This window comes from Sediminibacillus halophilus (assembly GCF_900103695.1).
Lineage (GTDB): Bacteria > Bacillota > Bacilli > Bacillales > Amphibacillaceae > Sediminibacillus > Sediminibacillus halophilus.
Genome location: NZ_FNHF01000002.1, coordinates 57,672 through 115,058 on the forward strand (window position 1 = coordinate 57,672; position 57,387 = coordinate 115,058).

Consider the following 57,387-nt stretch of genomic DNA (forward strand, 5'->3'; position numbering starts at 1 on the left):
CCCAAACGTCGCATAAAATGCTCCCAAAAATAAAAGGATCATCATGCTTCTTCTTAGAAATTTTAATTTTCTCATGGATAACACCTCTCTGGATGTCATCCTTTCCATAAATGAGAAAAAATATACAATTCAGCATGAATCAACCGAAAATCAAAACATCTGGTAGCCGTTTTTTCTAAGCATCTTAATCACAACGCCAGATACAACCGTGCCGATAAAGCCGCTTACTAAAATGACAATGTCAACGACTGTAAGTCCAACCAACCGGTTTCCCAGAGATTGAAAAGCACTTCCGGTATTTGTGAAATACGTTTTGAAGGGAATGTCATCCACAATCAACAAAACAATGATTGGATATATAAATGCCATCAGCCACGACTGGCGAAGCAGCATATTTAATATAAATGCAATCCCGAAAAATAATACAAAAAACAATAAAATAGATACGACTAACTGTATCAACCGCTTTTCCCCCTTGAGCGGACAATCGCCCATTAATTGATCCACAACTCATTTTATAGCGAAAGAAACAATTGCGCAACCGCCCTCCTAAAGGCTTGCCCACACTTTTTCATCAGAAGCTTATCACGATGTCATACCAGTGAATAAGTCTGGAGAAGAGACATTCCCTGGGAAAGATCATGCGAATTATTATCGTAAAATAAGGGCCGTCCCAGCAGTTTTACCACTTTGGGACAGCCCTTTTGATCCTACACATCAACCAAAAAAGTTGAATTTTCCTTTTTTCAACAGCAGGCCGATGCCTCCAAGCTTTAACAAATAACGATTATCAATGACCTTTTTCATGACGGACGCTGACCAGCCAAATAACTTCTTATCTCCGAAAACGACACCGATAGCATCGTCATGTCCAAGCGAAGCAACTGTTCCGCGATCGTTATATGTGAAAGTTTCCAATTGAGAACCGCCTCCCGCAAGAATTGCCAGGTTATGGGCGGCAACTTCAGCTTCTTGGATAGCAATCTGAGCTGTTGGCGGGTATGGACGGCCCGTTTCCTCATTCATGATCAATGCACAGTCACCGACTACAAACACTTCAGGATGAGAAGGAGCGCGCAGATCGGCTTGAACCTCAACCTTACCACGGTTCACTTCCAGACCAGACTCTTCTACCAACGAATTAGCTCTTACACCAGCAGCCCATACAGTGGTATTTGTCGGAATTTCTTCCCGCTTTTCATCCTTTTCAATAATGATGCTGTTTGGCGTACATTCTTTCAACATGGCACCGACTTTAAATTCTACTCCTTTTGCCTCCAATGCATTCATGGCGTATTCCACCAAAGCTGGATCGAAGCCTGGAAGAACAGTAGGTGCAGCTTCTACGTTGATGATACGCACCTGGCTGCGATCGATATCATACTCTTTGCAAAGTTCCGGAATACGGTTGGCAAGTTCTCCCACAAATTCGATTCCTGTAAACCCGCCTCCACCGACAACAATGTTCAAGCGCTCCTGTTTCCTCTCGGCTTCATTATTGTATTTAGCGAAATTGTATTCAATGTGCTCCCTGATCAGACGGGCCGAGTTGATGTTGTTGATGGTAAACGCATTCTCAAGCAAACCTGGGATTCCGAAAGTCGCAGCCTCAAAGCCCAGCGCCACTACCAGATAATCGTAGTCAAGCTGACCGTTTTCTAAAATTACTTGTTTTTCGTCTGGATTAAAGCTGACTACCGTATCTTGTACAAAGTTAATCTTACTAAAATCAACTACATCTTTGATCGGCAACCGGGTACGGTCCTGATGAAGTGTTCCGGCAGCATTTTCGTGCAGCCATGTAGTTTGATAATGATAATCATGTTTGTTGACAAGAGTGATATGTGCATCGTTGACTCCAAGTTTTTTTTGCAGTTTCACTGTAGTCATGATTCCGCCGTATCCGGCCCCTAAGATGACAATGTTTGGCTTGTTCATTCTGATCACTTCCATTTATATTTTTTTGCTTACTTTTATTTTCCGAAAGTTTACGATAATTATTACGTGATGTATTTCACGTACTTATTCATAAAAAAACATTCAGAAAAATGGCTGTAAACTCCGTAATCCCGGACAGGAAACCAGGCAAAAAACTGGATGGCCGGGGGTGTATGTAATTGTCACAATATCGTAATATATTTAGCACAATGATAATCTTAGCCCTTTTTCCCACAACTTTCAAGTCTAATTTATTTTTTTGGAAAATTGAAATTATAGGTAGGGAATCATTCATTATTAGCTAAACATTATTTTATGTTAGAATAGTGGTTGTGTATTCAAGGTAATAGGAGGAATCAATCATGACCAACGAGGTATATGATGTGACAATAATCGGCGCTGGTCCTGTCGGATTGTTCACTGCCTTTTATGGCGGTATGCGTCAAGCCAGCGTAAAAATATTAGAAAGTTTACCGCATATCGGCGGACAATTGTCTGCCCTCTATCCAGAGAAATATATATATGATGTGGCAGGATTTCCAAAAGTCCGTGCACAGGAGCTAGTTGATAATCTTAAAGAACAGGCGGACATGTTCGATCCAGCCATCGTCCTGGGGCAGTCCGTTGAAGCAATTGAACGGTTGGAAGATGGATCTTTTAAAATGACTACAAATACCAATGATGTACACTATACTAGAACCATCATCATCACGGCCGGAAATGGTGCATTCCAGCCGCGTCGTTTAACCATTGAAGGGATCGAGGCATTTGAAGGGATCAACCTAAATTACTACGTAGAAGATATGAATAAGTATGCCGGGGAGCGTGTTCTATTGTGCGGCGGTGGTGACTCTGCTGTTGACTGGGCTTTGATGCTGGAGCCAATTGCCAAGGAAGTGACGTTGGTACACCGACGAGATAATTTCCGCGCCCATGAACATAGTGTAGAAAAATTATTGAATTCCAGTGTGAATATCATGACACCTTTCGTTCCGGAAGAAATGATTGGCGAAGATAAAATTGAGCAAGTGAAGCTGAAAGAAGTAAAAGGTGACAGGGAAGAATTGATCGATGTTGATTCTGTTCTTGTCAACTATGGTTTCATTTCCTCCCTTGGTCCAATCAAGAAATGGGATTTAGAAATTGAAAAAAACAGTATAGTGGTTAATTCGAAAATGGAAACAAATATACCTGGTATTTATGCAGCCGGCGACATTTGCACCTACCCCGGCAAGGTCAATTTGATTGCTTCCGGATTCGGGGAAGGACCGACAGCTGTCAATAACGCAAAAAACTATATCGATCCTAACGCACGTGTACAACCAAAACATTCCACAAGCATGTTTTGATTGCTATCATTATCTTCTAACTTGCAGAAAAGCTAATATTTTTCTGCAAGTTTTTTTGTTAAATTGTTTTCTGCTAGTGCGCAACAAATGACTCGCCCCTGACCTCCTACATTCATTGAGTTGAAGGAAGCCGTTGCGGAAATACCTTACGCTTTCAGCGCTTCCTCGAGCTAACGCTCTGCGGGATCTTACCCTGGCCTTTCCTCCCGCTGAAGACTCCAGGTATTTGCTCCGGTGGGAACAGCATTTCATTTCTAAACGAGTGTAGTAGAGATTTTTCTCTTGCATCACTTAGTAAGCAAGAAAGTCCAGAGAAGCAGAAAAGACGGAACCCCAACTGTTTAGAACGCGTCTCCTGATTTTTAATATGTCTAGTTGGGTTTCAAGGAAAAAGTTTCTGCCCTAGCGATATTCAGCATGCTGCTTAGCTCAGGCAGCATACGCAGACTTCAGTGGGAAAAGCGCGAGATGAGGATCCACTTGGGAAAGCGTTTTTTACCTAGATAGCTGAAACCGTGCCCACGGCAAGCGAAGTATGCTACCGAAGTGTTGCTTGACACCTTTTTGGATAGGCAATGGAGCTTCACATTACAGTTACTGCGCAGTTTCCGTCAAAAGAGTAAAAAGAGCCTTTTAAATTTTGACTTTTAAAGGAGACTTCATTATCCTTTACCAGCTTTTTGTTTAGAGAAAGGATGGCATTGGTATACAAATTATAAGCAAATCTTCCACTGGCTGCTGATAGGATTAGCTGCTTGCGGGGATAATACGAATGGAATATGCCAATGGAGGTGCCTGTACATGGAAAATGAATTTGAAGATAGACTAATTCCGGCCACTTCGGTCGCCAGCGGGGTTGGGAAAGAGCTCATAACCGACCTGTATTGCTTCCCGATACAAGTCGTCAACATGTATTTTCACGGACATCCGGGCGATAAATGGACAATCATCGATGCAGGGATGCCGCGTTCAGCCGATAAAATCATAGAAGCGGCAGAAAACAGGTATGGAAAGGATGCTAAACCGGAAGCCATCATTCTGACACATGGACATTTTGATCATGTCGGAGCGATTGTCGAGCTGCTCGAAAAATGGCCGGTACCTGTTTACGCCCATAAGGATGAGCTTCCGTACTTGACCGGCAAGGAATCTTATCCAGAACCGGATTCTTCCGTCGATGGTGGATTGGTTGCCAAGATGTCGCCGATGTTTCCAAACCATAGTATTAACATTTCCGAGTATGTCAAAGCGCTTCCCGACGACCACTCTGTTCCTGGTATGCAGGGTTGGGAATGGATTCATACCCCCGGACATACCAAAGGTCATGTTTCCCTGTTCCGCGAAGAAGACCGTTCGTTGATTGCCGGGGATGCCTTTGTCACAGTCAAACAAGAGTCGTTATATAATGTCATGACGCAAAAACAAGAAATTAGCGGCCCGCCAAGATATTTAACAACGGATTGGAAAGCTGCTAAAGAATCCGTCCTCAAGCTTAACGAACTAGGTCCTCTCCTAGCTGCAACAGGCCATGGGATTCCGATGACAGGGGATTTCCTTGCCCAGGAACTGCAAAAGCTTGTCGACAATTTTGACACCATCGCAGTCCCGGAACAAGGTCGTTACACGTAGGATTATTTAACGATAAACAAAACCCTCGACACGATGTCGAGGGTTTGTTTTTTTGTGATTTTTGATTAGCAATTCGGATCCGGGGTTCCTGCGTTGGCCGCTGTTTTGAAAGAAGAACCACAGCCACATGACACGATGGCATTAGGATTGTCAATCGTGAATCCGCCACCCATCATGTTTTGTTTAAAATCAATTGTCGTCCCTTCGATAATCGGGACGTCCTGTTGACTGATAACCAAAGGAATGCCATTGCTTTCCTCGACTTTATCAAGCTCCGAATTAATTTCTTCATCAAACCCCATGGAGTAAGACAATCCGCTGCAGCCGCCGCCTTTCACGCCAAAACGAAGGCGGACGTCAGAAGACTCCTCTTCTTTCATCATTTCTTTGATCTGCAGCCTTGCATTGTCCGTGATATTGATGGTCATACAAAACCCTCCTATATTTCCGTCTTCCCTCTTGCTTCTATACTAAAGACTTATCGTCAATTCGTCTCCTTTAGTATACTAAGGAATTGGAGATACATCAACATTAACGCTTCCAATAAAAGGTTCCAGTTGTCGTCGTTTCTGCTTTTCCACGCATCCAGACACGATCATCTGCCGCCCACTTAATAAACAAGTCTCCCCCGCTTAAGTGGACACAAATTTCTGTATCCTTCTGAGCGTATCCATTGAGAATACTAGCGACGACAGCTGCACAGGCACCTGTTCCACAAGCCTGAGTGACACCTGATCCTCTCTCCCAAACACGAAAATGCATTTCAGTTTCGGAAATCATTTCTATGAATTCCACGTTGACCCCTTCGGGAAACCGGTGGTCGTTTGTGATCACGGGACCCAGATCATACAGCGGAGATTCATCGATGTCTTCCACAAAGAACACAGCGTGAGGATTCCCCATGGATACAGCAGTTAATTCCAAAGGATGATGACCTACTTCGAATGCTTCTGAAATCACAGTTTCGTCATCTCCCAGCATAGGAATTCCCTGTCTGTTTAGAGTCGGCTGGCCCATGTCAACCGTCACTTCTTCGACGATATCTTCTTCAAGAAAGACCTCAGCTGTAACATTACCGGCCCGCGTCTCAATCACAAACTGGGATTTATTAACCAGGTTATTCTCAAAGGCATATTTTGCTACACAGCGAAGGCCGTTTCCACAGTTTTTACCTTCCGATCCATCTTTGTTGAATATACGCATACCTACCTCAGCAACCTCCGAGGGGTGAATCAAAATCAATCCATCAGAGCCTATTCCTGTATTTATATCGGACACTTTTTTTGCCAGGTCCACTAATTCTGATTCTTCTATAGAAAATGAAAATAAGTCTAAAAATATATAACTATTGCCCAACCCATGCATTTTTGTATAAGGAATTTCCACCTTGATCACCTAGCCTCATGAAGTAACTGTTTATGCCATCGCCAGTCAGCAAGCACGATGGTTTTATTTTATAGCATGGGGTTTTCCTCAAGATACTGATAAACATTGTCCACTAATTCTTCAGGACTAACAGCCGTTACAGGCTCCCCATTGACAATTGCTACTAAAAACTGTGAACATAGCCCACAGAAACTTGTACACCCATACTCTATAACATCTAAATCCGGGTCTTTATCAAGTTCTTCCTTTGCTTTCTGTGAACCACTCACTATATTATTGATACAAAATTCGATAGTCGGATTAAACAAATCATCTCTACCTTCTTTCCTAACCAACCCATGGTCCATGATGTAGATTCCTGTTTCATGCCGCTAAAAAAGATCCCAAACGTCTAACCTTATTAAATATTAATCTTATCACAGGGCAGTCTATTCAAACAATCGTCCTCCGCTAACTCCGCTTTTTTCTACCATCACTGGATTCCGTTTAACTCCAGAGCCTGAAATACTCTTTTCAAACGTGGGTTTCCTTCATCCACCACTTCCCCGTTCACCAACACAACAGGGTAAAAAAATTCCTCGTCCCGTACCCGTTTGGCAAACGCTACCTGCTCTTCTTTGCCTGGAGGCTGGAAAATATCTATATATTCGTATTCAATGGAAGCATTCTGGTATTTCCGTGCTATAGCTGCTTGCAACCATTCGTAAGTTTCTCTTGAACCTGGCGCATTAACACAGCTGGCGCAAATCTGATTCGCTCCATACACAGTTAACTTAACGGATTGATCACTCAATTGCTGCCCCTCCTTTTGTCTCTATGCCATTTTATAAATTCCTTTTCCAAGAAATTTTCCCCAAAATAATCAGCGTAACCTTATTATGTGCCTTCCTTCTTTTTGCAGAGGCTCACCAGCAGTTTGCATAATTCATAATTATATTTGACTCTGCCTCTTATAAGAAAACGACTACCAAGTTCAAAAAGTCTCTTCCAAATAAATGGCACTATCCTTTCTTTAACATTATACATAATTTCAATTGTTTATTTTACAAATTCGATTATAAATAATAAAATAAGAATAAGCACCTAATTGAGAATCAAAATCATTAATGATAGATTTTTTACGAAAAACCCTCTATAATAAAGAATGTAATCAGGAAAGGAGAAGATGGATGATGCAAGAACAAGTACAGGAAGTTTTGAACAAACTGCGTCCATTTTTATTGCGTGATGGCGGGGATGTTGAATTGGTAGATGTAGATGAAGGCATTGTACGTCTTCGCCTCATGGGAGCATGCGGAAATTGTCCAAGTTCGACAATTACGCTTAAAGCAGGAATCGAACGGGCTCTCATGGCCGAAGTACCCGGTGTAACAGAGATCGAACAAGTATTTTAAAACCTTCTACAATATGAGAATGCAACATAAATACTTCTTAGATAAAAACGAAGGCAGCTGACCTGTGAAGCATCAGTACCTTCGTTTTTTTACTGGTTTAATTTATCCTTTGACCGTGATCCCCTTAACACTAGCCTTATGATCCGGACCCCGACTGTGTTAAAAAAATGCAGCTATGCATGGCAACGTCGAGCCCACCGTTGCGGGAGGCACCGTTTATCCGTCGCTGTTCAAGGCGTTTTTGCTTTTCTTACCTCCATGCCGTTGGTGTCTACTTGGAGTTTTATCCATTGGCAGGTTGGGAAGTTATTTTGCCATTCGGCTATTTTGGATTCTGGGCAATTTTTTTCTGCCAGCGCTATAACAGTCGGGCCGGCTCCGCTAATAAACAAGCCATACACTTTTTCTTCCAAGAATGTTTGTAGTTGTTCAAAATGCGGAACAAGTTTTTTTCGGTAAGGCTGATGGAATAAATCCTTTTTCATCAAGTTGCCGAGCAATGACCAATTTTGCTGGCAAATGGCTGCCACACTGACATTTGCTATACTGCTGGCATGGACACTTGTCTGAAATGAGAGCTCTTGGGGCAATACTTCCCGTGCTGCTTTTGTTTTTAGTTCATATTCAGGAATGATAGCAATTAGTGAAACATTTTCAAATGGGAGTTGGACATAGTTTACTTCTTGCTGATAGTGCCCAATCACACAACCTCCCAGAAGAGAAGGGGCTACGTTATCCGGATGGCCTTCAATGGTTGTTGCAATCGCCAGTTTATCTTCTATACCCAACTGCAAATCAAGCAGCTGGTTTGCCAGTTCTATCCCCGCCAACGTAGCAGTGGCACTGCTGCCAAGTCCTCTGGCAAGCGGAATACCACTTTTGACCTTCACTTGGCATGGAGGTATTTGTCCAATTCCATATTTCTTGGCTACCTTTTCGGCAATTTGGTAGATAAAATTGTCCTTCCCTGAAGGAAGACCTTGTAACGTCTCCGTTATAGAGATAAATTCCCAAACATCCGACTTTTTTGCCTCCATCTCCAAATACAAATTCAATGCCAAACCGATTGAATCAAATCCTGCCCCTAAATTAGAGGTGCTGCATGGAATTTTGACAGCGAAGTTCATACGAGGACCCGGCCTCTGATTTCCTCGGCAATTTTCTCTTGATCATTTGGAAGCACTTTTGGTTTGATGGTGCTATAATCAATCGCGGTATTTGGATCTTTCAAGCCATTTCCGGTCAGAACCGTAACAATGGTCGACCCCTTTTCCAACTGGTTTTGCCTGTCGGCTTTGAACAAGCCGGCCACCGAGGCACAGGATGCGGGCTCAGCAAAAATTCCTTCATTGGCCGCAAGCCATTGATAAGCGGCAATCATTTCTTCGTCCGTTACTTCATCAATTGTGCCATTGGACTCATTACGTGCCTGAACAGCTCCCTTCCAACTGGCAGGATTACCGATTCTGATTGCGGTTCCTACAGTTTCCGGTTTTTCGAATACACGGTCATGGACGATTGCTGCTGCTCCACTTGCCTCATATCCCATCATTTTCGGAAGACCGGATTGGTGTCTTTCATTATATTCTTTGAATCCTTTCCAGTAAGCCGTGATGTTTCCTGCATTTCCTACTGGTATAAATAAGTAACCTGGAGCTTCGCCAAGACCTTCACACACTTCAAAGGCAGCAGTTTTCTGTCCTTCTATGCGATAAGGGTTCACCGAATTAACCAGTGTCACATTTTGTTCTTTGCTTATTTGCCTGACCGCTTTCAGTGCATCATCAAAATTCCCTTCTATCGAAAACACTTCCGCTCCATACATGACGGCCTGTGCAAGCTTGCCCTGTGCGATTTTCCCCTCTGGAATTACAACGATACATTTTAAGCCGGCTCTCGCAGCAAATGCTGCAGCCGAAGCACTGGTATTTCCGGTCGATGCGCAAATGACGGCATTCGCCCCTTCTTCCATCGCTTTTGCTATGGCCAGCACCATTCCCCGATCCTTAAAGGAACCAGTTGGATTCGCTCCTTCCACTTTGGCAAACACTGGAGCAGAAAGCCTTTCCGATAACTTTTCAAGCTTGATCAGCGGCGTATTCCCCTCCTGCAGGCTCACTCTGGGTGTATTTACGTTTATCGGCAAATAATCCTGATATTGTTTTAACAATCCCTGCCAAGCCATGTTCATTCCTCCCCATCTACTCGATAATAACTAATAATCCGTTTGACAACTTCCAGACTATTCAAGCTGTCTACACTGTTCGTCAACTGCTGCTTGCTTGTATGATGGGTGACCATCACAATTTCTGCCGTGCTATCCGCACTTCCGGGAAGCTGTAGTATTTTGGCAAAACTAATATTCTGATCGGTAAATACATTGGTCAATGCCTGGAAAGTCCCTGCCTGATCATCTGCCTCCAGCCTCACAAAATAGCGGGAATGTTTTTCGGAATCGTTCTTCAACTTCGTTTTGAATTGAGGGGTAATGTAGGAATTGCCACTAATCCCAAGCCGAATATTTTTTACAGCCTCCATTAAATCGGAAACCACGGATGTAGCAGTCGGCATACTGCCCGCCCCCGGACCATAAAACATGGTTTCCCCGACTGCTTCCCCATGCACATACACGGCGTTGTATTCATTTTTCACGAGTGCCAACGGGTGGTCCTGCGGTAACAATGTTGGTTCGACACTTACTTCTACTTTGCCTTCCTCCATAGAAGCAATTCCGATTAGCTTCACAACATAGCCCAGCCGCTTCGCAAACACGATATCTTCTTGGGAAATCGACGTAATTCCAGCTACAGCAACATCCTCTAAATGAATGTCCATCTTGAAGGCTAAATTCGCCAATAGTGCCATTTTACGTGCGGCATCAAGTCCTCCTACATCGGCTGCAGGATCTGATTCTGCATATCCAAGCTCCTGCGCTTCCTGGAGGACATCGGTAAATGTCCGCTGTTCGTCGGTCATCTTGGTTAAAATATAGTTGGTAGTGCCATTGACGATTCCCATCATTTTTTGAATTCGATCAGAAGCGAGTCCATCTGTCAACGAACGAAGAATCGGAATGCCTCCTGCTACGCTTGCCTCATAGAAAATATCACAATCATTTGTTTTTGCTATTTTGTGGAGTTTTTGGCCATAAACAGCCATTAAGTCTTTATTGGCTGTAATAATATGCTTTTTATGTTGCAATGCCTTTTCAAGCAGTTCGTAAGTAGAATCAATTCCACCCATGACCTCAATGATAATATCGATTTCCTGGTCACGAACCAAATCATCCGGTTCTGTCGTCAAAACACCCGCATTCACTTCGATATCTCTTGCCTTTTCAAGTGTATGTACGAGAATTTTCTTAACTTCCAGTTCACAACCGAGCTTATACTTTATTTCTTCCTGATGGTTCTGCAGAATTTTGATAACCCCTGTGCCGACTGTGCCGAGGCCGCAAAGACCAATACTGATTTTTCCCTTCATTTGTCCGCCTCCTCGTGTATGTTATAAATATACATTTGTTTATCTATAGAGGACATTATACCTGTCTGTCCCCCGTTTAGCAAGGAGGTTTTTGAATGTTGCGAAAATAATCACTTTTCCTGAAGTGACCTAAAAACCAAGGTTTATCGGTCAGATCACGAATGTTTTCGCTTTCTTTCCACTTAGCACCAATGCGATATTTTCCAAACAAAGCTCGATCATTCTCTTTCTGGTTTCGATTGTTGCGGAACCAATGTGCGGAAGACAAGTTACCTGTTGCAGTGTTAACAAGGGATGGCTGGAATCAATCGGTTCATCCTCAAAAACATCCAGGCCAGCCCCAGCTATTTCTTCACGTATCAATGCCTGATACAATGCTTGTTCATCTACATTTTTTCCGCGTGAGGCATTGATAAAGAACGCGCTCTTTTTCATTCTGGAAAATGCCTTCTCGCCAAACATGTGCTTGGTCTCTTCTGTTAAAGGTGCCAAACACACCACATAATCTGCCTGTTCTAAGAGAAATTCAAACTCAGCATATTGAACCCCGAGTGATTCTTCTGCCTGTAAATGTCGGGTACGATTATGGTAGAGAACATCCATAGAAAACCCTCTGGCTCTGCGGGCCACCGCTTCTCCGATCCTTCCCATGCCGACTATTCCCAAGGTTTTATGGTGTACATCTGTTCCTGCCATTAAGAAAGGTGCCCAATTATTCCATTGCCCCTTCTTAATGAAAGAATCTGCTTCCACAATTCTTCTTGCCGTTGCCATCAGCAATGCGAAGGTTAAGTCCGCAGTCGTTTCCGTCAATACATCCGGGGTATTACTAACTGTGATTCCTCTATCTCTGGCAGCAGAAAGATCGATATTATCGTAACCGACAGCGAGATTTGCGATGATTTTCAAGTTTTCCGCCTGCCCAAGCAGTGAACGGTCGACTTGATCAGAAAGCATGGTGAGAATAGCATCAGCACGTCTTGCTTCCTTCTCCAATGTCTCTCGATTGATCGGTTTCTCCTCATACGGCCACATTTGGATATCAAAGTGACGACGGAATGGCCTGATTATTTCTTCCGGTAGTTTCCGGGTCACAAAAAGATACGGTTTTACCATATTGCTTACATCCTTTCTTACCAATCTAATACTGGGATATGCAATGCTTTGTGATCGAGGCCCAAGTCGGCAAAAAAAGTTCTCATTTTCTGCTCGTATTCCGGTTGATTTTCCAACAGCTCTACATATCCCTTGTTCGTAATTTCGGGGTCTGAACTCGAAATTCCTGTTTCTATATAATCGAATAAATGAATTGGCAACAACAAGCGAGCGTAAATCAATCGCCAGCTGAAAATGGACAGCGGCTTGATCGATTGGTACTCGAACAGAAACTTTTCTATCTCAGAAAATGCTGAATCGGGTTGTAAAAACACCCCCCTGATGTACTCGGCAATATCTCTTGCAGCATGGTCATAAACGATTTCGTCCTGCCAGATCGTTTGTTGTTGAACTTGATTTGAATAACGCTGGAAAGTGAAACTTCCCCCATCCCCCTCATCAAAACGCTGCTCTGATTCTGCCTCTTGCAAATACTGAAGAGCATTTTCCGTACATCCGCTCACATAAGGGTATGTATCGATGAACAATCGTTGAAAGCGGGAAACAGGCCGTTCGTTATACTGTTGTTGATAAATCGAATCGAATAATGCCAGCTTGCTGATCCATAATTCCTTCCATTGCCCATAGGCAGCAGCTTCAAACGGCTGGTAAGGATAATTTCTACCTATTTGATGAAACGATGCCAAATTTGCACCGTGCTCTGTATATTTCCGTTCCTCTGCGGGCATTGCATATAATACAACATAAGATTGACCGCCAAATTCGGTGAATAGTTCACCCTGTTTATTCACAATGGGGATGGCTAGATGAGTAAACCCATTTTGAAAAAAATACTCACCAACTGACTTTTGCTCGAAATATCGCTTATCACTTAATGATTTTGGTATAATAAAGAAACACCCCTCTTCCAGACGGTATCCTTTCATACCATTAATTGTCACCTCGCTGCCATGAAAGCCGTCGATATATTCGGATAGAAGTTCCAGCATGGGTCACTCTCTCCTTTTTGCTTTTAGTTCAGCTTATGAAGATTCGAAGTAAATTCGAACCTGTTTTTTGATTTATCAATGCTGGCTTAGGGTATAGTAAGGAGTAGAAATAAATTAAGGTTAGGTGTCTTGTTATGGAGAATAATACGAAAAAATCCCAATTAGAACAAAAGGCAAGGTCGTGGCTCGTCGAACGTGGGGTAACCATGGATGACATTGCCGATCTTGTTTATTACTTACAAAATAAATACCATGAAAATCTTACACTAGAGGAATGTAAACACCATGTAGACCGCGTGCTTAGCAAACGGGAAATCCAAAATGCCATCCTGACAGGCATACAGCTGGATGTGCTTGCCGAGCAGAAGAAATTGGAGGAACCGCTTCAGCATACAATCGAAATTGACGAAAGCTTGTATGGCGTGGATGAAATCATCGCTTTTTCCATTGTCAATGTGTATGGCTCCATCGGTTTTACTAACTATGGTTATATCGACAAACAAAAGCCGGGTATTCTGAAAAAATTGAATGATAAATCCACTGGAGAATGTCATACATTCCTGGATGATATCGTAGGCGCTATTGCTGCGGCTGCTTCTAGCAGGCTGGCACATAGCGCGAATGATGAAAAAGATATCGATTAGACCCATTGTGTCAAAAGCCAGACCTAACTCACCGGTCTGGCTCTTCTTTTGGTATAAAGTTACTAGCGATGATTACAATGAGACCAACAATGATAACGGCCCAACTTATCGTATTGGGTATATATTCAACGGTATTGATAACGCCGCCCCCAAGCCCAATAGCAAAAACCCATATACCTACAGAACGTAGCGTTTTTTTATTCAATTTTCCACCCCCTTCAAACCGATGGTTATTCAAGCATCATACGAACGTAGCGCAATCGGAAAGCGTCGATGTACTAGCCATCATCATCCAAGAGCGACAGCAAACCTTCTACGACAGCTTTCTGTCACGGCGACATTGCCATCTCGTCCGTGCTGAGATTAAAGGCAGGCTGTGAATGAAGGTCGGCGCACCTTCAAAAGTAATTTCTCAAGAGGGGTGTCATCTTACGACATCGGAGGGGTTTCCTGGCAATTCTTCGGCAAAATGGTCCTGGACAGCATGTTGTGACTGAACGCCGAATGCGGAATCGAGAATAGGTTCTTGGCCAGCCGAGCAAATAGGGCCATTTCTTAACAACGAAGACATAGCTCGTTGACTCAAGCTGGAGAAACACGTCCAGAGACCACGACGGCTAAGTCTGCATCTTGCGTAAAGCTACATAATAATCTATTTTGGTAAGAACTATTTTTAGCGAAGAAAACCCGAAGTCTCCAGCGGGAGGAAAAAACTCGATGAGATCCCGAAGCACATTGCTCTAGGAGACTCACCATCCGCCCGCGGAAAGTGCAGAGTACTTCCGCAGCGCCGAACTCCAACTCGACGAATGTAGAAGATTAGGAAGACACATTCAAACTATGTAGCATTTTATATCTTTTGTACCAAATCTCATAAGCAACTTGTAAGCAAAGCCAACAGAATGGCCGGTGATGGAGTCGCTTGGTCTATTCTTGATTTTTTCACAGCTTGTCCAGCCAATCTTTTAATGTGTGCACCGTATAAGTCGGTTGTTCCGTATGTTCCTTCAACTGTTCCTCGGTCGTCAACCCAGTGAAAACCATCAACGTATCAAGACCTGCATTCATCCCTGCCAAAATATCTGTGTCATAATTATCTCCTACCATTAACGTCTCATCACGAGAAACGCCCAGCTCTTTTAATGCCTGGTCCATGATTCCGCTCTCGGGTTTTCCGATGACAAGTGGCAGCTTACCAGTACTAGTAGAGACAACGGAGGTGATTGCTCCGTTTCCTGGTAAAAGACCGCGTTCTGTCGGAATAGCTATGTCTCCGTTGGTAGAAATGAACTGCGCACCATTGCGAACATTCAAGCACGCTTTTGCCAGTTTTTCATAATTGATATCTCTGTCGATGCCGATAACCACATAATCTGCACTTTCATCTGAAAGAGTGAGTCCTTCCTGTTCTAGCGCGGCCATTAATCCTTCTTCTCCAATCGCAAAAACGGCAGCATCAGGGTTCGCCTGCCGGATATAGGCAGCAGTTGCCATGCTTGATGTAAAAACTTCCCTCTCTTCGGATGCTATTCCCATGCCATTCAATTTGTCTGCTATCTGCTGCTGGGTCAAGGAAGAATTGTTCGTCAAAAATAAATGTGGAAGGTTTTTTTTCTTTAACTTTTCAATAAAAGCCGGAGCATCTTCAATGCACTGCATCCCTTTGTACATGGTGCCATCTAAATCAACCAAATAAGCCTGATAGTTTTTCATGGTAGAGCTTCACCCGTCCTTCCTTTTGTTCACTTTCATCCTACTGGTATAATGGAAAAATCCCGCCAATTGGCAAGGATTTTGATAGAGCCATAAATTAATTACCGGAAAATGTATTAGCCACTCCCGTTTCATTATCAAGAAAATCATTGATCCTGGAACTGAACATCTCAATCGAAGCATAATTCGTTTTCATCACCCGCAAAATTTCTTCGTGATCGATGTTTAAGTAATCCTTTACCAGCATTTTTCTCAATTCGATCACTTGCTTATAGCCGTCCGCTTCCTCTGCTGGCAGTACTGTTTCATCCACGAGGATGTCGATAATGTCGGAAAAACTGCCTGGGTCACGCATAATAAAGCCATCGATGACCATGTTTCCAACATCCAGCATCGACTCAATTACCATGTGTGTCATTCTTTCGAGACTGAGCTTTTCCAAAAAAGAATCGTAGGAATGTTGATCAAATTCATTCATCAAGCCATCCATATATAATAAATGACGTTCAATAATACTTCTGTCTACAAAATACAATACCATGTCCCTCCCGACTATTAATATGTCCTTATCATACCATAACTATATCTATACAGGCAGTGGTTTAAAAGCAAAAGGAACTTTGCTATGATGTACACAGACATAACGCTTTCTTAATTAGGAGGGAATAACCTTGGCAGAAGAACGAATGATTATTAAAGATGAAATCCAGGAAGTAAAAACTCGTTTTATCAGCTTTAAATCAAATCACCAGCGGTTCGATCTAGCACTTGTTCATTCTGATCAATATCAGGGAAAAACAATGGTAATCGACCTAAGTGGAAACCGCTTTACTATAATGGATAAAGAAGATGCAGCCAACGAAGGACACCTTGAGCATGAGTTTCACCTTACAGAAGTGCGAGCGGAGGAACTGAGACAGTTTCTAACCGAAGTGCTTGATTGAGGCAAGCAGGAAGTTTCTGGAGTTATACTTTTCGTATATTCACATCTCCCTTCAGCCAAACTATCTATAAGGGAGGAATAATAGATGAAAAAAAAGCAGCGAAAAAAACAGAAGTATTCTGATGTTTCTACCGTCGAGGACAGAAGAAATTTCTTGGCAGCAGAAGAAGTTCCCGAAGGTGCTTATGGCTCACCTATCAACAAATTCGAACCGGTGGAAAACAAAAACACCCCTTGGCAAGAAGAACAGCGGTTTCATAGTGCGTTTAACTTCCCCGATAAAGATTTTCATGATGATTTGCCAAGACAAGTGGAACCGAAACATCCGCTTCATGATCATAAAGGTGACATAGAGCCGCAGGAAGAACAGGAATAGTTCTTTCTGCGGCTCTATTCTTTCGTTACTGATCAATCCGCTTCATGACAAAATAGGCACATCCAAAATTGCAATACTCATATAAATAATCATCAAGCGTACTTATTTTCGAATCAAAACCCGCTTTGGGATTCTGATTATCATAAAATCCTTTCAACCGGAGCTGTTCATAGCCCCAATCGCCGACTATAAAATCATATTTGCTTAAAATGTCACTGAAACGCTGTTTTACTGCTTCTTCCTGGAAGCCATCCTTCACATTCTCTACTACTTCGTAATTTTTGCCCTCGATTTCGATCATGACATCCACTCCTTATGCCTGGTTCTAGTGTACCACATTTTTTCTTGCAGAAATACGTCTCCGTATTTTCCCAGCATGAAACAGAAAGAAAATCACCAAACTAAACCAAGGGGAAAAAACAATCCAAAGTCAGGAGGGTACTCATGTTGAATAAACGAAAAGGCTTCCCATTGCTGTTGGTAATTCTCCTCATGGCTTCCGGTTGTGCTACTGGAAATAGGGGGGCCGATCCAGAAGTAGACCGTTCCTTGGGTGGTACGGAAACCAACAGTGATCAGGGAGCTGGCAATGTAGATAAAAATGACGTCACCTCGAAGCTAGGCTATGTGCGATATAAAAAAGATGAACTGAACAATGATGAAGAAAGTAGACAAATGGTCAGCATTGATCGAAATAAAATGGCCGATACCATTACCAGGATGATCCTTCGCTATGACGGTTTTGAAGAAGCGGCAACGCTTGTAACCGATGATGAAGTGTTGATCGCTTATCACAGACCAGAAAACATGGAACGGGAAAAAGCAGCGTCCATAGCCAAAAAAACAGCCATGTCGTTAATGCCCAGATACTATGATATCGTTGTCTCTGACAAGGATGTATCCTTTCAAGAGATCCAAAGCCTGAAAAATTCGTCGACGCTCGATGACGACTACGAAAATACACTCCGCAGTATCATGGAAAGCATGAAGGAAGCACCACAAGGTGAAGGCTGGCCTGAAGCCGATGTAAAAGACCGCGATGACGATGCCATGACAGAATAAAACTGCAGCAGCAAAGATGGGATGTTCCAATATCGACTTTGGAGCATCCTTTGCTTTCAGTTCTTCCTGAGAATGTATAAGTTTCCAATTATCTTTCCAGACTAGTCGCGCACACTAATACCAGAAAACTTAAAACCAGGGGGTGAATAACCTTGAAATCAAAAATAATTTGCTTCACTGGACTGTCTCTATTCTTTTTGTTCTTTTCTGCCTCTGCAACAGCTGAAGAAAACGCGCCAGACGAAAAACAGGCAAAAACGGCGCTTTACAAAAAGACACAAGCCATTACAAATATCCCTTGGTATTATTTTGCTGCAATTGATCAATACGAGCATAATATTCAAAAAGAAGAAGACAACTCAGAACAACTCATTTCGATTGATATACCCGACGAACTCTGGTTCGGAGTCAGCAATCCGGGCTTGACTTCAGAGGAGCTGATTACTGTTTCCGACGGTTGGGGTCGCGATGGAGACGGGGATGGATTGGCCGATAAAAACAATGATGAAGATGTTTTATATTCAATGGCCCATTGGATTAATCAATATGGAAACAATAAAGAGGATATTAAGATTGCCCTGTGGAATTATTACCAACGGGAATTGACCGTCCAGACGATCATGAGCATTGCGAAAATATACGAAAAATTCGGCACCATCGCCTTAGACAAAACCGATTTCCCCCTCCCCTTACATGCAAACTATAGCTATCGAAATACATGGGGAGATGCGCGCGGTTTCGGCGGCAGGAGAATCCATGAAGGAACCGACATTTTTGCAGGATACGGAGTGCCGGTAAAAGCAACCACTTATGGGGTCGTAGAAATGAAAGGTTGGAATAAGTATGGCGGCTGGCGGATCGGCATCAGGGACATCCATAACCACTACCACTATTTCGCCCACCTGAACGGATATGAAAAAGGAATAAATGTCGGAGATGTCGTAGAACCTGGAACGGTCATAGGCTCAGTGGGGGCAACTGGGTATGGCCCTCCCGGAACGTCTGGAAAGTTCCCTCCACACCTTCACTATGGCATGTACAAAGATAACGGTTATAGCGAATGGTCTTTCGACCCGTACCCTCATCTGAAAAGGTGGGAACGAAACGCCCGTAATTAGGAAGGATTTTTAGTGACTTGTGCAATTGCTTCAAGGCGAACGAACAATTAAAAATCGCGTTGACTGGTATTGGATTAAAAGCCCTAAATGAAAGTACAGGGAGGCCTATCATTCCAAATAGATCAAAACCCCCTTACCGTGTTGGTAAGGGGGTTTTGATAAAGTTTATTTTGCTTTCGCGACTTTCCTTGCATAAATTATACTGGATATCAATCCGCCCCAGATAACGACAGCGCCAATAATTGCCATAGTAATAGCTCCTCCTGACATTATTGAGCCACCTCCTTGTCTTCCGATTCGTTTGCCCGGGTTTCTGCTGCTTGATCGGGCCATTTCTTCAAGCTTAGCAAAGCACCGGCAAACATGGCACCAATAGCTACTACCCATCCATAATTAAACAAGAAATCAATCGGATACCCTTCATAGGCTTCCGTCACTTCTGTTTTCAAGTTCTGCAGCATCATCCAGCCTAAAACGGCAGGTGTAATGATGCCCAGACACACTCTCCACCAAGCCCCTAGTGGAATATCGGAAACCGAGTTGGCGTGGTTTTGAAAACTTTTCAATGATTTCGCGAACCAGGCAATCGCCACTACTTCGAACAAACCAGCAAGGGCTACTCCATAGTTATTGATGAAGTGGTCGACTGTATCAAGCAAATTCAATCCGTTCTGCGTGGCAAAGGCAAGCGAAAGAATCGCTGCCAGTCCTCCTCCGAATAACACGGCTTTACCGCGTGATACGTTGAATTTCTCCTGGATACCAGCAATATACGTTTCTGAAATCGAAATCAACGAGGACAGACCCGCCAGAACAAGAGATGCGAAGAATAAGAAACCGAAAAATCCGGCGCCCGGCATCTGGCTGATGATTTCCGGAAATACCATAAAAGCAAGACCAACGCCTCCGGTTGCTACATCCGAAACATCCTGTCCGGATTGAACAGCCATAAAGCCTAATGCGGCAAATACTCCGATACCAGCCAATAATTCAAAAGAAGAATTGGCAAAACCAGTAATAAATGCATTGTTAGTGATGTCTGACTTTTTCGGTAAATAAGAAGCATATGTGATCATGATTGCAAATGCGATAGACAAACTAAAGAAAATTTGGCCATAGGCTGCAACCCATACCTTACCGTCTGCTATTGCCGACCAGTTCGGTTTGAAGAAAGCATCCAGCCCTTGCATCGCGCCATCTAATGTGACAGCTCTAATAACAATAATCAAAAAAATGACGGCCAATGTCGGAATGAAAATTTTATTGGCTACCTCTATTCCCTTTTTGACACCTCGCCCTAGGAAAAAGAAGGCGACGACCCACACAGCGATCAACGGCAATAATACGCTCGGTACCATCGCTCCAAAACTACCTGGATCACCTAATTGCAGATAATCTCCCACAAAAAATCCTGTAGCATCTCCACCCCATTGTTGTCCAAGAGAAAAATAAGCATACATAATTGCCCAAGCAATAATAACCGGATAATAAGTAGAAATGACAAATGATACAACTACCTGCCACCAGCCGATCCATTCCATCCCTTTACTGATTTTCCTATAGGAGCGTGGTGCAGAACCCCTGAACTTATGACCAATGGTGTACTCTAAAATCAATAATGGTATACCGGCAGTCAACAATGCAAACAAATATGGAAGGAAGAAAGCGCCCCCTCCGTTTTCATAAGCTGTATAAGGAAATCGCCAAATATTTCCCAATCCAATTGCCGATCCCATCGCTGCAAGCAGGAAACCTAACCGTGTTCCCCATTGTGACCGATTTTCCATGTTTGAACCTCCCCTGTTTTTTTAAAACATTCTCTATCTATAAAAAATGAATGTTTTAAATTTTTATTTTTTTCAGATATTTATGTTTGTATTATATATTAGACAAAACCAGAATGTCAAAGGAAGATTTAGGAGAAAGGTTCTAGATCTTTTTTACTTGAAAAGTATTCCAGCTGCACAAAAATTTTAGAGTTGCCGTTCTAAATGTCCTGCTTCGTATGAATGTCTTTGTCATCCAAACCTTTAGCAGAGGCTAGCAACAGTCGGTAAAAGAAAAGTCTCTACGTCTTTCGACTTGCCAGGTAATGCACGGATTAAACACAAAAAACCGAACGAGTCCGCATGCTTACGGAGGCGAATCTTCGTTCGGTTTTCGTTTTGGTCACTATGCTTTTTTCAATATCCTTTAGTATTTACCTGTTTGAACTGCTTGTTCGATTGTTTTGGTTGTGAATAAAGATTGCTGCAACTAAAACAAGTACAAGGGTAAGCAATAACGCGATCCATATCTGACCAGTGACACCAAGAACCAGATAGCCGATTACCGAAGCTATGGCCGCAATAACTGCATAGGGCAACTGGGTCAGGACGTGATCAATATGGTTGGAGCCAGCACCAGTTGAAGAAAGAATCGATGTGTCGGAAATCGGTGAACAGTGGTCACCGAACACAGACCCGGCCAAAACTGCGGCCATTGCCGGAAGAACGAGTTCGACATCGGTCAATGCTGCAATTTCTGCAGCTATCGGGAGCATGATGCCAAACGTTCCCCACGATGTCCCAGTAGCCAAAGCCATGAAACCAGCAACAATAAAAATCAAAAACGGCAGGAAAGCTGGATTCAAGGATGCTTGCTGAACGAGGTTCGCCAAGTATTCACCAGTCGCCAGACTATCAATAATCGAGCCGATCATCCAAGCCAAAACTAAAATATAGATGGCTGGAAGCATCGCTTTGATACCCTCCCAGCAAACAATCCCCATACTGGTCTTCGGAGAGTGCTGCATGCTGTATAGTATTGCTGCACCTACAGCTGCTATCACACCTCCCCAAAACAGAGAAAGGTTAACATCTGTATTAGCGAAAACGTCCAACACATCAGCTTGTCCCTCCGTGTTATTTACTCCGGTTCCGACCATGAATACAACCGTACCGACAACGAGTAAAAGAATCGGTACGATAAGATGGTGAATTTTTCCTCTTTCATTATCTACAAAACTTTTCTCCAAGTCGCCGGCTATCTCTCCTCGATCCGGATCCGTCAGTTGTCCGGTTTCCATCGCCCGGTTTTCATGGGTCTTCATCAATCCGATATCTACCTTAAACAATGCCGTCAAGAACACAAGCAAAAGGGCTGCAAAGGCGTACATATTCAATGGGATCATTGCGACAAATGCTTGCAGAGGGCCATACTGAGTAATTTCATTGGCTGCCAATATACTGCCTAATGTACCGATAATATAAGCTCCCCAACTTGAAATCGGCGAAATTACCGTTATCGGAGCAGAAGTAGAGTCGATAAAATAAGCAAGCTTTGCACGGGAAATCCGATGACGATCTGTCAATGGACGGGCGATTTGACCAACGGCCAGACTGTTGAAGTAATCATCGATGAAAATGATTACCCCAAGTACAGCAGGCATCAACTGAGCACCTTTTCTTGTTTTTATTTTCCGGATTGCCCATTCACCGAAGGCTCTGCTTCCACCTGAAGCGGTCAAAAAGGCTGTGACTATTCCTAACAATAGCAAGAATATTAATAAATATAAATTCCCGGTATTTATTGCCCCATCCGCATAAAAAATGGTTCGGAAAACAAGCCATATCTCTCCAGCGGCTTGCGGCAAAGAAAAATCATGAAGCATGAAAGCTCCGATTAACACACCTGCCCCTAATGAAAGCAGTACTTTTCTTGTAGCTAATACAAGCACCAGCATCAGCAGGGCAGGAATTAATGAATAAATTGTTCCTTCCATGTTGTACCTCCATTGCTTTTTGGTGATGGAAATGAATGGATCGACATGCTGAAGAAAAAATGAGGAAAACCTGTCTGGTCATATGCACGGTAAGCAAAGGCTTCTGGAAATTGGGGTGCCTAAAAGGAATTTACCTGATCCCGATCCCCTTCCCTTCACCTTTCGATTATGATTACTTTGCAAACAAGGAAATGTGTCTTTAAACAGAAAAAAGCAGTGATAGAAAATAACCTATCACTGCTTTGTAAGCAACTCTGTTATCCTCCATTTCGATCAGTAGCCCTTCATGCTATTCTTTCCAGACATGACAGTATTATCCCTATTCGACATAATACCAGTAATAAGGGGCTGACACTCCCTTAATACTTCGGCAAACAGGCCTTTCACCAATCTTCCCAGTTATCATCCTCCAAAAGGATACTGATCCTGTCTGCACCTCTACCTCACCGATCTGATAAGGTCTCGCTATTCAATTCCTCGTATATTGTACCAGCGGCAGACTTCTATTGCAAGGGTTCCATCGGAATCGAGAGTTGCGGCGATTCACCGCCACCGTTTCCATTGTAATAATATGGTACATCAAAGCTGACTACCCGATCATCGATCTTTATCTTTGAAGTAATTTGTGTTGTTTTGGTTTGAAATGGAACAACCACTCGCAGACTTACTTCCATTTCTACGTACAAAGCGAAGTACACATTGTTGATACCTAGTTCTTCCCGCTCCATGACTGGTTCTGATTGGACATCACCAATCACTTCTATATTGACAGGAATATCAGGTCCCAGGTTTGCCAATAAAGGGATTCCTAATGCCTGGCCGACTGGGATTTGTATCAAGGTCGGTTCCTCTTTGACCGACTCGATTGAAGGCTTTTCGTCCGGTTCCAGTTCCACATCAAGCGTACTTCCCGGATCGGGAACCTGTCCTTTTTCCAAAAGTTTTAAAAAATTTTGCACACGATTGGTCGTATTCCGTACCACTCGATTGGTAACAACGGAATTCCAGCCTACCGATACTGCATTTCCTTCATTATCGACCTTTTCCTGAATCAATTCGTCGTATTCCAAATCATCGGCGATTTTTTTACTGACTGCTTCGTTAATCGCCATTCTTGCATATTGCCGGGCCCTTGTTTCCGCTATATCCATCAGTGTAGGCTCAAGTCCGCGGTTGATGATCAAAATACTGACAAAGGAGGATATCGTAAAAAAAACGATTGTTACCACCAATACATGACGAAACGGAGGCGGTGTCATATGGTTCTTGAAGTTCCTATTTTTTTTCAATAAAAATACCCCCTCAAAAAAACATATGCTTTTAAGCAGGAGGTTAGAATTTTTCCCGTATTAACTTTTTGCCAAGTCTGTCGCAAAACAGGAGGTGACCATCAAATTCAGATGTTCGGCAAGATCTATTTCGTAAGGAACCGATACAGCGTTACCATCTTCCTCTAGGATACGAATCACCGGGCGTTCACATAGCTGCTGATTTTGTTTTGCCACGATACCGGCTCTTCCATCGCTGAGTTCGACCATCAATCCAGTTGGATAAACTGCGATGGTTCGACGGAAGGCCTCTACCAGCTCACGATCGAACAAATCTCCAACACCAGCATATAACACTTCCAGTCCTTCATGCGGAAGCAATGCATCACGGTATACTCTATTGCTGGTAACAGCATCGAATACGTCCGCTATACCGATTAATTTAGCGTGTGGATGGATGTCTTTCTCCGTAAGACCGCGGGGGTACCCAGATCCATTCAATCGTTCGTGATGTTGAAAAGCGCAGTGTGCTGCAAGCAAAGGGATGTTGTGATTATTTCGTAAGAATTCGAACCCTATATCCGTGTGCCCCTTAATGATTTCAAATTCCATGTCAGAAAGGCTACCTTGCTTTTGCAGAATTTCCTGTGGGATAAACATCTTGCCCACATCATGCAGCATTGCCCCCAGTCCGATTTCTTCCATTTTCGAACGCGGCAGGCCGAGCTCCGTTGCCAAAGCCAACGAATATATTGTCACATTGAGTGAATGGGAAAACACATAATTATCGGTCAAGAAAACATCTGACAAAATGGAAACCACTTGGTCCGCCTGTTGGAGCTCATCCATAAGATTTCCAACCATATCAGCCATTTGTTTACTCGTTTTCTCGAATACAAACGAACTGTTTCCGATGTCCTGACTTTGAAACTCTGAGAAAGAATGCTTAATCGTTTGATAAGCTTCCATCCGCAATTTTTCCGGAATCGGAGTCGTAATGTTGATATCGTCCGTTAAGGAATCTTTAATATTTACATAGGTTATGTTATATTTTTGCAGTCTTTTCAACATGCGTTGTGTCAGACTTACATCTTCTTGAATCAATATCTGTCCGTTTTCGTTATATATTGCTTTGGCAAGCTTCGTTCCGGGTTCAATTGATTTGGTTGCTGCAATTCTCATATCTATCTCCTAACCGCACCATTTTGAATGAAACAGCTGACTCCTTGTATAGACAACAAGAAAATCCTCTATTTAGAGTATAGAGGATTTATAGGAGAAATCAAACTAAATTTGTAGGAAATTGTCTAATTTTTTCAGTCGGCCGGTTCGGCAATTTTCAGTAAAGCTTCCTTCCCGGTCATCCCTACCTGCCAGCCTTTTTCCCTGGATGCATTCGTCACCTTCTCCAATGGAGCGTCAAGCAATTGTTCAATGGTCTTGACTCCCACTGCCCGGGCAGCTACCACTTTTCGGTCTGCCAACTTTTCACTTAGCAAATCGACGTCCAGAGCGCCGCACATAATATATCCGGTATCATTCGAAACAATCAATAGATTCGTTTTCGGCAATTCCACACGAATCGCCGTAAAAGGAACTTCTTCAATAAAAACAGGCTTAATAGAAATCATAAAATGCCACACTCCCTTCACCATACTATATGGATTTCGGGAGGATACGTGTCACTTGGAAGCCACTTTTTTCCTTAATGTATCGGCCAGTAAGTCACGTAAAAATTCCGGCATGAAAAACTGCTTGTTCTCCGCTCTTGCAATTTCAGGTAGCAATCGTCCAAATGTAAACGTATCAGCGGTTGCCACTTTATAATGTTTATCCATATCCAGAGGACTGCCGTTCACCTCTACATAATCGACATGTTCTTGACCATCTGCTAGCTTACTGGTCGTCACAGAGGCACCTGCAAAGACCATTCGCCCGATTATTTCGCCACGAAAACCGAAACCTTTCAATTTCAATTCCGTAAATTGCTTGGTAAAAGAAGCACGGATGACCTCGAGCAATTCATCTCCCTGCAGTGTGACGAGACACGGATTGATTGGATGCGGGCAAATCCGGTGAATATCGCCGTATGTCACATCCCCTTTTTCAAATCTATCCAATAGCAGTCCGGCATTCAGCATAGCACAGTCTGCTCCTGTCCATTCCTTCAATGTTTCAACAAGCTGTTTCATAATAAATGTTTCTTTGAACCAGCCGAATTCCAATGGTTTTTCCAGCGTCGTCACTGTTTCCCCTAGTAAATCATTCGCCCGATTCTGATAAGCAATCAGTTTTTGCTCCGTCTTCTCGTCTTTTGGGAGTTTTTCGGTACTGCTTGCATAGGCTTCTTTTCGAATCAGTTTCCGCTGTTCCTGGTCCCATGTCAAAATCACTTCCCCTACAAACTTTCCATGTTTCCCTGCTGCAGTAAGAAGTGTTTTGTCTATATACTCGCCATCACGAAAAAGATGATGAGTATGTCCTCCGATAATGACATCAATCTGCGGGTAACGCCTAGCTATTTCCTCGTCATCAGTAATACCAAGATGGGAAAGGAACACAATAATGTCTGCCTGTTCAGCCAATTCCGGAAGATATTTCTCCATAATCGAGAAAGGGTTGGCGACACTCCAGCCGAGCAAATTATAGAAATCATTAAAGGGAGCCGTCAGTCCGATGAAACCGATCCGGACACCGTTTTCCGTGGTAGCATAGGAAACAGGCTTCAACCAATCTGGCTGTACTCCGTCTAAGCTGTTCAGATTCGCACACAATAATTCAAAGTCTGCTTGATCATATAGATGAAATAAATCATCATGATCAAGCGTGATACCCTCGTTATTTCCCAAAGTGGCAAAATGATAACCTGCATCGTTTAATAGCTGCACATTGGCTTTTCCCTTCATTGCTTCTGCAATGGGATGGGAGCGATCGACATGATCGCCAATATCAATCAGCCAGTATGACTGGCCATTACGTTCTCTCACTTCTTTTTCTTCATTGAAATGGCCAATGATTTGTGGCAAGTTCTCAAAGTGACTGTGTAAGTCGTTTGTATAATAAAGGAAAATTTTCTCTTCCATCTTAAAATCTCCTATCCAATACCTTGTAAAATTAATCGAAAACCGATTACCACCAGCAATATTCTCAGTATCCATTCCACCGTTTTTCCTTTAAGCAATTGATTGACCTTCGCACCGATTGTACCACCAATCCAGGCTCCTGGTATAAACAACCACACATACTGCCAAGGCACATGTCCGAGGACAATGTGAGTCGACGAACTAATTAAGCTTAAGAATAATATCATGAACATCGAAGTCGCAGTTGCTATATGCGGCGGGAAACCGAATAAAAGAATCATTGCCGGCACGATCAAAGAGCCGCCTCCAATGCCAAACATCCCTGATAAAACACCGACAGCGAAAGCTATAGACACCGCAGCAGCCAGGGAATACGTATAAGAAAACCTTTCCCCATCGATAATAACCGTTCTGTCGACGCCTTTGCTGTGTACCGGCTGACTTTTCAAGATAGGTTCTTTCTTTTTAATAAAAAACATAGCCGATAACAGTAGCATCAGTAGTCCTAAGTATAACGAAAAGGCATCTTCCGAGATAAACTGACTAAGCCATGAGCCAAGTATACCGCCAGGAATTGCTCCGGATAAGAAAATCCTTCCACTGCGATAATCGACTCTCCCCTTCTTCATATATGCTATGCTGGATGACAATCCGGTAAAAACCATTACAAGCAACGAAATACCGACAATATTTTGCGGCGCCGCCCAGCTGAAACTATCTAAAAGGTGACTGAGCAGCAAAAGGCTTGGAACAAGAATGATTCCTCCTCCCAAACCAGCAATACTCCCGACAAACGCTGTTAAAAAACCGATTAAAACACTTAAAACGTAAACCACAGTCTGATTCCCTTCTATCTGTTAAAGTTATGTATGATAATACGGCTAAAAATTGGCTCACTGCAGGAGCTTATCCTAATTCAGCAAGCTATACCCTTATGTTTACCCAATGTGGGCCGCCTATAAAAGAGGAAATAGTCATAGAAAGACATTAGAAGAAAATAGAACAGCGTTAGTACCATAACAAGTCATTTTCAATTGGGCTTTTCTATGAAAAAAGGACCCTTTCCAAGGGCCCTTTTATTATTACATTAAATTATTCAATTATCCAATAGAACCTTCCATTTCGAACTTGATAAATGACTGTTTTCAAACTCTATCTATTCATGTATAAAACAGCTAAATATCAACTTTTCAATAAAACAACCTTTCATATCTTTTTTTATTATTTCAAACTACGTCGGCACAAAATCGGCACGCTATTTTTAACTTCAGTTCAATTATTCAATCTTTATCCAATTGAACCGCTTGAATAAATACACTGTTATCTTGTATTCCGTCAAATAGTCCATATGCCGTCAGCTTATTCCCTTTTTCAACTTTATCTCCTGAGCTATTCATTATTGTGTATGACCCTTCTTCATTTTCTAATATGAAGAGAAAAGAATCTTTATCTTCAATAATTTCAGTTACTTCTCCACTAACTGAAACTTTGGCGTCCTTTTCTATTTTAGTAAAATCATCTTTTGTGTATTGACCCGCTTCACTCCCAGTAGGTATCATTGTGTACCCTAACATGAATATTAATATTGAAGCTACTAAAGAAACTAGTGGGATTGTTTTCTTCTTTTTATTAATGAAAAAAATAACGGTAAAAGCTAAAGAAACTAAAAATCCTGCCAAACCTAGTAATAAAATTTGAATATACATATAATCCTCCTCAATTGTTCCTTCTACAAATTTTACCATATCATTAACTTACTTTATATGTGTTTTTAAGTCATCTTTCGGCAAGTTATGTTTCTTAACTATTTTCATATGGTTTTAATTGGAAAGTTAAGATATGCTTATTACATTGACAAAAACGTTTATATTATAAAGGAGGAAAAACATTGAGACCTACACTATTATCAATATCAGTTCTATTTATATTAATACTTATTGCTTGTTCACAAAGCAACACTAAAGAGAACTCTCAGGAAGTCACTTTTTCAAATGATCAGAACTCACCGATGTTTGACGCGGATAGTCAATATAAAGAAGAGAATGTTAAGGTCTTAACAGAAGACATGCTAGAAGAATGGCATATAGAAGCTTTAAACTTATTAAGAGATTACCAGTACACAGATGCATTAATACTGTTGAACAAACACGACGATGAAATTTCTAATGACATTGAACTGATAACTAGATCAAAACAGGAAGTGGAAAGTGAGAATCCTGTTGTTGAGGTAATAAAAAGTCACTTAAGTAAGATAAAATATAGTTATGATATTACTACAGTTAACTACTTTTTAAACAACATAAATAATAAATTGAACAAAATAACTTCTAGCAATGCAGGGGTAATAGTTGGTATGACTAAAGAACAAGTATTGAAGTCAAATTGGGGCGAACCAAGCAATAAAAATGTAACTAAATCCACTTTAGGCACCAGCGAGCAATGGGTTTACGGTAATGGCAATTATCTATATTTTACTGACGATATTCTTACAGCTATATCTACCAGTGATTAATTGCCCTACATACAGTAGAGGAGGAAGACAGCCAATGAAAATCACATTGGAAAGTGACGTGATATTGATACCTTACCAGGAAGGAAGAATTAGAATAGATATAATCGGGGGTCCAGGGGATTATTTTATAACTGCAGAATTGAATGATCAGACTGTAATCCAAGAGGGAAAGTATAAACTTCCTTGTATTAATAAAGCAATAAGATGTCTTCTAAAATAGAAATCTTAATGAATGATAAGATAAAAAGAAAACTGTTTATTAAACTATTGTAATTACAATTTAAAATCATATAATGATTAAAAAGAAGTATGTATATAAAGTGATAGAAAGTGATGTGTTTTGTTGGAACGTTTTTACTTTAACTTAGCTTTAATTTTATTAGTTATTTTTTACACAGTCTTTGTTTTATTTTCGGTATTCTTTAACGATGAATATATCTCTAATAATTTAAAAAGGACCAAAAATGGTTTTAGACGATTTATCAATCGAATTAAAAGCTTGTGGCCTATGAATCTTTTCTTTATTATCATTTTTACTGTTATTGTAATTTTGAATTTGCTAATTAAGAATTTCCAGTTGGAAAGTTACTTAACTTCTTTGTTCAGTTTAATTATTACTGTTTACTTATTAGATTTCTTGTACTCAGAACAAGGGCGGAGAGAAACTGCTAACAAAAGATATACAGTTGACTGGGAATTTCATTCCATTTATTCTGAACTAGAGTTTGGCTTACATAGACTCTTAATTCCTGAGGAGGATGTATATTATGGTTTAGATCCTGACGGGGATTATAATTATAGATCTATGAATTTACACACGTTAGACAGTGAGAGTATCGCAAAAATAATTAAAAGAGAAGGATTTTGGAATAAAAAAACTGATCATTTTCAAAGTAAAGGTTATAAAATCGAAATTACTAATAGGGATTTTCTAACTTTTTTATTATCAGAGAGCAGAATAAAAGTTAATAATCACTTAATAAGATATAGTAACCTTATATTATACGAAGATTTCAAACTAATACATAAACTAGATAATACATTAAACGACTTCTACCTAAAGAAAGGGAGCAATTTTCCTAACCTTAACCAAGATATGGTCGCATACTCGTTAGAAGGCCTTATATCATGCATTTTTGACTGTCATAGAGTTAAAGACAAATGGAAATAAAGCCCCCACTATGGAGGGCTTTTTGTTTTATTTTATTTTAGCACCAGTACCAGGACCAACGTAAATATTAACCTTACCAAAGTCTGATGTTTTAATAGTTACGACGTTAGCTTGCGGTTTACCCAACACTTCGTATTGAAGGCCACCGAATTTTTTAGGATTAAGGAAGCCTTTCTCATTTCCCTTTACCGGTGCTTTGTTGGTCGGGTAGACTCTCCAGGACGAAGCGCTCGCCGGAAGATATAGAGTTTCCTTATTTGATTCTTTCGCTTTTGTAATTGACGATCCTGTTATTTTCGCGCCGGTACTTACAGCGCCATAAACTTTCCCTTTTCCGAAATCAGACGACTTAATGACATAGACGTCCGGCTCTTTCTCGCCAAGTATTTCATAGGTTAGCCCGCCGAATTTAGAAGGCTTTAGAAAACCTTTTTCGATTCCTTTTGTAGGCGGAGCATCAACAGGATATATACGCCAGCTTTCTGCAGTTTCCGGTAAATGGATGTACTGTTTGCCTTCCACCTCTTTGACAGTTTTGGCTTTCGTTTTCTTTTGTTTGGCAGGCTTATGCTTAACACCTGACACTTGCGCTTTAAAATCGTCGAAACGACCTAGTAGCAAGTGAGGACAGTTTTTCCCTGACCAATGTTTGTGTGGTACCACGTTATCGATCGAGATATTATGCTCGTCCATCAACTGGCGTACAAGCCATGCGGCATTGGCCACTGCCTTTTCAAAGTCTCCATCTTCATTTTCACAGATTTCCACACCAATAGATTTACAGTTTCCATTACCTTGACCATCACCCGCATGCCAGCCGTTTTCATCCGTTGGCAAGTGCTGATAAATCTCTTTGTCATCAACTGTGAAATGCCAGGATACTTGTCGACCGCCGGCACCATTCAAAAGGTACCGAGCATGCATTTCCGCATCGGCACCTTTTGACCTGTTGGCCGTATTATGGATTGTAACAAAATCAGGATCCATAGAATATCCCGGACGTAGCTCTTTATTGCTGGCCGGGATGAATGATTTGTGGATTGTAACCATGCTAACACGCTCCTTTTATTTTGTTGTTCCCTCTCGTTTATTTACAGCAAGCTCAAACAAACCTGTACCAGCCAATCCAGCAAAACCACCGGCCCACAGTCGCAGTACAAGCTCTAGGTCCGTAAACGGATAAGCAGCTGCACCAATAGCAATGCCGACCAAAAAGCTTACAGACGGTACAATGTTTTTAGGGATAGTCACTGTACGCTTAACTAGCTCGACAAGTGCGGTTACAATCGGTAAAATGACAGTTGCAAAAATCAATACGTCTTCCATGCTTTTCACCTCCTTATTAGCCAATTAAAAAACCGACTACCTGGGGGGCAATCGGTCTTTGATATCCTTTAATTCTTTTATAACAACATCGTACTTGTCGCTAAACTTGTCCAATAAACTGTGTAATTGCATTTCGCGCTCCTGGTTCGCCCGCATCACATGTATTAGTAGCCAAACGAATAATAACGCGAAGGGTCCCTGTGTTAAAAAGTACTGTAATACCGTATCCACGGTAATCTCCTCCATTTCTATTGACCCTCCCCTGATAATTTTCTCTCTTTGAAAACATAAAAAATACGCCAGAGTTATCCAGCGTATTAAAATTAATATGAATTTCTTATTTGATAGGTAAGCAATATCACTCCTATACAAGATACTGCAAGTGTCTTTATTGCAATGGAATGGATTGAAAGTAAAACCTCTCCAATTTTTCCATAAGGACCACTCATGTCAATTACTGAATACCCACCATCTGGATGAGGAGCCTTTAAATCAACAGTGAAATATTCAAATGCAATTACAAATAGGGCGGCTATGGTTACGATGATAAGCAAATATCGGGCTTTTACGAGCCATTTCAACACACTATCCCTCCTAACTTTATTATCTATATTATTTTAGCCACCCCTATTTGGCAATGGGTACAACAAAACAAGCATAAAAAATACGCCCTCTAAGGCGTATTTTTCTACCCTAATAATATTTTACACATTCCGCTTAAACTGTTATCAATCCCCAGAACACTCTTTTTACCACTAAATTGAGAATCAGTCTTACCATCACTGCTGTTGAAAGAAATATATTCAATCTTTTTCTTTTCGTCCCGTAGAATCTTAAATTGCTTTTTTAGCAATGTATCTTTAGTGGCAATAACTATGGTTTTGCTGTTGCCTTCATATCCCCCATATGTTGTAAAAGGATCGCAGTTGTTTATTTGGATAATATCGAATTTGTACACTCTATCCCTCCTCCGCATTAATTCGACAGAAAGGGATGACTATCCTTTATAGTATAAAAAATACGCCTATTCGGCGTTTTCATCCTATCTATTAATCTTTTCAAAATAACTTTTATCTTTAACTTTTCCCAGCATGTTCTTACCATTGTACCGCCTTTATATCCTCGATCGTATTGGCCTGTTCCACCAACGGTTGCAATTCATCCCTGAATCTAGATATCTGATGACATTTGTGGTTAAATCCAGCCTTGGCCACTGTCATAAACGTATTCTTATCCAGTGTCACCCTGTGCACTTCTCCGTCTTTGTGGGCGGTCCATCTCACTTCCTCTGTGACGTCGTTGTTCATAAGCGCCATGGTATTAGTGAAATTGTCCTGCGCTTCCTTGTCGAAGGAGAAGCTATAAGTGCCGATATCCAAATCGACATTGAAGTACCCCAGGATTGCCTTATTGCACATTGCGGACAACTCATGTATCTTTCTGTTCTTCACCTCTAGCAGTTGGTGTTCATCATCCCTTATCAACTCACCATCCACGTATCTAAATATACGTGAGTTCCTCAATACCTCATGATTTTCCGCTACTTCAATCTCTATCTCATGAGGGGTGTAGGATGGTCTATCACCATACCCCGTTACCCTGTCGCCATCGACGAATAAATATATCTTCACCTTATGTCTCCTCCTAGCATTCGAAAATGTACCTTAGAACCACATCGTTTAATGGAGAAACATTATTGTTATCATTACCTCGTATATGGTCATTGTACACATAAATATACTTAGCGCCATGATCTGTATTATCACTGTTAGGAGTTACGAAGTAGCATCCTCCACCCTCCAACGATGTCATTCCGAAACGCTTGGGTACTATACTAAATACCCAATTGAAATTGTTGGAACCAGAGCCAACGTCATAATCAGACCATACCAGAATCCATCCAGTCTTGCATTCCGATAATTTCTTGGATGGATACGCCTCTTGATCGCCTTTTGGATAGATAGATCCGGACCACAAATGCTCCATTACGGTAAGGTTTATCCCCTTCCATTGTATATCTCCGCCGTTAGACCCCCACGGCACCTTGAGTATGACATTGTCCTCGTAGTCCTGTATGTTCCAGTATGCCCCTGCAGAGGCGGATGGCGGCGCATGCAGGTTTCCATATTTATCAAATGTAGCCCCTGATAAGTGTCCAAATCGTACACCCTCACGCAAAGTCAGATCCTCTGTACCACTCAAAAAGCTATATAGACCTTCTTCTGGTGCATATACCGACGGGTATGCACCCATCACTAACTGGGCGCCATCAACGGCATGCCAATGATCTTCTGCTCCCCAGAACACAACACGGATAGCCACATAGTCTACCAGATCATCTTTTCTGGAAGCTGGTATAGAGAATGTGGTGGATCTGCGCACAGAACTATAATCATCTGGAACCCTCGGGAAAGTAGTCTGTTTTAGAGTCTCGATTATCGTACCATCAATCTGATCATAAAGCTGGACTGAAATACGTGGTTGCGCCCCTGCCCCAACATTCCTTTGCCTTCTGAAAAAAGCGCTGACAGAATATGTCGTATCGACTTTGAAATTACCTGCCGGAATAAACTGGGAGACATAGTTGCTTTTATTTACACAAATGCTTTGCTTCCCAAAGTCCACAGTATGGCTGTTATTATCTAGCCTTAAGCCAACTCTAGGTCTGCCAATACTCTTCCACAATGAGGATCTGACATTGTTATCGTCACTGGAGTTATAGTCCAACCACATATAGTCGTAATCAACATTGCCATTCCCTCGTATTAACTCGAATGAGTGGTCCAGTATATAATTCTGCAGGCTGGCGATATTATATTCCATACCCGATGCGCTATCCTTGAGAACGAAATTACCATCCACAACGGATACATTTCCAAATGTTCCACTAGGACCTTGTAATTGCCCACCGAAACGCACATTGCCATCGTCATCCACGACGAATTGACCATTCCCCACGTTCAAACCATTTAGGGACTTGATATAATCGGCTACCAGCCAATTCACGCCAAACGAAGTATTGGTGTCCACTATGTTTGGTCCCTGTGGACCCTGCGGACCTTGATTGCCTTCTGGACCCTGTGGTCCTGTATCGCCTTCTATTTTCGCCCAAGTGTAGTCGGAAGGGTCTGTGGACTCCGTTGCTGTCGTCTTGTTATGCGCCAAACCGATATATCGTTTTCCGTCTGGATAGTTCGACATCCCATTTCCGTTTACATCATCAGCGTAACGTATCCAAGTAAAACGTGGCTGTCCATCTTCTCCAGGAGGGCCTTGTATTCCTTGGGGGCCTGTCTCGCCTTTTTCACCCTTATCACCTTTATATTTCGACCACGAATAGTCAGCAGGATCATCGCTCTCCGTTTGCTCTACATTGTTGTACGACAGTCCAATGTATTCCTTTCCATCTGGAATGTTCGACATTCCATTGCCCTGCTCATCGTCAGCATATCGAATCCATGTATAACGAGGTTGGCCGTCTGCTCCAGGAGGACCCTCAACCCCTTGCGGGCCTTCCGGTCCTTGTGGTCCTTCTACTTTCGCCCATTGGTAATCAGCAGGATTTGAGGACTCAACGGCACTTTCATTATTATAAGAAATCCCCATGTAGGATTTCCCCGTTGGATTATCGCTCATTCCGTTTCCTAGCTCGTCATCAGCGTACTTTATCCATGTCCAGTACGTTTGTCCATCTTGACCAGGAGGACCTTGCACACCCTGCGGACCGCCAGGACCTATTTGCCATGAATTCGTTGCTTCGTCCCAACGTTTCCATAAGTCCTGGTCCGGATTTGAAGTATCAATCCATATTAACTGTTTATTCTCAGGTTCAGTCGGACCTCGATAAAACTTCTGCTCTGCATACTCTTCCGTATGCTCTTTGGACTTTTTTAAATTCTCTTCGGCTTGTTTAATACGTTCCTGTTCTTCTTTTGTCAGTCCCTCATTCGTATATTTTATAGATTTTTCTAATTGAACCTTTGAGTACTGTACGGGAAACTCTTGTTGTTCTACACCTGTGAGTTCATCGAACCTCTTTTTAATTTTTGTAATGAGAGTCGGTTTAGCCTCCCCGAATGTTCCTTCGAGTGTAAAACCATTCACTTCATGAATTTCCTTTAATTCAACGATTGGTGCAGCAAGCATAATACCCCATTTTTTATTTAGAATTGTTACCCGACAACCAATATCAAAGTCAACTTCATATTCGAAAGGAGTTTTAGCGATTGGTTTACCATTAGGGATCCGATTAACCTCTTCTGTTATTGGTGTGAAAATTTGTGCTTCAAAGGACAGAAGTCTTCCTTTTTCTAATAACTTTTGCTCTCCTCGTTCTTTAAGTTGTTGTTCAACTTCCTGATCGGTTAGCTCTTCATCTTCACTTCCGACATCGCGAGCATCAATAAAAGTTTCAATTCTTTCCAGCCCCTCCGCTTCTTCACCTACTTTGACAATTACCCTGTCTTCCCCTTCTCCCGGACCGCCTACATAGCCTACATTTTTGTAATCCTTATCACTATCGGTAAATGACTGATCTTTAATTGTCCCGAAATCCGGTGAAAACACAACAGGTGTAAACCCTGACTTGTTTCCCTTCGTCAAATCTTTCAGTTCCATAACATCAAAAATGAATTTTTTGTTAGCAGTATCGGCATATACTGTCCACCCTAGCCCTGATTGCTTACCAATTGTTTCAAACTCATCAGACACTACTTTAAATCGAGATTCCCAATTAATGTGGTCACCACGGTGCTTATTGGGGGCTACTTCTATCATAGGCATTTTTCTTTTAGGGTCTTCTGGATTAACAAAATGCTTTTGCACATAGTGCTTCATTACCGTTTCTGCGTCACCACTTTTTCGATCATAACCTCCGGCATCATCACTGCTCGGAACTGTTTGCCTTCGACTAATTAACCCATCCAACGTATAACCGGTAATTTTCCAATTCTCCGATGCTTTCCCTTTCTCATCTAGCGCAATCTCTCTAGTCAGAATGATTCCAGCTTTGTTTGCTTTTTTATCCAAAACTATTATATTGCCTTTTTTCAAAAGTTCAGCACCGTCCATATAACGGTTAATATGCAGCTCAAATTCACCTTTTCCATAAAAACTTCGGGTGAACTGTAAACTTTCATACCTCTCAATTTCTTTTTCTAAATCAAGATGGGGAGTGTATATTCTAATAGGTCGTTTCATTAAAATCCCTCCTTATGAAAGTTTTGCAATCCTAAGACGAATTAAATTTGGTGTAACAGGTTCGCCGCCTGTATGAAATACAATCGCTTTGAATTGGACTTCATCTCCAGCCTGCAAACGATCTATACCACTGGCTATAACAAAGTTATCATTGGAAGAATTAAGCACTTTTGCAACCATCGGGAAGGCTTCTTCTCCGTTCACATAAACGTAAATCTGTACATCAATCCCCACAGGGAAGGATGTTTTCCACCATCCAATTTCAGCCCAGAAGCTATATACCCCTCTTGCTCTTGCAATGAATGTAGAATCAGAATTGATTTCGCCCTGTGTGTCTTCGATTATCCTCCCGAAAGGAACCTCTCGTACTTGGCTTTGTTCAAATGTTACGCCTTCCTCGTTTATTGTCTTGATGAATGATTGGTTCAAAAACGTTGCGGTTCCATATTCATCGATGGAAAGCGCCCTATAAATGTTATGCAATGGAATATATCCACAAACCGCATCGATTGTTCGTTCATCGGTTATCTGATCATTTTCAATATAAGATTTTCCCGCTTCGATTAACACTTGGGCTACACTCAATTCATAAATATAGCTGCTCCTAGTAAGAGACGGTGGAGTTGGGTTCGTACCCGGAATCCCCTTTTTAACATATGAATAGGTCTTTCTTTGAGTGGGAGTATTATCGAATGCAATAACTATGCGATCTATACGGTCGGTGTCAGGCTCCGCAATATCATGAATTAAGTCTTTCGCTGCTGTGTTTTCGTACATATAACCATTCGCAAATGCATATCCAGCTGCTAATGACACAGTCATATTTTGCTTTGATGATACAGCTAAGTCATCTAACGTATTTGTATTGGACACGCCATTACCGATGATTTGGGCATGAAATCGAGCGAAATCTCCCGCTTTATACTCATAAGCAGGTCCGCCTTCGGGCGTATTAAAAAAGTAGCTTCGTTCTACCATTAGTCTTTATTCCCTCCTATATTCCTACATATCTATTCTTCCAAGCGATGGATGCAATTGCGTTATCGGTTGATGAATCAGCCACATAACTTATTTTGTTCTGGCCAGGGATCAACTTAAATAGTTCCGAATAATCGTCTAAATAACCCCACGCCTTTTGAATAACGCTTCCATTGAGATAGATTTCTACTCTTTTGTTTTGTTGATTGGTATCTATATGCAAAACCTCGTCAGCAGAAAGTGTCCTCCAAATCCTTATATAATCTCCAGTTGTACGATTTTTTACCATCGGGTTACTTACGGGTCCCTGGATATTAATTTGAACAGGTGTTTCTACGTCTCCCTCGTTATAAATACTTGTAGAATCACCTTCAATCCCGAACTCTACTGGAAAATTGAAAGGAAATGTGAACTTCCCTTCATAAGCCTTTAAAGCTCGCGATACTTCTTGCGGGTCTTTCCAGTAGGGATCCGGACACTTCCAGCTAACCAGGAATTCTTGAAAAGGGTTTTGTCTCTTTTCGGGAAAAGTAGGTACGCTTTCTAAAACTCCTTCGATTTCTTTTACATCTCCGTCTAACTCGAGTACGATTTTGCCCAAACCAAGTTTTGGATTACAAACACGTATAATCTCTTTGCGAAGTTGTTTTATTTCCGAGAGTTTTGTTTTTGTGATTTTTCCATGTAAATCGATATATCGTGCTTGTAACAAAGAATCAATATAGGTATCTCCATCTTGATATGGAGATTTTTGTCCTTGCACTTCAGCATCTACTTCGCCAATGCCAGTTAAAGATTCAATTACTAGAGGTGATAGATAAAATACGATTTCTTCACCCCTTGCATTTTCATAAGTTATCCTACGCACTATCTATCACCTCTAATTTAATTCTAGTCCAAGTTGCTGCAGGGCACGTTTATTTTTACGTGCGGTTTCTGATGGGTTAGGAACAGTATCATAATAGTTAACTGTTTGATTAATTTCATTCCTTCCTCCACCGTTTGTTAATACCTCCAATAATTGTTCCAGTATTTGTACAACACGAGAATTCGTTTCTTGATAATCAGGTAGTTGTCCTGGACGTTTATTCCCTGCAATTTCTTTCCCTGCCAGAGCCAGCAATTTCATGGAATCGGTTCTTCTCGCCGGGTTTGTAGAGATAGCATATTCTGGCCAACCGTCTTCGGCAAAACCATATAGACCAGGCGTGCTAATACGAGCTCCTGTTTTATAACCCACATACGGCAATCCTTTTGCCAACGCTTTAATACCTGGTACATTAAATGCGCTGCCATATCTGCTCTTGATATAGTTAATGGCTGCCGCAGCGTTGTGGATCGGATTCATGATGTCATTCCACCCGGGTGCTTTAAAAGCATTAAAAGTGGGACCTATCGTCTGCATAAGTCCCATTGAAGGTGTGCCGCGTTTCGCATTAATATCCCAACGGTTTATGGTTGATGGGCCTGTTCGACCGCCGGATTCTTTCATAGCGATTGTAGTCAGTGGGCCTAACCATGAAGATGGAACACCGGTCCTGGACATAGCCGCTGCAATCCACGACTTAACATTGCCTGGAGCGTTGGTATCAAATGAACCAAAGTCAGAAATCTTGTTCTTAATATAGTCACGGAGCTCGTCCTTAACTTTGTTGAACAAGCCTTTTCCAAGTCCATCAAATAATCCTGGAAGATCAGGAGTTACCACTCCAAATTTCTCCATGGCCTTATCAAATAGTTTGCTAGGATTTGAGATATAGTCCCATACATTTAACGCAGTGTCTTTTACTTTACCGGCAGCTTCTTTTAGAGAGCCAATACCAAAAGCATATTTAGGGATTAGATCGAGCAACGGACGCGTTTCTTTTGCAGATAGAACCGAAGTTCCTTTCTCCATGTTTACCAGCGTAGGCTTATCTGGACTCAAACCTAATTTGCCGTCAGGAGACTGGATAAGTTCTGGACCAGCATTTATGCCTTTACCATCCCCCACAATAGCCAAACCGCCGGGATGTCCTTCTGTACCTTCGGCATAATGTGGTACGTCCCATTTTGGAATAGATTTGTCTACCCCAATCTTGCCAAGAACCCAGTTCACACCACCAATAGTTCCATTGATACCTTTGCCTAGCTTGCTAGCCATGGCATTGATCACATCGGTAATACCATCTTTGACATCGCCTGCCATATAACCAATACCTGCACCTAGCATTTTCGGAAGGCCTTTGGCTTTATCAACCATATCCTCAAAACGATCACTCATGATGTCCTTGGTTGCTTTTAGAGCTGCGCCGGTTCCTACTTTAAGTTCTTCGAATTTTATTAACCCATTTGAAACCAGATCAGCAATAGAGTCAGTAGCACTGCTCTTGAAATCCAAAAACTTTCCGGTGCTATTTACTACAAAATCTCCAATATTACTCTGACTATCCTTAGTAAATTTGGATAAATCGGCATACATCGTGAGGTATTTAGCTCCAAGGTCAATTTGAAGTTTGTCCCATTTAGAATATATCTCGCCTGTTTCCCAACTTACATTGTCAACATGCTCTTGAGCTTGTGCTTGAGCTTCTTCCACTACTCTTGAATGCATTTCTTCAGCATGAGAAATAGTGTCGTTTTTTTGTCTTTCCGCCTCAGCAATAAGGGTATCAGCTTGTTCTTTAGTTAATTCACCTGAATCATCCCGTTGACGGGTGAATTCTGCAACTGCTCGGTTATATTGTTCTTCCGCCTCCGCAATAACCTTATCTTTTTGCTCAATGGAATTTTTCACTACTTCAGCAGCTTGACGAGCAGATATTTCAGAGGATTGACGCTGCATGTTTTCTAATATAACTTTTTGTTCTTGTTGATTTTCTGTTAGTACCTCTATACCCATATCCAACCACTCTTGTTGAATCCTGGCCACTTCGGCATTTTCTTTTTCAGTGGTTGTTCTGTTTTCTTCTAAGGCATTCGAATAAATCTCATTGATTCGGTTCATGCCTTCTTTTGTAATGTTCTTTCTCTCTTCATAACCCTCTGTAACATTTTTAATAATCTCCGATTGTTCTTCTTCAGAAATGTTCTTAGCATCGGAGAACAAATCTTTCATAACGCTCAAGGTATCGTTTTTATCTTCTTCTAATCCATCGATGATCATATTTCCCATTTGATCAAAGTTAGATACAAGTGAATCTCTCATGTCTGATGTTACTTCTTTACCGCTCCAGGCCAATTCATCAAGTTGGACGGTCGCCTCTTCATTCAAATCCATAAAGCTCCCGACAGCTTTTTCCGTTGAATCTGACACCTGGTCGCCAAACAATTCAACCTCTGGTATAGCATCTTGTTTTAGATGATTATAAAGGGCAATACCTCCAGCTGTTAAACCAGCTAATGCACCGATCGCTATACCGACAGGACCAGTTGCAAATCCTGCCAAAGCAGCTCCAAGACCGCCAGCACCTGCAATTGCTCCTGATGCAGCTCCTGCAATGGTGACAATGCCACCTATAGTGGAGACCAGGCTTCCGCCCACCATTAAAACAGGACCCATCGCTGCGGCCAATCCGCCCATTATAAGGATTTGTTTTTGGGTAGATTCGTCCAACTCGCCAAACCATTGAACAAGATCAGTAACCTTCTCTACTCCATCCGTGAACATCGGCAACACTTTATCTGAAAATTGAATGGACAGTTCTTCGAAAGCTGACTTTAACCGCTGAATATTCCCTTGGGCATTATCTTGCATGGTTTCAGCCATATCATTGAGTGCGCCATCTGCGTCAGACACATCCCCTTTAAGCTCGCCATATTCATCATCAAGACCAGATAGCAACCCTTGAAAAGTCTTCAAATGTTCTTTGCCGGCAATCATCGAAATGTATTGAGCGCGTTGTTCATCGGTCATATCCTTGGTACGATCTTTAACCAGTCGTAACGTTTCTTCTAAGCCAATAAACTGACCATCAGCATCAAAAGCGCTAATTTCTAAGTCTTCCATCGCCTTCCCTGCTTGTCCAGCTCCTGAAGATAGATTGACCATGATTGCGTTCATTGCCCGGCCGGCTTCAGAACCTTTAAAACCTCTGTTAGCAAGTGTTCCTAGCAAAGCCGTACTTTCTTCCAAAGGAACGTTAAATTCTTTAAAGTTTCCGCCTGCCGTAATATAGGCTTCCATCAGAGCGTCAATATCGGTATTACTGTTCCTAGCAGCTTGTGCAACGTTATCCAGATATTTGGGAAGGTCCTCGACTTCTACCCCGAGAGCAGACATACTATCCGTTGCCAAGTCGGAAGCGCGAGCCAGGTCGATGTTTCCTGCTTCAGAAAGCCGTAGTACAGGCTCCAGGCCATCCATCATTTGTGTAGTGTCCCAGCCTGCTAATGCCATATAGCCCAGGGCGTCAGCTGCTTCAGAGGCGCTTTTACTTGTCGATGCACCTAATTCCCTAGCCTTGCCTTCTAACTGCTCCAAATCATTCCCTGTGGCTCCGCTGATGGCTTGCACATTAGACATGCTTTTTTCAAAGTCCATACCGGTTTTCAGCATCAGGCCGCCCAGACCAGCAATAGGAGCAGTCACGCTCATGGTTAAATTTTTACCAATACCTGTCATGGATTTACCGACAGACATAAATTTGTCTCCGGCTTTTTGCATGGAAGTGCTCATTTTTCCCCAACGAGATTCAGAGATTTCCTGTTCTCTTTTGAGCTCTTTCAGTTCTTCCGTTGTACGATCAACATAACGTTCCAAATTTTGAAGAGAGGCAGATTGGTTATTATATGCCTTTGCAGCTTTTTCAGCTTCGATTGAACCTTCCCCATGCTCATTGACCATCTTTTCGTAATTCCGCTTTGCCTTCTCGGTGATGGAACGCTGTACTTCTAATTTTTTATTTAAGCCTTCCAGCCGTGTTTCGTATTTACGAATCGAACGGTCTCCGCGGTCAAACGCTGACAAATTGGCTTTCATTTCACTGTTTACCAGTCGCATTTTGGAACGGAGGTCTGTTAGGCCGCTCTCCACTTTCATTGTCTCCAGGTCGAGCCCTATCGACATGCCTTCAATTCTTTCCAAGTATTCTCCCTCCCTTCTTCAAAAAATTAAAAATCCCTCAACCACCAAATGCGGCGATCAGGGATTTCTCTTGTTTCGGTTTGTTCTTTTCTTCTAATAGCTGAATAACAAAATAGTAAGGCATATCCAGTATCTCGTTGATATCCTTACCATTCTTCAATAGCTCATTGAAAAGCCGATCCATGTATTCTTTTTGCTTTTCAGCGGTAAAATCTTCATCCGTCAGCGTTTCTTCGCCAGGTACTTTTTTGTCGCATCATTCTGCACCCCTCTTGCTACAAAGATAATCTGATCAATTAATACCTGGTTCAAGTCAGGAGCATGAATGCCATTGAACAATTCTTCTTTTGTGAATTGCCCGCCATACACACGGTTGGCAACAAAGTCCATGATTTCATCGTATAATTCCTTTTCACCTTTAGCGTCCCGCTTTTCATCACTTTCGATTTTGGCGTTGATGTCGATTGCCTCATACACTACACTTGACTTGATAAATGGTGGGGTTAAAAATTTCTTCGTTTCAACTTCTCCCTCTTCCGTTACATTGGTAACAAGCTCGATCATGTGTCTTTTCAAATTAGCCAATTCAAACATCCTCTCAAATTGTTTTTTTATTAATGCTCATAAATAAAAAGAGCAGGTTTTACTCCTGCTCTTTTGTCAATCAACCTTTTTAATTAATGGCCGTCCCGCTTTATTATTGGATGAAGATAATTCTTTCAGCCGTTCCTCAGAAACTTTCTTGTTAGCAGGCTTTGGGAAACGGTCTCCCTCAAAATACTCCTTGTCATCCTCCAGGTCCCGGAAACTTTCTATCACTTCATATTGAACTTTAGATTTAGCCATCGTCGATTTCACCTCTTTTATTGCTTCCACGTACTTTATGGAAGCCTTTGAATTATCAATGTGTTCAAAGGAATCATCGAAAGGAGTATGATTCACATACTTCCCTTTAAAGAACAAACCTTGCTGATCATTCATTACACCAGCGTTATGAAAAATGCCTGTTTCTTCATAACGTTGAATATCATCAGTCGGCCAACAAAAATCCAGTTCGCTTGGTGTCTTTACCGCTTTATTAAAATGGTAGACATTCCATAATTGCGCCCACATTTCTGCTGTCCATTTCTGTATTGGCGTATAACTTCGGCCATTGGCTTTTACATATTCAGGTTCCACAGAAGCCAAAAATCTATAGAGTTTAACAGAGTCACGATATACTTTTTTCCAATACTCAAAAGTCGGATTATTAATTATCCATTGTGCTCCGCCAACAGGATTCTCCCGTCTGATCTTGGCAGCGTCAATGTTTAATAATCCGCACATTCGATCCAGTAAATCCTCACCTTTACTATCGATATAATCGATGCTTAGGTAACTTTCACAATTGGAAGCGATCCATTTATTTTTTGTAGCCTTAACTTGTGGAACTTGTCTCAATAATACATCGCTATCCAAATAAAAATAACTGTCATCTTCACGAGAACGGTCCTCTTCTAAATACCTCATCCATAAATAAGGTTTGATAGAAGGAATATATGTCTTGTCGTTTCGCCCATCTTTATATATGTGGACTTCTACTCCATACTTATTCCTCAGATATAAAGGTATTTGATTGTCCTGCTTAGCAAATAACAGGACAATCTCTTTAATACCTAATTTTCGGAGACGGGTTAAACATACTTCAAGCTCCCATTCAAAGCGTTTTATCGCTGGTTGACACAGTATAAACTTCATGATTATGCACTAGTCGTTGTTGTGGTTGTTGTTGTGGTTGAAGGATAAGGTTTGCCAAAGACCGCCTGGAAGAGAGCATCTCGATTTGTAGTTTCTCCTTTGGCATCTTTTCCGAAAATCACGGATTTTTCTTGTTCAAAGCCATCTACTTTCCTATCCATAAATTCTGCTGAAATTTCCTCAGTTGAGAAAGTAGTCTCTGTTTGTTTCGTTTGACCATTAATGGAAGGACGCAAGAATATCCCTTTGGTCAGCCCTACCCATTCTTTCGAGCCATCTTCATATGTTTTCGCAAACACACAAGCAACATACGGTGGAGTGTCTTCGGAACCATGAGCCGTCAATCCATTTGAGGTTTCTAATCCAAGCAACCGCTTTTTATCCGCTCCAGGCAACGTATGAAATCCTGACGTTACAGTAATATTACCGCTGGATACTGCAAGCTCGGCTGTAACGTTGTCACCAAATGCACGGACCGCCGACTGAGGCATATCAACTGTGATGTTCTGTAAGAACTGAATTCGTTCGATAATACCATTGGTTACATTCTCACTGCTTTCATCAATTTCAGCATAGTAAAATTCATCTACACCTGTAGAAGACCTGTAGGTTTTAACTTCTTCAGCCATTTATATCACTCCTATATTGTAATAAAAAAGACACCCTATAAGGTGTCAAAGTCTTTTCGATACTTTTTTCCTGTATATCTTCTGGCATCTCGAAAGATACCATAATCCTTGTCATACTCGGGTAATCCACCTACCTGGGCTAATCCAAGTTTCCACATAATAGACTGTATTTTCTTAGCCAACATATCGGTTAAAGTCCGTTTTTTTGTCCATACCTCTATTTGATAGAGGTGATCATCTTTTAACCAGTTGTTATCAGCAAAGTCCTCTGGACTGGGTGGAGCCAGTGGATCAATAACAATATGCGGTTCTTGTAAGTCAGCTGCTTCCGGATATTCATAATACTTAATCCGCCCGCCGGCATTTTCAACAATAAAATCATCAGCCATCATAGCTTGGTAGATTTCATCCAGCATTACAAGCCCCTCCTGATAGCGTTTATGATTGTTTTTCTATACGCAGCTTTTGCGTTTTTCATCGCCCTGGCAATTGCACCTTTACCTGCAGGATTCGGGTTCTGGACGGTTCCCCATTCATTCAAATGGATGATGCGGTAACGATCATGAGGTCCACGCCAATACACTTTAACTGTTCTGGTTCCTTCTACCCACATCGGCTTTGATATTGTTATTTCCTCAATGGAATAACCTTTGTCTTTAAACTTTTCAAATTCTGCCTTTAGTTCTTTTATGAATACTTTTGCTCCATCAGTTAATGCCTTGTCACTGATACGCTGCATATTCTCTTTTCCGAATTTCTTCTCCACTTCCGCAAGCACCTTATCCGTTCCTGTGATCTTCACACTCATGAAGACACCCCGGCAATCACGTTGATAAAATCCTTTTGCTGCAGATCAGGCTGAACATGCTTCACGTTGTAAAGCACGTCACGGTACCTTTCGTCCTCAATGGACAAATAATGCTTGTCGTTTCGGGGTACAAAATCACCCATAGGATCTCTAATAACAACAGTGATATCAGACAGGGTACCGTTGGATTTTGCCAGTTCCACATCTTTAGCCCATACCTCATCTATCTTGCCATAGCATTCATAAACGGGCACTTCCCCTATACTGCTCCCGGGTTCCGGGCCATCGCTTGGTGTATCTTCATAAAAAGACACAGGGGTTCTTAATTCACCAGAATGAAGACGAGGCGGCTTGTATTTAAACTGTCTCATCGGTTTCACCTTCTTTTGCAAAGGTCATGTCTAAACCAAGACCGAGTATGTCACTTTGAAAATTGTCATCAAAATACTCAACCGCATCATTGTACGCATATCTGGTTCGTTCTAGGACAAGTTCCCTTGCTCGTTTATCGATATTGTTTTCCCCGTCAATGTCAAAACTTCCGCACTTATCTTCCACGTATGCAACAGAAAAGGACAACAACTCTTTCAAATTGTCGTCCTCTCCACTATGTGAGATATGCATCCTGCCTTTAAATGCTTGCAATAGTTTATCTGAGACCATCAAGATTACCCCGCTTATGCACTAGTTGTTGTCGTCGTAGTTGTTGTGCTTCCAGTATTAAAGTCGATATCTAAATCATAAACCAGAGCAGTCTTATTGTCCTCTGGCTTACCATTTGCGAATTGCTTAATTGTGTAAAGCATGGCGTCTTCAATAGCCAACGTCTGGTCGAATTTATTTGTTTTGTACCCACCTGCTAACGCAGCAAGATATTTCCCCTGAACAAAGAACAGCGCTTTTCCAACCGGAACTTCTTCAGACTCAATTGGTTTAATGTTATATGGCAAAGACATCACCCATTGACCATTAGCTGTTTGAATAGTATTTCTAGCTTGTACACTAATAGAGTCGACTGGGTTTACCACCATAACAATTTTGTTCATTACCTTTCGTGCTTTGTTTTTTGCATCTGTAGATAAGGCTTTAATTACATCATGTAATTCGCCTGCCACAACCTCTCCCTTTTCAGATGGTGCAAAAGTCAATGTACCAGTAGAACTTTTAGTTGTAACAGCTCCGGACTCACTAACATTTTTCATTAATCCAATTGGCTCATTTTGAGCTGGCCCACGGCCATTAACCAAACCATATTCCAAACCAACAGAATAAGACTCAACTAGTAATGTGCGAACATAACGTTCAACCCAGACTGGACCAAGATCTAGCATATCTTTTGGAATTACTGCAAAGGCAGTAAGTTTCAATTGTCCAATTTCTTCTTCGGTAAATGCAGCGCTAATTTGCCCTTTAATTTCGCCGAACAATTTACCCCAAGCATAAGCTTTATTAGGGTCTGATTTGATGAATCGCGTAACTGCTCCTAGATCTCTCAAACCGATTGCTTGAAGTAAAGGATGTGCCTCCACCAAATCTTCAAATACTCTTTCTTGGGTAGTAACTGGTAAGATGGAATTTTCATCAAACCCACCAGATGTCACTACTTCATTAAAGAATTTTCTTTCTTCTGAAGTAAGCACGTTTTGTCCTCGAGCAGATAGAATTTGTGCATCCATTTGTTGAGTGCGAACTTCTGCAGTTATCTTTTCTGTTAAATCCTCCGCAAGGGCATTCTGCATTTCATCCCAGGCAGCTGCAAGTTTTTCCTGGTCTTGCTCTTCCGCCTTCACTAGTTCCATATATGCTTCTTTTTTGGCCTGAAAATTATCCATTTTTCCTTTTAATCTCATTGGCATGTTGTATTCCTCCTAATTTTTAAAATTAAAAAATGAACCCTTTTCGCTTATTCTGCGTTGGCGCAGAAGGTTTGGGTTCATTTGGTTCATTATTATTCGGTTGTAACTCATCTAAGATTTCTTTCTTAAAATCTGCAAACATTTGTTTTATAGTATCTTGGTTGATTCCCTGTTCTGGCTTATCGGAAATTTTATTTAGTTTCCCTTGCCTAATACCATCAATGACTTCTTGAGGGATTAGATTAGCAACTCCCGAACTAGCCGAAAGCTTAATTTCATTTTCAAACATGATTTCATCGATTAAGCCTTTTTCTAGTGCATCCTGGGGTGTCAACCAGGTTTCCTCACCCATGAGTTCAAGTAATTCTTTCTCTTCTATTCCGCTTTTCAAACGGTATGCATTAGCGATTGTTCTATCCGTGTTTTTCAACATTTCTGCTGATTTACTCATATCACGATGATCACCTTGAGAAATCATGGACGCATTATGAATCATTAATTCTGCGGTAGGGGCCATTTTCACCTTTCCCTTATCACCCGCCATCGCAATTACACTAGCCGCTGAAGCAGCTAAACCTACAATCCGAGTTTCAACACTGCCAGCGTATGTTTTTAAATCATGGTAAATTTCTGATGCTGCATATACTTCACCTCCCCCGCTATTTATAATGACTTCCAAATCTTCTCCATTTGCACTATCAATCTGATCGGCAATCATTTTAGGAGAGGTATGCTCCACATCAAACAGCTCATATATCCATGCCACATCGCTGGATACAATAGCGCCTTTAACATTAATCCTTTTTGCCATTAATTTTCACCTCCTTTAAGTTCATTTTCTGATCTATAGTTTTTAGTCAGAACAAATTCATCTAACTTTGGATTATCTGATCGTTCTTTACCAAATAATTCTCTCACTTCATTTCTTGTGAAGGCTCCTGAGGCTACTAACTTGTCAACAGCTTCTGCATTTTCTATCAAATCTCTCTCCGTTAATCCAAACACATCGATTTTTGAACCTTTTAAATATTGGTCTTTCGTTAAAATTTTTGCATTAAGTTCATCCTGTACCTTTTTGATAATGGGACTATTACAAAATCTCACATACGCTTTCATGCTCGTTTCATAATCTGATAACTCGCCATGAACTAAAGCGGTTGGTATTCCCAGAATATTGGCCACGTCATCAGTAAGCGATCTTTTTAGCTTTGTTATCTCTTCAACAGACTGTCCCTTGTTATCGCCTTTTGAAACCTCGTTGTACTCAAACCCCCTCAATTTAGGAACAAGAGCAACTGTATTTTTTTTAAAAGAAGCGAACAACTTATCAATAAAGGATTGTAATCTGCTTTGATTTTCTGAGTCTAACTTTTGCGAAGTGTCTAATCCCACTGTCCCGCGAATTTGATGATTTCTCATGCTAATCTCTATCATTCTGCTAAATAAGTCGCCGAAGTCATCAAACATACCCTTCATGAAAGTAGTTAACTTCTCGTTGTTATATGTGAGATGAATAACTTCATCCATTTGAAATGTACGTTGGAAAGTGTAACCTTTTACTTCTACCTTTCTAAACACATCTGGATAGATTGCGTATTCCACTCGTTCAAAGTCATCAGCAATTAAGAGATCATTACTATCTGTTAGTACCACTAGCACTTCATTTTCGTAAATTAGTTGATGAATAAAATCTTGCCAAAAGTTTGTTGCTGTTTGATCCGTATTCGGACGGACATTTAGTAGATAGTACCAGTCGTCAATTTGCCGTTTCCCATCTTTCATAATTCGAAAATCAGAAAGGCTGATTGTTCGGCCGATAAAATTTATACAAGTTTCCAGCGCCATCTTTTTTAGATATGCACGATGATGTGTTTCTTCAAATAGATCTAAATCAAACAATGATTCTAATTCGCTATTTCGTCTCAATACCTTGTCTAGCCATCCCACCTTTTGAACTCACCTCCTTTAGAAGTTCAGTGCTTCGAGAGCATCTAATGAACTATCTATGTCTACTTCATCATCCAACTCACCAGCTCGATATAATGCATGAACAAATGCCTGGAAGCCATCCGTTTTTCGTTTAACTTCTTCTTTCTTTAAGAACTGCTTCCCAACTTGAGTTTCCTTTACATAAACGTTATTGGTAAACCAGCGCATCAATGGGTTGTCTCCAAAAATGAACTTATGGTTTGCAAATCCATCTTCAACACGTGGAGCAAGTAATGGATGAATGGCTCTCGGATTACGTATGGGGTCAACTACAAAACCTTCAGCTTCTAGCAGGGGTCTCAATATATCCAGCTTATAGTTATCCGCGACAATTTTTTCAACGCCATATTCCTCCCGCATTTCAATAAACCAATTAACCACATGTATCGGATTTAACGATGGTTCATCCACAACCTTCATCAACCCATCTTTTTCCCATTTTTTTATTGGCGCTTTTTTCTCGGTGCCGAAATCATTATTGGTATTCGAATATCCGTAATGCACATCACAAAAATGTTTGATGGCAAACGTAAAGGATTTAAATGCATACTCATCTTCTTTCTTGAACAGAAGTCCGCATGTAGCAAAATCTCGAACACTTCCAAAGTCCAGAGACCCTATTGGTTTTGTATTCAGTTCAAAGAATGGGCGGTTAGTTGCCATTATCTCTTCACGAGAAGCAACCGAATTTTCCATGTTGTCCTCTATAAAATTCATACGCTTGGTAACAAACGCCGACCGGCCTGACGGATTGTATGCTAACTTTTTATATTCTTTCATCACCGTGTTGAACAGTCGTTTTCCCCGCTTATTCAGAGGAGCCTGTAGTGCAGGATTCGCCTTCGCCCAACTTTCTGGATTGTCCATTTCTTTTAAATCGTCAAGTTCACAAATGTATGGAAAAACGCCCGAGAATTCAATCAAGCCGTTGAGGATGTCTTCACATTCCCGATACTTAATGTCAAAATATCCTTCTCGTACAAATCCTTTTGTTCCAATAAAGAATTGCCTTCCGCAGTCTACCTTCCCGAGACCGCCGGAGAACACATCCACAATTTCCGTCGTTTCCATCTCGTGGTACTCGTCATAAATGACGGCCCCTTCACGACCACCATCTTGAGAGCTGGCATTACTGGTTTTGTATTCGAAAACAGATTGTGTGGACAATCCGGTAATGCTACTTTTATACGCTTCAAATTCTTCTTCAAGATCTTCATGGCCTTTTTTGTTAATGACTCGAAAACATTCCAAAAAGCTTCTCTTGGCTTGTTTTTCAGAGTTGGCCACGATAGATACATCGTAATAATCAATTCCGTGGAGAGGACTAATAAAGTAATTAGCAAGAGTGGAGATAAATCCATTCTTTCCGCCTCCGCGCCCCATATTGATGACAAACTCGTCAAAGACTGGTTCATCATCTTCTTTTCGGAATAAAAAAATGAATGGGGTTATAAACTTCTCCCATTCATCCAGTTCAAAATACCATTTTTCACTAAATTCTATATAATTATCAATTTGATCTTCATCGAAATAGTAAAGATCGCCCCGCGGTAATATATGCTTCTCTATTAATCCGATTAGCAAGATTCTTTTCTTATTGAGGAGGAGCTTGCCACATTTCCACTTTTTTATATAATCTTCAACATACTGATTATGCAGCATAGGCTATCGACCTAATAACTTCGATTTCCTATCATTCTTCGGTTGTGGCAATAGATCGGTTAATTGTTTAATGATTGACTGATACGTTTTATCTCGGTTGTCATAATTCTCAACAATCGGACGCTTACGATCATAAGGAACCTGGTTCTCACTTTGCGAGAATTTCTCGTACTCCCCGTTTTCCAAAATGTCTTTCCAGTTATCATCAAGTAAAATCCGAAGCCGTGCAGCTTGAGTGATTAATCCTTCGGCAACATCAAGCTGGTTTTTAGGAATGTTCTTAAAAAGACTCTTCAGCCTTTCAGCTTCTGCTTCTACCCGACTCTCCATATCATCTATTCTATCGTTTAATAAATAAAGTACAGATACATCAAGTGCTTTTGCAATCCTTGCCAATAAGTCTAAACTAGGAGAATTTTTCCCTTGTTCAAGGCTTGCGTAGTAACTCGTTGATATCCCTGCTTCCTTAGCGAAATCCGCCTGAGTAAGTTTTCTTTCTTTTCGCTTTTCACGCATCCGAAAACCAACTTTTTGTTTATCCAAATTAATCACCTCTTTCTACACAGACCTGCGGGGGAGGGAGGGGGTTGCAAGTTATAGCGCATCTGCTGAGTTGATTCCCCCTTCACCGGTGCCCCCGATGGTAAAAATCGCGAAACTTTTGAGGCGGGGGGTCTATTTTATTCTGAATCGTTCCTACAAGCACTCTGTTTCTTCCGTAATCTCTTCAAGTAATCTTTTTTCTCTTGCAATATCCTTGTCGCTTGCGCCCGGTCTTTGAATGTAATGTTGAAGAGCGTGCTTGATTATCTGTTTCTTAACATAGGACTTCATTCTAATCTACCACCATTCATCATCCCACTTAGGTTTCTTTCTCCATAGCGAGTAATCAACATACCTTCCGTGCTTGTAGTTATGACAGTTAACGCATAGCGTTTGTAAGTTATCCTCATCAAGTGCAAGCTCCGGATAATCTTCAATCTCTTTGATGTGGTCAACAACAAGTATAATCTTCTTTCGCTTAGCTGACTCGCTATACTGATTCGTGTCTACCGTTACCCTGCCTTGTCGTTTGCATTCCTGGCATTCGTAATTGTCTCGTTGCTTTATGTGCTCTCTTAGCTGCTTCCAGTTACCACTATCGTAGAACTTTCGTTTCTGCTTCTCGGTTTTGTATTCAATTGCCACGATGCATTTCTTCTTTCAGCAGGTCAGCCTTGTGTTGAACCTTCTTCCGTAACTTTAGTACCTTGTCCTTTTGTTTTGCTTTTAGCGGATGCTTTTCTGATAAGGTCCTGATTTCTTGCTGCAGCTTTCTTATCTCAGGATCAGAGTAATACGATGTGTATTCTGCCTGGCAATCTTGGTTAGGACATTCTACATAATATCGGTGGATGTCTTGCTCCATAGTTTCCTGCTTTAATTCTTTTACTTCGAATTCTCTCTCGCACACATCGCAATTAACTATCAATTTAATCCCCCTTACTTTGTAAAAAAAAAGACACTGTTAAAGTGTCTTAGTTTTTTCTTGGCTAAATATTTAAAATTTCCACAACATCAACTTTATAATCAGTTCCAACCTCCACAACTTCGATAACCTTTATAATATCTATGTTTTCATCTATACTTGCAACCAATATAGCATCATATTCACTAGATTTTTTTAATCTGAATAAACCGCGGAAAGACGCGTATAGTTCTTCTATCAACAAATTCACATCATATTCAGGGTCTAATAGTTCTAGCATCAATTCATAATGACTTTTTTTGGGTTTTTTACGTAAATCAATAGTGCCTCTTCTAGTATCTAATATGGATAGAAGCCTACCTTCTAATTCATCCATTCTTTTAAGGACGTCATATTTTTCAGGATCTTTGGATTTGACATCCTGTAATATTCTGACTTCCTCCGTTGCTCTATATACAGGATTATCTATTTCCTCTTCAATTACAGCCTCCTTAATCATACTTTTCAAGTCCTCTTTTCTTTCAACAACGCCTAACATATCATTTGTATAAAATATTGTCCTCTCTTCCACTATATCAAAAGGAAGTTTTGTACCTTTTTCACATAATTGCACAATGGGTTTTCTTGCAGCATGTCGTATTGCTACCTCATACATAACATTAGGATTTAACCCAGTTAAATTAGCAATAACTAAATCATCTGTTAAAATTTTAGAAAGTATTTGCTTTGTAATCGATCCGGCATTGTACATTCGATGAGCCACTGCAACATCATATCCCTCTTCTTCAAGAACAGGAGTAATTAAAGAATCTATCACCCCTTCTGCGGCTCTTCTTACTTCAGAGTTATCTGGACCGATTGGTGTTATTATAAAGCATGTTTTTATTTTTTGATTTTCCGTACCCATGTTATCTCCTTAACCAACATAATTAATATAATATACTATTAAAAGAAGGGTTTATCTAATAATCCCTATCTATTTGCGATACGTAATATACATTTTTAACTAAATGCTTAGCCTTAAAAGCCCTATCTAAATCCAAGGTTTTTGTTAGAGTAATTATATATACTTCTTTCCTTAGAAAAGGATTCTCCTGCTCTTCCTGTCTAGTATTATTTGACATTATAGCCCTATATACATACCATTTTGAAAGAAAAAACACTGGACATACGCTTACTGAATCCGTTTTTACATAAATCAGCACAATAAAGAAAATAATAAAAAGAGATACTGTATAATTAGCTGCTGAACTATAATCCAACGAAACAAGCGGTAACAAAAGCGTAACCAGGAAAAAAGAGTAATCGTTGACACTCAGTTTCTCATATTTTCTTATGACAAATTTATTTCCGAAATTAGAGGAATGGAGCTGGTTTTCATAATCTTTAAATAAATACCTCACTATTAACTTATATAACACTATTGATACTATTATAATGAGAATTATTACCACTACATCAAACAACGTTTTACTTATATACTTTTTCAAAAAATCAGCTACAAAGGTGTTCTTAAACCAATTATTACCGTCTATAAAACTATATGTCATAATAAGTATCAGAGGTAAATACGCAGTCCCCCATAACATGAGTTGCTCTCTTTTCCTCCACATGAGTTTTTCTCCTTCTTTACCACAATTTGATTACATATTTCTTAGCTATCATATGCAATCGCAACACGAAAGTCACTGGATAAAAATGATTTTACAATTTTATCAGCGAAAAAGTGTATTAAAGGAGTAGGCTTCTCTCCCTCCTTATAAATCACTTTATAATTTTCTGTGTCAATGAACTCCAAGAGCGGCCAAACTGTACTGAATTTTTCTTTATACTCTTCTAACTCTGCAGGATTGGCGGGTTTATTTTGTTCAATAGCAGCCAACTCATTACACCTTTCTTCAAAATTTTCCTGTAATACATTAAGCGTTTCAGGTTTAATTTGTGCTAAACTTCTAGAATACACAAATGCTTTACATGAGTCCTTAAATGCTTCGCCATTGGAGTTCTCATCATTAAAAAAAGGCATAGAAGTTATTCTTTCTAAGTTTTCATCCCTTAATTGGTTTATATGATCTCTGTAATCAAAGGCATACTCAAAGCTGTTTACATTTATAATAAAGATAAAATTTCCTATTATAAAAAAATCGATATTTCCACCAATGTCTATAAGAGTATCTTCAAAAAATTTAAACTCGTTTGCATTCCGAGTAGCGAATTTTCTTCTCTTGGTGTTTTTCCTAGTCCCCTTATAAAAACAGAAATAAGCGCTGTCCCCATCATAATCAAGCCTAACAAATTGAAAGTTTGTTTGTTTATCCGGAAATTCCGCATCTGTTCCTGAAAGTGCATTAAATAATTGTTGTTTTTTATCCGCTAAAGAGTCATTCACAGAAATGTCATACCTTGCTATAGTACCGCTTTTCTCTACTTCTAAATTGTAATCACTTACTGAGAAAACAGAAGTTATATTTTCATCTGTTTCTTTTAGTTCTCTTAAAGATCTCGCAATATGTTTTTTTAACCATTCTACGACATCTGGTTTAAGATTTATTTCTTTGGCTTGATAGTAATGGTCTGCATTTTTTTGTTTTCTAACTAAACTCATTTTAATTTCTACATTTTCAAGTTGCTCATCACTTAAATTACTTAATTTATTTACTATATTTCTGTTACTATTGAGGTCCATATTTACCCTCCTATTGATTTAAATCTGAATATATTTAATTCAACAGGAAGAGACAATATTCCTTCTTTTTTCCCAATTTTTTTACATTGCATGACAAAAAGCACCGAACAGAAATATCGGCACGGTGCTTTTTACCTTATATTAACACAATAACAGGATTTATAACCTCAAAAGTGCAAAGTGAGTGCATATGTAAAAATCCTATATTCATTCTAGTATATTGAGAATTTTCAGCAACTGCAGGACTGTTAGTATGAATATCAAAAAGTTAAGGATGAACATCGGTATCTTTTTAATCGAATATTTTATACCCCCTTCGGAAATAATAATATACGCAACATATAAAAAGCCCAACAAGAATGTGTATAAAGCAAAGAGAGACAGTAATAAAACAATGATATTCACCAATAAATTTGAAAACACAAAAAGAAGTACTGCTATAATAAACGAAGTCACTATGCCGACATTTATGTAATTATATGCAGATTTGAATTTTTTATCTGATTTTTCTAACTCCATGAATAAACCTAGTAAACCAAAAACTCCAATGAGTGCACCCACCACATTTGACACTAACTTATTACCCAAAAACATAGGATAGAAATATAAAAAACCAGAAACCAATAATAAAGCTAAGCCAAGAGCATATCCATTAAGTTTTTCTTCAATAGGATCCTTCTCTTTCTTCTTAATTCTTTCATTTTTCATGACTTTTGATCTCTCCAACCCTTTATCAACTTTAGCTTTAAAATACGACAAAAAACTAGGGAATTCCTGCAAACCTAACAAAATACAAGAAAATCCCCTAGCCATTTTACTTTACCTCCATCCTAGAACTTCAACAGTCGCTTGCACAATCTCATCTCTCCAATAAATAGCCTGTCTGCGACTTACATTAAGCTCTTGAGCTATTCCATCCCAAGTAAGCTTATGGCTCTTTCTCCAATAGCGCAGCTTAACTAACTCTTTATAGTCACTCGGCAAAGCGTTATAGACTTCCTCGATTGCACGGATCACTTGTTCTAAGTACTTTAGTTGCCTACTGGT

General features: G+C 40.9%; 66 protein-coding genes, 1 pseudogene and 1 riboswitch (2 of these 68 running past the window's edge). Of the genes and pseudogenes, 10 read left to right on the top strand and 57 right to left on the bottom strand.

Translation table 11 applies throughout. The features are described 5' to 3' along the window. From BLR82_RS07210 to BLR82_RS07220, 3 genes are all read right to left on the bottom strand, one after another. Nucleotides 1-75, bottom strand: the 5' end (the start) of a protein-coding gene (locus BLR82_RS07210) for a 3D domain-containing protein (RefSeq protein WP_074598362.1). It extends 621 nt beyond the left edge of the window; the window shows 75 of its 696 coding nt (coding positions 1-75); the start codon lies at nt 73-75; its stop codon lies off the left edge, out of view. Between the two features lie 75 nt (nt 76-150). Next, nucleotides 151-462 carry a YuiB family protein gene (locus BLR82_RS07215; protein ID WP_083334761.1) on the bottom strand — a complete coding sequence of 104 codons (312 nt, stop codon included), beginning with the start codon at nt 460-462 and terminating at the stop codon, nt 151-153. Between the two features lie 255 nt (nt 463-717). Then, nucleotides 718-1,938 (bottom strand): NAD(P)/FAD-dependent oxidoreductase, encoded by a 1,221-nt coding sequence (locus tag BLR82_RS07220; RefSeq protein ID WP_074598364.1) that lies wholly within the window; start codon nt 1,936-1,938, stop codon nt 718-720. A 362-nt stretch (nt 1,939-2,300) separates the two neighbouring features. On the opposite strand from BLR82_RS07220, the gene BLR82_RS07225 reads away from it, so the two are divergent. Both BLR82_RS07225 and BLR82_RS07230 read left to right on the top strand, forming a co-directional pair. After that, nucleotides 2,301-3,287 carry an NAD(P)/FAD-dependent oxidoreductase gene (locus tag BLR82_RS07225; protein WP_074598365.1) on the top strand — a complete coding sequence of 329 codons (987 nt, stop codon included), beginning with the start codon at nt 2,301-2,303 and terminating at the stop codon, nt 3,285-3,287. 801 nt (nt 3,288-4,088) lie between these two features. Then, complete coding sequence (locus tag BLR82_RS07230) at nt 4,089-4,916, top strand: MBL fold metallo-hydrolase (RefSeq protein WP_074598366.1); 828 nt, start codon at nt 4,089-4,091, stop codon at nt 4,914-4,916. A 65-nt stretch (nt 4,917-4,981) separates the two neighbouring features. On the opposite strand, the gene BLR82_RS07235 is transcribed toward BLR82_RS07230, so the two are convergent. The 4 genes from BLR82_RS07235 to BLR82_RS07250 form a co-directional block, all read right to left on the bottom strand. Beyond that, the gene (locus BLR82_RS07235; RefSeq protein WP_074598367.1) at nt 4,982-5,344 is read right to left on the bottom strand and encodes a HesB/IscA family protein; all 363 of its coding nucleotides are present in this window, start codon (nt 5,342-5,344) and stop codon (nt 4,982-4,984) included. A gap of 103 nt (nt 5,345-5,447) precedes the next feature. Continuing rightward, a complete protein-coding gene (gene dapF / locus BLR82_RS07240) occupies nt 5,448-6,281 on the bottom strand; it encodes a diaminopimelate epimerase (protein WP_217629887.1) in 834 nt (277 codons plus the stop codon). Nucleotides 6,282-6,370: 89 nt separating this feature from the next. Continuing rightward, on the bottom strand, nt 6,371-6,610 hold the full coding sequence (locus BLR82_RS07245; RefSeq protein ID WP_139186939.1) for a YuzB family protein: 240 nt from the start codon (nt 6,608-6,610) through the stop codon (nt 6,371-6,373). A gap of 164 nt (nt 6,611-6,774) precedes the next feature. After that, nucleotides 6,775-7,095 (bottom strand): YuzD family protein, encoded by a 321-nt coding sequence (locus BLR82_RS07250; RefSeq protein WP_074598369.1) that lies wholly within the window; start codon nt 7,093-7,095, stop codon nt 6,775-6,777. A 379-nt stretch (nt 7,096-7,474) separates the two neighbouring features. Between BLR82_RS07250 and BLR82_RS07255 the strand changes: the two genes are divergently transcribed. After that, nucleotides 7,475-7,696, top strand: coding sequence for a NifU family protein (locus tag BLR82_RS07255; RefSeq protein ID WP_026569583.1), 222 nt, complete (start codon nt 7,475-7,477; stop codon nt 7,694-7,696). A gap of 230 nt (nt 7,697-7,926) precedes the next feature. Here the strand turns inward: BLR82_RS07255 and thrB are convergent, their stop codons facing one another. From thrB to BLR82_RS07280, 5 genes are all read right to left on the bottom strand, one after another. After that, complete coding sequence (gene thrB, locus BLR82_RS07260) at nt 7,927-8,823, bottom strand: homoserine kinase (RefSeq protein ID WP_074598370.1); 897 nt, start codon at nt 8,821-8,823, stop codon at nt 7,927-7,929. Then, nucleotides 8,820-9,881: a threonine synthase gene (gene thrC, locus BLR82_RS07265; protein ID WP_074598371.1), complete on the bottom strand. Its 1,062-nt coding sequence runs from the start codon at nt 9,879-9,881 to the stop codon at nt 8,820-8,822. Before thrC ends, thrB begins: the two co-directional genes overlap by 4 nt. A gap of 2 nt (nt 9,882-9,883) precedes the next feature. Continuing rightward, on the bottom strand, nt 9,884-11,179 hold the full coding sequence (locus BLR82_RS07270; RefSeq protein ID WP_074598372.1) for a homoserine dehydrogenase: 1,296 nt from the start codon (nt 11,177-11,179) through the stop codon (nt 9,884-9,886). Between the two features lie 150 nt (nt 11,180-11,329). Continuing rightward, a complete protein-coding gene (locus BLR82_RS07275) occupies nt 11,330-12,295 on the bottom strand; it encodes a 2-hydroxyacid dehydrogenase (RefSeq protein ID WP_074598373.1) in 966 nt (321 codons plus the stop codon). A gap of 17 nt (nt 12,296-12,312) precedes the next feature. Then, a complete protein-coding gene (locus BLR82_RS07280) occupies nt 12,313-13,284 on the bottom strand; it encodes a protein kinase family protein (RefSeq protein ID WP_074598374.1) in 972 nt (323 codons plus the stop codon). A gap of 134 nt (nt 13,285-13,418) precedes the next feature. Here BLR82_RS07280 and BLR82_RS07285 point away from each other — a divergent pair, with 134 nt between their 5' ends. Then, entirely contained in the window at nt 13,419-13,928 is a 510-nt protein-coding gene (locus BLR82_RS07285) for a phosphatidylglycerophosphatase A family protein (RefSeq protein WP_074598375.1), read from the top strand. Nucleotides 13,929-13,956: 28 nt separating this feature from the next. Here BLR82_RS07285 and BLR82_RS20995 read toward each other — a convergent pair whose 3' ends face one another. The 3 genes from BLR82_RS20995 to BLR82_RS07295 form a co-directional block, all read right to left on the bottom strand. Then, nucleotides 13,957-14,133 carry a hypothetical protein gene (locus tag BLR82_RS20995; RefSeq protein ID WP_175486773.1) on the bottom strand — a complete coding sequence of 59 codons (177 nt, stop codon included), beginning with the start codon at nt 14,131-14,133 and terminating at the stop codon, nt 13,957-13,959. Between the two features lie 737 nt (nt 14,134-14,870). Then, complete coding sequence (locus BLR82_RS07290; RefSeq protein WP_074598376.1) at nt 14,871-15,641, bottom strand: TIGR01457 family HAD-type hydrolase; 771 nt, start codon at nt 15,639-15,641, stop codon at nt 14,871-14,873. A 97-nt stretch (nt 15,642-15,738) separates the two neighbouring features. Continuing rightward, on the bottom strand, nt 15,739-16,176 hold the full coding sequence (locus BLR82_RS07295) for a DUF86 domain-containing protein (RefSeq protein WP_074598377.1): 438 nt from the start codon (nt 16,174-16,176) through the stop codon (nt 15,739-15,741). Nucleotides 16,177-16,312: 136 nt separating this feature from the next. On the opposite strand from BLR82_RS07295, the gene BLR82_RS07300 reads away from it, so the two are divergent. Further along, complete coding sequence (locus tag BLR82_RS07300) at nt 16,313-16,585, top strand: DUF3055 domain-containing protein (RefSeq protein ID WP_245693700.1); 273 nt, start codon at nt 16,313-16,315, stop codon at nt 16,583-16,585. An 84-nt stretch (nt 16,586-16,669) separates the two neighbouring features. Next, a complete protein-coding gene (locus BLR82_RS07305; protein ID WP_074598378.1) occupies nt 16,670-16,960 on the top strand; it encodes a hypothetical protein in 291 nt (96 codons plus the stop codon). 25 nt (nt 16,961-16,985) lie between these two features. Here BLR82_RS07305 and BLR82_RS07310 read toward each other — a convergent pair whose 3' ends face one another. Then, entirely contained in the window at nt 16,986-17,261 is a 276-nt protein-coding gene (locus BLR82_RS07310; RefSeq protein WP_074598379.1) for a YutD family protein, read from the bottom strand. Between the two features lie 143 nt (nt 17,262-17,404). Between BLR82_RS07310 and BLR82_RS07315 the strand changes: the two genes are divergently transcribed. Together BLR82_RS07315 and BLR82_RS07320 are read left to right on the top strand one after the other, a co-directional pair. Then, nucleotides 17,405-18,022 (top strand): YhcN/YlaJ family sporulation lipoprotein, encoded by a 618-nt coding sequence (locus tag BLR82_RS07315; protein ID WP_074598380.1) that lies wholly within the window; start codon nt 17,405-17,407, stop codon nt 18,020-18,022. Between the two features lie 152 nt (nt 18,023-18,174). Continuing rightward, nucleotides 18,175-19,140 (top strand): M23 family metallopeptidase, encoded by a 966-nt coding sequence (locus BLR82_RS07320; RefSeq protein ID WP_074598381.1) that lies wholly within the window; start codon nt 18,175-18,177, stop codon nt 19,138-19,140. 165 nt (nt 19,141-19,305) lie between these two features. Here BLR82_RS07320 and BLR82_RS20775 read toward each other — a convergent pair whose 3' ends face one another. From BLR82_RS20775 to BLR82_RS07360, 9 genes are all read right to left on the bottom strand, one after another. Continuing rightward, entirely contained in the window at nt 19,306-19,410 is a 105-nt protein-coding gene (locus tag BLR82_RS20775) for a MetS family NSS transporter small subunit (RefSeq protein WP_139186916.1), read from the bottom strand. Next, the gene (locus BLR82_RS07325) at nt 19,410-20,927 is read right to left on the bottom strand and encodes a sodium-dependent transporter (RefSeq protein ID WP_074598382.1); all 1,518 of its coding nucleotides are present in this window, start codon (nt 20,925-20,927) and stop codon (nt 19,410-19,412) included. Before BLR82_RS07325 ends, BLR82_RS20775 begins: the two co-directional genes overlap by 1 nt. A gap of 413 nt (nt 20,928-21,340) precedes the next feature. Further along, the gene (locus BLR82_RS07330; protein ID WP_074598383.1) at nt 21,341-22,903 is read right to left on the bottom strand and encodes a Na+/H+ antiporter NhaC family protein; all 1,563 of its coding nucleotides are present in this window, start codon (nt 22,901-22,903) and stop codon (nt 21,341-21,343) included. A gap of 269 nt (nt 22,904-23,172) precedes the next feature. Next, nucleotides 23,173-23,352: riboswitch (Lysine riboswitch) on the bottom strand. 54 nt (nt 23,353-23,406) lie between these two features. Further along, a complete protein-coding gene (gene yunB, locus BLR82_RS07335) occupies nt 23,407-24,192 on the bottom strand; it encodes a sporulation protein YunB (protein ID WP_083334762.1) in 786 nt (261 codons plus the stop codon). A 60-nt stretch (nt 24,193-24,252) separates the two neighbouring features. Then, complete coding sequence (locus BLR82_RS07340) at nt 24,253-25,353, bottom strand: HD-GYP domain-containing protein (protein ID WP_074598384.1); 1,101 nt, start codon at nt 25,351-25,353, stop codon at nt 24,253-24,255. Nucleotides 25,354-25,487: 134 nt separating this feature from the next. After that, on the bottom strand, nt 25,488-25,802 hold the full coding sequence (locus BLR82_RS07345) for a YunC family protein (RefSeq protein ID WP_074598385.1): 315 nt from the start codon (nt 25,800-25,802) through the stop codon (nt 25,488-25,490). 51 nt (nt 25,803-25,853) lie between these two features. Beyond that, nucleotides 25,854-27,254 (bottom strand): bifunctional metallophosphatase/5'-nucleotidase, encoded by a 1,401-nt coding sequence (locus BLR82_RS07350; protein WP_074598386.1) that lies wholly within the window; start codon nt 27,252-27,254, stop codon nt 25,854-25,856. An 11-nt stretch (nt 27,255-27,265) separates the two neighbouring features. Continuing rightward, nucleotides 27,266-28,090 carry a sulfite exporter TauE/SafE family protein gene (locus tag BLR82_RS07355; RefSeq protein WP_074598387.1) on the bottom strand — a complete coding sequence of 275 codons (825 nt, stop codon included), beginning with the start codon at nt 28,088-28,090 and terminating at the stop codon, nt 27,266-27,268. A 444-nt stretch (nt 28,091-28,534) separates the two neighbouring features. Continuing rightward, nucleotides 28,535-28,960, bottom strand: coding sequence for a hypothetical protein (locus BLR82_RS07360; RefSeq protein ID WP_074598388.1), 426 nt, complete (start codon nt 28,958-28,960; stop codon nt 28,535-28,537). Nucleotides 28,961-29,142: 182 nt separating this feature from the next. Between BLR82_RS07360 and BLR82_RS07365 the strand changes: the two genes are divergently transcribed. Together BLR82_RS07365 and BLR82_RS07370 are read left to right on the top strand one after the other, a co-directional pair. Further along, nucleotides 29,143-29,766: a hypothetical protein gene (locus BLR82_RS07365; RefSeq protein WP_074598389.1), complete on the top strand. Its 624-nt coding sequence runs from the start codon at nt 29,143-29,145 to the stop codon at nt 29,764-29,766. A gap of 34 nt (nt 29,767-29,800) precedes the next feature. Further along, on the top strand, nt 29,801-29,986 hold the full coding sequence (locus tag BLR82_RS07370; RefSeq protein ID WP_074598390.1) for a hypothetical protein: 186 nt from the start codon (nt 29,801-29,803) through the stop codon (nt 29,984-29,986). Nucleotides 29,987-30,964: 978 nt separating this feature from the next. On the opposite strand, the gene BLR82_RS21600 is transcribed toward BLR82_RS07370, so the two are convergent. The 32 genes and pseudogenes from BLR82_RS21600 to BLR82_RS07520 form a co-directional block, all read right to left on the bottom strand. Further along, nucleotides 30,965-31,987 carry a peptidoglycan recognition protein family protein gene (locus BLR82_RS21600; RefSeq protein ID WP_083334763.1) on the bottom strand — a complete coding sequence of 341 codons (1,023 nt, stop codon included), beginning with the start codon at nt 31,985-31,987 and terminating at the stop codon, nt 30,965-30,967. Nucleotides 31,988-32,002: 15 nt separating this feature from the next. Next, nucleotides 32,003-32,263 (bottom strand): holin, encoded by a 261-nt coding sequence (locus tag BLR82_RS07385; RefSeq protein WP_074598392.1) that lies wholly within the window; start codon nt 32,261-32,263, stop codon nt 32,003-32,005. A gap of 36 nt (nt 32,264-32,299) precedes the next feature. Continuing rightward, nucleotides 32,300-32,509, bottom strand: a complete 210-nt coding sequence (locus tag BLR82_RS07390) for a BhlA/UviB family holin-like peptide (protein ID WP_074598393.1) — start codon at nt 32,507-32,509, stop codon at nt 32,300-32,302. A 77-nt stretch (nt 32,510-32,586) separates the two neighbouring features. Next, on the bottom strand, nt 32,587-32,844 hold the full coding sequence (locus tag BLR82_RS07395; RefSeq protein WP_139186917.1) for a hypothetical protein: 258 nt from the start codon (nt 32,842-32,844) through the stop codon (nt 32,587-32,589). Nucleotides 32,845-32,951: 107 nt separating this feature from the next. Next, on the bottom strand, nt 32,952-33,221 hold the full coding sequence (locus BLR82_RS07400) for a hypothetical protein (RefSeq protein WP_074598395.1): 270 nt from the start codon (nt 33,219-33,221) through the stop codon (nt 32,952-32,954). 139 nt (nt 33,222-33,360) lie between these two features. Beyond that, on the bottom strand, nt 33,361-33,894 hold the full coding sequence (locus BLR82_RS07405) for a DUF4376 domain-containing protein (protein WP_074598396.1): 534 nt from the start codon (nt 33,892-33,894) through the stop codon (nt 33,361-33,363). 13 nt (nt 33,895-33,907) lie between these two features. After that, nucleotides 33,908-37,462 (bottom strand): Gp37-like protein, encoded by a 3,555-nt coding sequence (locus tag BLR82_RS07410; RefSeq protein WP_074598397.1) that lies wholly within the window; start codon nt 37,460-37,462, stop codon nt 33,908-33,910. Between the two features lie 12 nt (nt 37,463-37,474). Then, nucleotides 37,475-38,440: a complement C1q domain-containing protein gene (locus BLR82_RS07415; protein WP_074598398.1), complete on the bottom strand. Its 966-nt coding sequence runs from the start codon at nt 38,438-38,440 to the stop codon at nt 37,475-37,477. Between the two features lie 16 nt (nt 38,441-38,456). After that, nucleotides 38,457-39,308, bottom strand: a complete 852-nt coding sequence (locus tag BLR82_RS07420) for a phage distal tail protein (protein WP_074598399.1) — start codon at nt 39,306-39,308, stop codon at nt 38,457-38,459. Between the two features lie 12 nt (nt 39,309-39,320). Beyond that, nucleotides 39,321-43,505, bottom strand: a complete 4,185-nt coding sequence (locus BLR82_RS07425) for a phage tail tape measure protein (RefSeq protein WP_074598400.1) — start codon at nt 43,503-43,505, stop codon at nt 39,321-39,323. Between the two features lie 37 nt (nt 43,506-43,542). Further along, the gene (gpGT, locus tag BLR82_RS21000; RefSeq protein ID WP_175486774.1) at nt 43,543-43,689 is read right to left on the bottom strand and encodes a phage tail assembly chaperone GT; all 147 of its coding nucleotides are present in this window, start codon (nt 43,687-43,689) and stop codon (nt 43,543-43,545) included. A gap of 38 nt (nt 43,690-43,727) precedes the next feature. Beyond that, the gene (gene gpG / locus BLR82_RS07430) at nt 43,728-44,090 is read right to left on the bottom strand and encodes a phage tail assembly chaperone G (protein WP_074598401.1); all 363 of its coding nucleotides are present in this window, start codon (nt 44,088-44,090) and stop codon (nt 43,728-43,730) included. Between the two features lie 75 nt (nt 44,091-44,165). Then, a complete protein-coding gene (locus BLR82_RS20565) occupies nt 44,166-44,351 on the bottom strand; it encodes a hypothetical protein (protein ID WP_083334807.1) in 186 nt (61 codons plus the stop codon). 893 nt (nt 44,352-45,244) lie between these two features. After that, nucleotides 45,245-45,871 carry a major tail protein gene (locus BLR82_RS07440; RefSeq protein WP_074598403.1) on the bottom strand — a complete coding sequence of 209 codons (627 nt, stop codon included), beginning with the start codon at nt 45,869-45,871 and terminating at the stop codon, nt 45,245-45,247. A gap of 35 nt (nt 45,872-45,906) precedes the next feature. Beyond that, the gene (locus tag BLR82_RS07445) at nt 45,907-46,287 is read right to left on the bottom strand and encodes a hypothetical protein (RefSeq protein WP_074598404.1); all 381 of its coding nucleotides are present in this window, start codon (nt 46,285-46,287) and stop codon (nt 45,907-45,909) included. Then, nucleotides 46,287-46,679: an HK97-gp10 family putative phage morphogenesis protein gene (locus BLR82_RS07450; RefSeq protein WP_074598405.1), complete on the bottom strand. Its 393-nt coding sequence runs from the start codon at nt 46,677-46,679 to the stop codon at nt 46,287-46,289. The genes BLR82_RS07445 and BLR82_RS07450 overlap by 1 nt, the downstream gene beginning before the upstream one ends. After that, nucleotides 46,676-47,050, bottom strand: coding sequence for a phage head-tail adapter protein (locus tag BLR82_RS07455; RefSeq protein ID WP_074598406.1), 375 nt, complete (start codon nt 47,048-47,050; stop codon nt 46,676-46,678). Before BLR82_RS07455 ends, BLR82_RS07450 begins: the two co-directional genes overlap by 4 nt. Further along, nucleotides 47,037-47,345, bottom strand: a complete 309-nt coding sequence (locus BLR82_RS07460) for a hypothetical protein (RefSeq protein WP_083334765.1) — start codon at nt 47,343-47,345, stop codon at nt 47,037-47,039. Before BLR82_RS07460 ends, BLR82_RS07455 begins: the two co-directional genes overlap by 14 nt. An 11-nt stretch (nt 47,346-47,356) precedes the next feature. After that, complete coding sequence (locus tag BLR82_RS07465; RefSeq protein ID WP_074598408.1) at nt 47,357-48,535, bottom strand: phage major capsid protein; 1,179 nt, start codon at nt 48,533-48,535, stop codon at nt 47,357-47,359. 25 nt (nt 48,536-48,560) lie between these two features. Next, the gene (locus BLR82_RS07470; RefSeq protein WP_074598409.1) at nt 48,561-49,346 is read right to left on the bottom strand and encodes a head maturation protease, ClpP-related; all 786 of its coding nucleotides are present in this window, start codon (nt 49,344-49,346) and stop codon (nt 48,561-48,563) included. Then, nucleotides 49,346-50,482 carry a phage portal protein gene (locus BLR82_RS07475; protein WP_074598410.1) on the bottom strand — a complete coding sequence of 379 codons (1,137 nt, stop codon included), beginning with the start codon at nt 50,480-50,482 and terminating at the stop codon, nt 49,346-49,348. Before BLR82_RS07475 ends, BLR82_RS07470 begins: the two co-directional genes overlap by 1 nt. Before the next feature lie 18 nt (nt 50,483-50,500). Beyond that, nucleotides 50,501-52,186 carry a terminase large subunit domain-containing protein gene (locus BLR82_RS07480; protein WP_074598411.1) on the bottom strand — a complete coding sequence of 562 codons (1,686 nt, stop codon included), beginning with the start codon at nt 52,184-52,186 and terminating at the stop codon, nt 50,501-50,503. A 3-nt stretch (nt 52,187-52,189) separates the two neighbouring features. Continuing rightward, complete coding sequence (locus tag BLR82_RS21540; RefSeq protein ID WP_342721481.1) at nt 52,190-52,516, bottom strand: hypothetical protein; 327 nt, start codon at nt 52,514-52,516, stop codon at nt 52,190-52,192. A 30-nt stretch (nt 52,517-52,546) separates the two neighbouring features. Further along, a pseudogene (locus tag BLR82_RS21545) lies at nt 52,547-52,702 on the bottom strand (helix-turn-helix domain-containing protein); the annotation flags it as partial. Nucleotides 52,703-52,882: 180 nt separating this feature from the next. After that, nucleotides 52,883-53,020: a hypothetical protein gene (locus tag BLR82_RS21005; RefSeq protein ID WP_175486775.1), complete on the bottom strand. Its 138-nt coding sequence runs from the start codon at nt 53,018-53,020 to the stop codon at nt 52,883-52,885. A 6-nt stretch (nt 53,021-53,026) separates the two neighbouring features. Beyond that, a complete protein-coding gene (locus BLR82_RS07490) occupies nt 53,027-53,374 on the bottom strand; it encodes an HNH endonuclease (RefSeq protein ID WP_139186918.1) in 348 nt (115 codons plus the stop codon). Then, nucleotides 53,364-53,657: a hypothetical protein gene (locus tag BLR82_RS07495; protein ID WP_074598412.1), complete on the bottom strand. Its 294-nt coding sequence runs from the start codon at nt 53,655-53,657 to the stop codon at nt 53,364-53,366. Before BLR82_RS07495 ends, BLR82_RS07490 begins: the two co-directional genes overlap by 11 nt. A 61-nt stretch (nt 53,658-53,718) precedes the next feature. Further along, nucleotides 53,719-54,561 carry a hypothetical protein gene (locus BLR82_RS07500; RefSeq protein WP_074598413.1) on the bottom strand — a complete coding sequence of 281 codons (843 nt, stop codon included), beginning with the start codon at nt 54,559-54,561 and terminating at the stop codon, nt 53,719-53,721. Nucleotides 54,562-54,616: 55 nt separating this feature from the next. Then, complete coding sequence (locus BLR82_RS07505; protein ID WP_074598414.1) at nt 54,617-55,267, bottom strand: hypothetical protein; 651 nt, start codon at nt 55,265-55,267, stop codon at nt 54,617-54,619. Between the two features lie 41 nt (nt 55,268-55,308). After that, nucleotides 55,309-56,340, bottom strand: coding sequence for a Kiwa anti-phage protein KwaB-like domain-containing protein (locus BLR82_RS07510; RefSeq protein ID WP_074598415.1), 1,032 nt, complete (start codon nt 56,338-56,340; stop codon nt 55,309-55,311). Nucleotides 56,341-56,547: 207 nt separating this feature from the next. Beyond that, nucleotides 56,548-57,153, bottom strand: coding sequence for a hypothetical protein (locus BLR82_RS07515; protein ID WP_074598416.1), 606 nt, complete (start codon nt 57,151-57,153; stop codon nt 56,548-56,550). A gap of 6 nt (nt 57,154-57,159) precedes the next feature. Beyond that, on the bottom strand, nt 57,160-57,387 hold the 3' portion of the coding sequence (locus BLR82_RS07520; protein ID WP_074598417.1) for a transcriptional regulator. 213 nt of this gene lie beyond the right edge of the window; only the last 228 of its 441 coding nucleotides appear in the window; its start codon lies beyond the right edge, outside the window; its stop codon occupies nt 57,160-57,162.

Bases quoted from the DNA above. Each gene is read 5' to 3' on its own strand.
- BLR82_RS07220 (WP_074598364.1), bottom strand. From the start codon at position 1,938: ATGAACAAGCCAAACATTGTCATCTTAGGGGCCGGATACGGCGGAATC.
- BLR82_RS07225 (WP_074598365.1), top strand. From the start codon at position 2,301: ATGACCAACGAGGTATATGATGTGACAATAATCGGCGCTGGTCCTGTC.
- BLR82_RS07230 (WP_074598366.1), top strand. From the start codon at position 4,089: ATGGAAAATGAATTTGAAGATAGACTAATTCCGGCCACTTCGGTCGCC.
- BLR82_RS07235 (WP_074598367.1), bottom strand. From the start codon at position 5,344: ATGACCATCAATATCACGGACAATGCAAGGCTGCAGATCAAAGAAATG.
- dapF (WP_217629887.1), bottom strand. From the start codon at position 6,281: ATGCATGGGTTGGGCAATAGTTATATATTTTTAGACTTATTTTCATTT.
- BLR82_RS07255 (WP_026569583.1), top strand. From the start codon at position 7,475: ATGCAAGAACAAGTACAGGAAGTTTTGAACAAACTGCGTCCATTTTTA.
- thrB (WP_074598370.1), bottom strand. From the start codon at position 8,823: ATGAACTTCGCTGTCAAAATTCCATGCAGCACCTCTAATTTAGGGGCA.
- thrC (WP_074598371.1), bottom strand. From the start codon at position 9,881: ATGGCTTGGCAGGGATTGTTAAAACAATATCAGGATTATTTGCCGATA.
- BLR82_RS07270 (WP_074598372.1), bottom strand. From the start codon at position 11,179: ATGAAGGGAAAAATCAGTATTGGTCTTTGCGGCCTCGGCACAGTCGGC.
- BLR82_RS07275 (WP_074598373.1), bottom strand. From the start codon at position 12,295: ATGGTAAAACCGTATCTTTTTGTGACCCGGAAACTACCGGAAGAAATA.
- BLR82_RS07280 (WP_074598374.1), bottom strand. From the start codon at position 13,284: ATGCTGGAACTTCTATCCGAATATATCGACGGCTTTCATGGCAGCGAG.
- BLR82_RS07285 (WP_074598375.1), top strand. From the start codon at position 13,419: ATGGAGAATAATACGAAAAAATCCCAATTAGAACAAAAGGCAAGGTCG.
- BLR82_RS07290 (WP_074598376.1), bottom strand. From the start codon at position 15,641: ATGAAAAACTATCAGGCTTATTTGGTTGATTTAGATGGCACCATGTAC.
- BLR82_RS07305 (WP_074598378.1), top strand. From the start codon at position 16,670: ATGAAAAAAAAGCAGCGAAAAAAACAGAAGTATTCTGATGTTTCTACC.
- BLR82_RS07310 (WP_074598379.1), bottom strand. From the start codon at position 17,261: ATGATCGAAATCGAGGGCAAAAATTACGAAGTAGTAGAGAATGTGAAG.
- BLR82_RS07315 (WP_074598380.1), top strand. From the start codon at position 17,405: ATGTTGAATAAACGAAAAGGCTTCCCATTGCTGTTGGTAATTCTCCTC.
- BLR82_RS20775 (WP_139186916.1), bottom strand. From the start codon at position 19,410: ATGTCAGGAGGAGCTATTACTATGGCAATTATTGGCGCTGTCGTTATC.
- BLR82_RS07325 (WP_074598382.1), bottom strand. From the start codon at position 20,927: ATGGAAAATCGGTCACAATGGGGAACACGGTTAGGTTTCCTGCTTGCA.
- BLR82_RS07330 (WP_074598383.1), bottom strand. From the start codon at position 22,903: ATGGAAGGAACAATTTATTCATTAATTCCTGCCCTGCTGATGCTGGTG.
- BLR82_RS07340 (WP_074598384.1), bottom strand. From the start codon at position 25,353: ATGAGAATTGCAGCAACCAAATCAATTGAACCCGGAACGAAGCTTGCC.
- BLR82_RS07345 (WP_074598385.1), bottom strand. From the start codon at position 25,802: ATGATTTCTATTAAGCCTGTTTTTATTGAAGAAGTTCCTTTTACGGCG.
- BLR82_RS07350 (WP_074598386.1), bottom strand. From the start codon at position 27,254: ATGGAAGAGAAAATTTTCCTTTATTATACAAACGACTTACACAGTCAC.
- BLR82_RS07360 (WP_074598388.1), bottom strand. From the start codon at position 28,960: ATGTATATTCAAATTTTATTACTAGGTTTGGCAGGATTTTTAGTTTCT.
- BLR82_RS07370 (WP_074598390.1), top strand. From the start codon at position 29,801: ATGAAAATCACATTGGAAAGTGACGTGATATTGATACCTTACCAGGAA.
- BLR82_RS21600 (WP_083334763.1), bottom strand. From the start codon at position 31,987: ATGGTTACAATCCACAAATCATTCATCCCGGCCAGCAATAAAGAGCTA.
- BLR82_RS07385 (WP_074598392.1), bottom strand. From the start codon at position 32,263: ATGGAAGACGTATTGATTTTTGCAACTGTCATTTTACCGATTGTAACC.
- BLR82_RS07390 (WP_074598393.1), bottom strand. From the start codon at position 32,509: ATGGAGGAGATTACCGTGGATACGGTATTACAGTACTTTTTAACACAG.
- BLR82_RS07410 (WP_074598397.1), bottom strand. From the start codon at position 37,462: ATGAAACGACCTATTAGAATATACACTCCCCATCTTGATTTAGAAAAA.
- BLR82_RS07415 (WP_074598398.1), bottom strand. From the start codon at position 38,440: ATGGTAGAACGAAGCTACTTTTTTAATACGCCCGAAGGCGGACCTGCT.
- gpGT (WP_175486774.1), bottom strand. From the start codon at position 43,689: ATGGATCGGCTTTTCAATGAGCTATTGAAGAATGGTAAGGATATCAAC.
- BLR82_RS20565 (WP_083334807.1), bottom strand. From the start codon at position 44,351: ATGGCTAAATCTAAAGTTCAATATGAAGTGATAGAAAGTTTCCGGGAC.
- BLR82_RS07440 (WP_074598403.1), bottom strand. From the start codon at position 45,871: ATGGCTGAAGAAGTTAAAACCTACAGGTCTTCTACAGGTGTAGATGAA.
- BLR82_RS07445 (WP_074598404.1), bottom strand. From the start codon at position 46,287: ATGCTGGATGAAATCTACCAAGCTATGATGGCTGATGATTTTATTGTT.
- BLR82_RS07450 (WP_074598405.1), bottom strand. From the start codon at position 46,679: ATGAGTGTGAAGATCACAGGAACGGATAAGGTGCTTGCGGAAGTGGAG.
- BLR82_RS07455 (WP_074598406.1), bottom strand. From the start codon at position 47,050: ATGAGACAGTTTAAATACAAGCCGCCTCGTCTTCATTCTGGTGAATTA.
- BLR82_RS07465 (WP_074598408.1), bottom strand. From the start codon at position 48,535: ATGCCAATGAGATTAAAAGGAAAAATGGATAATTTTCAGGCCAAAAAA.
- BLR82_RS07470 (WP_074598409.1), bottom strand. From the start codon at position 49,346: ATGGCAAAAAGGATTAATGTTAAAGGCGCTATTGTATCCAGCGATGTG.
- BLR82_RS07480 (WP_074598411.1), bottom strand. From the start codon at position 52,186: ATGCTGCATAATCAGTATGTTGAAGATTATATAAAAAAGTGGAAATGT.
- BLR82_RS21540 (WP_342721481.1), bottom strand. From the start codon at position 52,516: ATGGAGAGTCGGGTAGAAGCAGAAGCTGAAAGGCTGAAGAGTCTTTTT.
- BLR82_RS21005 (WP_175486775.1), bottom strand. From the start codon at position 53,020: ATGAAGTCCTATGTTAAGAAACAGATAATCAAGCACGCTCTTCAACAT.
- BLR82_RS07500 (WP_074598413.1), bottom strand. From the start codon at position 54,561: ATGGGTACGGAAAATCAAAAAATAAAAACATGCTTTATAATAACACCA.
- BLR82_RS07505 (WP_074598414.1), bottom strand. From the start codon at position 55,267: ATGTGGAGGAAAAGAGAGCAACTCATGTTATGGGGGACTGCGTATTTA.
- BLR82_RS07510 (WP_074598415.1), bottom strand. From the start codon at position 56,340: ATGGACCTCAATAGTAACAGAAATATAGTAAATAAATTAAGTAATTTA.
- BLR82_RS07515 (WP_074598416.1), bottom strand. From the start codon at position 57,153: ATGGCTAGGGGATTTTCTTGTATTTTGTTAGGTTTGCAGGAATTCCCT.